42 protein-coding genes (1 of these 42 running past the window's edge) are annotated in these 47,980 nt (G+C 62.6%); 12 read left to right on the plus strand and 30 right to left on the minus strand.

The window, feature by feature from the left end; all coding sequences use genetic code 11:
* From ACGSLL_RS04945 to ACGSLL_RS04960, 4 genes are all read right to left on the minus strand, one after another.
* A protein-coding gene (locus ACGSLL_RS04945; protein WP_394503731.1) for a sensor histidine kinase crosses the window boundary here: on the minus strand, positions 1 to 776 show its 5' portion. 715 nt of this gene lie to the left of the window's left edge; 776 of the gene's 1,491 nt are visible here — the first part of the coding sequence; its start codon is at positions 774 to 776; its stop codon lies beyond the left edge, outside the window.
* A 94-nt stretch (positions 777 to 870) separates the two neighbouring features.
* Complete coding sequence (locus ACGSLL_RS04950) at positions 871 to 1,971, minus strand: SCO family protein (protein WP_394503733.1); 1,101 nt, start codon at positions 1,969 to 1,971, stop codon at positions 871 to 873.
* Positions 1,968 to 4,775, minus strand: a complete 2,808-nt coding sequence (locus ACGSLL_RS04955; protein WP_394503735.1) for a multicopper oxidase domain-containing protein — start codon at positions 4,773 to 4,775, stop codon at positions 1,968 to 1,970. Before ACGSLL_RS04955 ends, ACGSLL_RS04950 begins: the two co-directional genes overlap by 4 nt.
* Before the next feature lie 165 nt (positions 4,776 to 4,940).
* Positions 4,941 to 6,389: a sensor histidine kinase gene (locus ACGSLL_RS04960; RefSeq protein WP_394503737.1), complete on the minus strand. Its 1,449-nt coding sequence runs from the start codon at positions 6,387 to 6,389 to the stop codon at positions 4,941 to 4,943.
* Between the two features lie 423 nt (positions 6,390 to 6,812).
* On the opposite strand from ACGSLL_RS04960, the gene ACGSLL_RS04965 reads away from it, so the two are divergent.
* From ACGSLL_RS04965 to ACGSLL_RS04990, 6 genes are all read left to right on the plus strand, one after another.
* The gene (locus ACGSLL_RS04965; RefSeq protein ID WP_394503739.1) at positions 6,813 to 8,159 is read left to right on the plus strand and encodes a hypothetical protein; all 1,347 of its coding nucleotides are present in this window, start codon (positions 6,813 to 6,815) and stop codon (positions 8,157 to 8,159) included.
* Positions 8,160 to 8,194: 35 nt separating this feature from the next.
* A complete protein-coding gene (locus ACGSLL_RS04970) occupies positions 8,195 to 10,426 on the plus strand; it encodes an Ig-like domain-containing protein (protein WP_394503741.1) in 2,232 nt (743 codons plus the stop codon).
* A 72-nt stretch (positions 10,427 to 10,498) separates the two neighbouring features.
* Positions 10,499 to 10,963 carry a curlin gene (locus ACGSLL_RS04975; RefSeq protein WP_394503743.1) on the plus strand — a complete coding sequence of 155 codons (465 nt, stop codon included), beginning with the start codon at positions 10,499 to 10,501 and terminating at the stop codon, positions 10,961 to 10,963.
* A 26-nt stretch (positions 10,964 to 10,989) separates the two neighbouring features.
* Complete coding sequence (locus ACGSLL_RS04980) at positions 10,990 to 12,441, plus strand: curlin (protein ID WP_394503745.1); 1,452 nt, start codon at positions 10,990 to 10,992, stop codon at positions 12,439 to 12,441.
* Between the two features lie 325 nt (positions 12,442 to 12,766).
* The gene (gene relB / locus ACGSLL_RS04985) at positions 12,767 to 12,958 is read left to right on the plus strand and encodes a type II toxin-antitoxin system RelB family antitoxin (protein ID WP_026000469.1); all 192 of its coding nucleotides are present in this window, start codon (positions 12,767 to 12,769) and stop codon (positions 12,956 to 12,958) included.
* A complete protein-coding gene (locus ACGSLL_RS04990) occupies positions 12,948 to 13,232 on the plus strand; it encodes a type II toxin-antitoxin system RelE/ParE family toxin (protein ID WP_394503747.1) in 285 nt (94 codons plus the stop codon). The genes relB and ACGSLL_RS04990 overlap by 11 nt, the downstream gene beginning before the upstream one ends.
* Positions 13,233 to 13,421: 189 nt before the next feature.
* Here ACGSLL_RS04990 and ACGSLL_RS04995 read toward each other — a convergent pair whose 3' ends face one another.
* The 21 genes from ACGSLL_RS04995 to ACGSLL_RS05095 all read right to left on the minus strand — a co-directional run bounded on the left by ACGSLL_RS04995 (position 13,422) and on the right by ACGSLL_RS05095 (position 37,438).
* Positions 13,422 to 13,790 (minus strand): DUF6124 family protein, encoded by a 369-nt coding sequence (locus ACGSLL_RS04995; protein WP_394503749.1) that lies wholly within the window; start codon positions 13,788 to 13,790, stop codon positions 13,422 to 13,424.
* 1,125 nt (positions 13,791 to 14,915) lie between these two features.
* Positions 14,916 to 15,776, minus strand: coding sequence for a CsgG/HfaB family protein (locus tag ACGSLL_RS05000; protein WP_208937950.1), 861 nt, complete (start codon positions 15,774 to 15,776; stop codon positions 14,916 to 14,918).
* Positions 15,777 to 15,805: 29 nt separating this feature from the next.
* The gene (locus ACGSLL_RS05005; protein WP_208937951.1) at positions 15,806 to 16,237 is read right to left on the minus strand and encodes a curli assembly protein CsgF; all 432 of its coding nucleotides are present in this window, start codon (positions 16,235 to 16,237) and stop codon (positions 15,806 to 15,808) included.
* Entirely contained in the window at positions 16,234 to 16,626 is a 393-nt protein-coding gene (gene csgE, locus ACGSLL_RS05010) for a curli production assembly/transport protein CsgE (RefSeq protein WP_394503752.1), read from the minus strand. Before csgE ends, ACGSLL_RS05005 begins: the two co-directional genes overlap by 4 nt.
* Positions 16,623 to 17,162 (minus strand): type II secretion system protein, encoded by a 540-nt coding sequence (locus ACGSLL_RS05015; RefSeq protein ID WP_394503754.1) that lies wholly within the window; start codon positions 17,160 to 17,162, stop codon positions 16,623 to 16,625. The genes csgE and ACGSLL_RS05015 overlap by 4 nt, the downstream gene beginning before the upstream one ends.
* Positions 17,137 to 17,511: a type II secretion system protein gene (locus tag ACGSLL_RS05020; protein WP_150594830.1), complete on the minus strand. Its 375-nt coding sequence runs from the start codon at positions 17,509 to 17,511 to the stop codon at positions 17,137 to 17,139. Before ACGSLL_RS05020 ends, ACGSLL_RS05015 begins: the two co-directional genes overlap by 26 nt.
* 5 nt (positions 17,512 to 17,516) lie before the next feature.
* On the minus strand, positions 17,517 to 17,990 hold the full coding sequence (locus ACGSLL_RS05025; RefSeq protein WP_099758586.1) for a type II secretion system protein: 474 nt from the start codon (positions 17,988 to 17,990) through the stop codon (positions 17,517 to 17,519).
* Between the two features lie 2 nt (positions 17,991 to 17,992).
* The gene (locus ACGSLL_RS05030; RefSeq protein ID WP_394503757.1) at positions 17,993 to 19,840 is read right to left on the minus strand and encodes a secretin N-terminal domain-containing protein; all 1,848 of its coding nucleotides are present in this window, start codon (positions 19,838 to 19,840) and stop codon (positions 17,993 to 17,995) included.
* Positions 19,837 to 20,355 carry a hypothetical protein gene (locus ACGSLL_RS05035; RefSeq protein WP_394503759.1) on the minus strand — a complete coding sequence of 173 codons (519 nt, stop codon included), beginning with the start codon at positions 20,353 to 20,355 and terminating at the stop codon, positions 19,837 to 19,839. Before ACGSLL_RS05035 ends, ACGSLL_RS05030 begins: the two co-directional genes overlap by 4 nt.
* Positions 20,355 to 20,903 (minus strand): GspMb/PilO family protein, encoded by a 549-nt coding sequence (locus ACGSLL_RS05040; RefSeq protein WP_394503761.1) that lies wholly within the window; start codon positions 20,901 to 20,903, stop codon positions 20,355 to 20,357. Before ACGSLL_RS05040 ends, ACGSLL_RS05035 begins: the two co-directional genes overlap by 1 nt.
* A complete protein-coding gene (locus ACGSLL_RS05045; protein WP_394503763.1) occupies positions 20,890 to 21,435 on the minus strand; it encodes a PilN domain-containing protein in 546 nt (181 codons plus the stop codon). The genes ACGSLL_RS05040 and ACGSLL_RS05045 overlap by 14 nt, the downstream gene beginning before the upstream one ends.
* Before the next feature lies 1 nt (position 21,436).
* Positions 21,437 to 22,240, minus strand: a complete 804-nt coding sequence (locus ACGSLL_RS05050) for a hypothetical protein (RefSeq protein WP_394503765.1) — start codon at positions 22,238 to 22,240, stop codon at positions 21,437 to 21,439.
* The gene (locus tag ACGSLL_RS05055) at positions 22,221 to 23,927 is read right to left on the minus strand and encodes a GspE/PulE family protein (RefSeq protein WP_394503767.1); all 1,707 of its coding nucleotides are present in this window, start codon (positions 23,925 to 23,927) and stop codon (positions 22,221 to 22,223) included. The genes ACGSLL_RS05050 and ACGSLL_RS05055 overlap by 20 nt, the downstream gene beginning before the upstream one ends.
* Before the next feature lie 81 nt (positions 23,928 to 24,008).
* On the minus strand, positions 24,009 to 24,542 hold the full coding sequence (locus ACGSLL_RS05060; RefSeq protein WP_208937961.1) for a response regulator: 534 nt from the start codon (positions 24,540 to 24,542) through the stop codon (positions 24,009 to 24,011).
* A gap of 221 nt (positions 24,543 to 24,763) precedes the next feature.
* Positions 24,764 to 25,525 carry a peptidylprolyl isomerase gene (locus ACGSLL_RS05065; RefSeq protein WP_394503770.1) on the minus strand — a complete coding sequence of 254 codons (762 nt, stop codon included), beginning with the start codon at positions 25,523 to 25,525 and terminating at the stop codon, positions 24,764 to 24,766.
* A 15-nt stretch (positions 25,526 to 25,540) separates the two neighbouring features.
* A complete protein-coding gene (locus tag ACGSLL_RS05070) occupies positions 25,541 to 27,091 on the minus strand; it encodes an ABC transporter substrate-binding protein (protein WP_394503772.1) in 1,551 nt (516 codons plus the stop codon).
* 9 nt (positions 27,092 to 27,100) lie between these two features.
* Positions 27,101 to 27,721, minus strand: coding sequence for an SCO family protein (locus ACGSLL_RS05075; RefSeq protein WP_394503774.1), 621 nt, complete (start codon positions 27,719 to 27,721; stop codon positions 27,101 to 27,103).
* The gene (locus tag ACGSLL_RS05080) at positions 27,718 to 28,368 is read right to left on the minus strand and encodes an SCO family protein (protein ID WP_208937965.1); all 651 of its coding nucleotides are present in this window, start codon (positions 28,366 to 28,368) and stop codon (positions 27,718 to 27,720) included. The genes ACGSLL_RS05075 and ACGSLL_RS05080 overlap by 4 nt, the downstream gene beginning before the upstream one ends.
* A 13-nt stretch (positions 28,369 to 28,381) precedes the next feature.
* A complete protein-coding gene (locus tag ACGSLL_RS05085; RefSeq protein ID WP_394503777.1) occupies positions 28,382 to 30,304 on the minus strand; it encodes a YncE family protein in 1,923 nt (640 codons plus the stop codon).
* Between the two features lie 502 nt (positions 30,305 to 30,806).
* Entirely contained in the window at positions 30,807 to 36,629 is a 5,823-nt protein-coding gene (gene mnxG, locus ACGSLL_RS05090; protein ID WP_394503779.1) for a manganese-oxidizing multicopper oxidase MnxG, read from the minus strand.
* 200 nt (positions 36,630 to 36,829) lie between these two features.
* Entirely contained in the window at positions 36,830 to 37,438 is a 609-nt protein-coding gene (locus tag ACGSLL_RS05095) for a lytic transglycosylase domain-containing protein (protein ID WP_394503781.1), read from the minus strand.
* Between the two features lie 207 nt (positions 37,439 to 37,645).
* On the opposite strand from ACGSLL_RS05095, the gene gspG reads away from it, so the two are divergent.
* From gspG to ACGSLL_RS05110, 3 genes are all read left to right on the plus strand, one after another.
* On the plus strand, positions 37,646 to 38,074 hold the full coding sequence (gene gspG, locus ACGSLL_RS05100; RefSeq protein ID WP_394503783.1) for a type II secretion system major pseudopilin GspG: 429 nt from the start codon (positions 37,646 to 37,648) through the stop codon (positions 38,072 to 38,074).
* Between the two features lie 13 nt (positions 38,075 to 38,087).
* Positions 38,088 to 39,275 carry a type II secretion system F family protein gene (locus tag ACGSLL_RS05105; protein WP_394503785.1) on the plus strand — a complete coding sequence of 396 codons (1,188 nt, stop codon included), beginning with the start codon at positions 38,088 to 38,090 and terminating at the stop codon, positions 39,273 to 39,275.
* A 73-nt stretch (positions 39,276 to 39,348) separates the two neighbouring features.
* Positions 39,349 to 39,957, plus strand: a complete 609-nt coding sequence (locus tag ACGSLL_RS05110; RefSeq protein WP_394503787.1) for a hypothetical protein — start codon at positions 39,349 to 39,351, stop codon at positions 39,955 to 39,957.
* Positions 39,958 to 40,242: 285 nt separating this feature from the next.
* Here ACGSLL_RS05110 and ACGSLL_RS05115 read toward each other — a convergent pair whose 3' ends face one another.
* Positions 40,243 to 41,142 carry a LysR family transcriptional regulator gene (locus tag ACGSLL_RS05115; RefSeq protein ID WP_394503789.1) on the minus strand — a complete coding sequence of 300 codons (900 nt, stop codon included), beginning with the start codon at positions 41,140 to 41,142 and terminating at the stop codon, positions 40,243 to 40,245.
* A gap of 161 nt (positions 41,143 to 41,303) precedes the next feature.
* Between ACGSLL_RS05115 and ACGSLL_RS05120 the strand changes: the two genes are divergently transcribed.
* Together ACGSLL_RS05120 and ACGSLL_RS05125 are read left to right on the plus strand one after the other, a co-directional pair.
* The gene (locus ACGSLL_RS05120) at positions 41,304 to 42,323 is read left to right on the plus strand and encodes an alpha/beta hydrolase (protein WP_394503791.1); all 1,020 of its coding nucleotides are present in this window, start codon (positions 41,304 to 41,306) and stop codon (positions 42,321 to 42,323) included.
* 51 nt (positions 42,324 to 42,374) lie between these two features.
* Positions 42,375 to 43,802, plus strand: coding sequence for a mechanosensitive ion channel domain-containing protein (locus ACGSLL_RS05125; protein WP_394503793.1), 1,428 nt, complete (start codon positions 42,375 to 42,377; stop codon positions 43,800 to 43,802).
* A 240-nt stretch (positions 43,803 to 44,042) separates the two neighbouring features.
* Here ACGSLL_RS05125 and ycaC read toward each other — a convergent pair whose 3' ends face one another.
* From ycaC to ACGSLL_RS05145, 4 genes are all read right to left on the minus strand, one after another.
* Positions 44,043 to 44,666 carry an isochorismate family cysteine hydrolase YcaC gene (gene ycaC, locus ACGSLL_RS05130; RefSeq protein ID WP_090282704.1) on the minus strand — a complete coding sequence of 208 codons (624 nt, stop codon included), beginning with the start codon at positions 44,664 to 44,666 and terminating at the stop codon, positions 44,043 to 44,045.
* 68 nt (positions 44,667 to 44,734) lie between these two features.
* The gene (locus ACGSLL_RS05135) at positions 44,735 to 46,573 is read right to left on the minus strand and encodes an amidohydrolase (RefSeq protein ID WP_208937974.1); all 1,839 of its coding nucleotides are present in this window, start codon (positions 46,571 to 46,573) and stop codon (positions 44,735 to 44,737) included.
* 40 nt (positions 46,574 to 46,613) lie between these two features.
* Positions 46,614 to 47,240, minus strand: coding sequence for an antibiotic biosynthesis monooxygenase (locus ACGSLL_RS05140; RefSeq protein ID WP_394503796.1), 627 nt, complete (start codon positions 47,238 to 47,240; stop codon positions 46,614 to 46,616).
* On the minus strand, positions 47,233 to 47,646 hold the full coding sequence (locus tag ACGSLL_RS05145) for a DoxX family protein (RefSeq protein WP_258449699.1): 414 nt from the start codon (positions 47,644 to 47,646) through the stop codon (positions 47,233 to 47,235). Before ACGSLL_RS05145 ends, ACGSLL_RS05140 begins: the two co-directional genes overlap by 8 nt.
* Positions 47,647 to 47,908: 262 nt before the next feature.
* Between ACGSLL_RS05145 and ACGSLL_RS05150 the strand changes: the two genes are divergently transcribed.
* Positions 47,909 to 47,980 (plus strand): hypothetical protein (locus tag ACGSLL_RS05150; protein WP_394503822.1); only part of this gene is annotated, 72 nt, incomplete at its 3' end.

Raw genomic sequence — 47,980 nt, forward strand, 5'->3', positions numbered from 1 at the left:
TGGCTCTGCAGCAGTTTCGCCGCCCGCCGCACGATCCAGAACAGCGCCAGAAAGATCGCCGCACCGCCAAAACACGTCGCCGCCCAGATCGAGGCGAAACCGCGGTCGATGCGATCGACCAGATCCGCCGGCTCCTTGTATACCTCGACCATGGCGATGACCTTGCTCTGGTCGGCGTTGAACATCGGAATGTAGTTCTCGATGAACAGGTATTTCGGCTCGCGCAGCAGGCGCTGCTCGGGTTTTTCCTCGTCGATCTTGTGGTAGCTCGACGACACCGGCACCTTCATTTCGAACGACTCGTCGAGTTCGTCGTCATCCTCGATGCGCACGCCGATCAGTTCCGGGTTGGTCGACCAGATCACCGTGCGATCCAGCGCATAGACAGTGGCCAGCAACATGTCCGGCAGGTGCGCAACGTGATCAAGAAACTCGGCGCGGGCCGCCGCATGCGCCCCCGGCTCAACGTCGGCGTAGTTGCCGTCCTGACGCGGATCGAGCATTTCCCCCATGGTGCGCGCCGGGCTGATGTTGGCGTGGCGCATTTCCGCAGCGCCGATGGCCTGGACGAATTGCGCGGTGAGCAAGGCGTCGCGTTCGACGCTTTCGGTGACCACAAAACGCGTCGAGACGTAACCGAGCCCCAGTGCGACGGCGGCGATGATGAAAAAACTGGCGAGGGAAAACCAGCGCAGCAGATTGAACTGTTCGCGCCAGCCCTTGCCTGCTGCCGAGGCGTGCGGCGCAGTGGTTTCTTGTGCTTGCAGTCGCTGCATGGCAATCCCCTGGATTGGGGTAATCGGGCCGGTCACAGCCATCAGTGTAGGTGGCTCTGACCGCGACACACGCTTCAATAATGTTATTTCGCCGCTATTGCATATGACTGACCGTCGCGGCGCTGTCGCCCGGTGTTATTGGCGCCAGCGCACCGTCGGCCAAGGCCTTGTTCGACGTTTGCTGACGCTCGGTTTCGGCGCTGAGGAATTCGATGATCGCCTGCGCCGACTGCTCGTCGAGGCGCAGGTTGGGCATCGGGATTCGCTCGAATTGTTCGTACAGTTGCAGGGCAATCGGGTCTTTTTCCGCCAGCAAGCGATCCGGTTCGCGAATCCAGCGGTTCAGCCACGTCGGGTCACGGTGCTGCGTAACACCGATCAGGTCCGGGCCGATGCTGCGCATGCCGATGCCCTGGCCGTCCTGCGGGCCGAGGCTGTGACAAGAGGCGCATCGGGTGCGGAACAGCTCCTCGCCATTACTCGGTGGACGGATTTGCGGGGCATCGGCGTAGCTTTCTCCGCTGCTGGGCTGTTTCCAGTTTTGCAGAGTGTTGGCCAGCTGATCGGCGAGAATCCACGGATTTTCGAACGGCGAAGCTTTCATCCAGCGCCCGGTGCTCTGGTTGCCGACGATCAGGCTGAGGTTGTGATCCTTGGTGCGGCCGTTGTCGACGCCGTCGATGAACAGGCCGAGCTTCTTGCGCAGGTCGGTGACGTCCGCGAACTCGCCAGTGAGGAATTTCCAGCCGGGGCCGACTTTGAAGCGCTGCGCATAGGCCTTGAGCACTGCGGGGGTGTCGCTTAGCGGATCGATGCTGATCGAGTAAAAGAAAATGTCCTGCCCGACCCGATCGCCGAGCAATTTCTGCACCTGGCGCAAGCGTGCGGTCTCCAGCGGACAGGAGTCGCTGCACGAGGTGAAGATGAAATTGATTACCACCACTTTGTTCTTGATCAGGTCGTCGAAGAAACGCACCTGCCGACCGTCCTGGTCGGTCAGCAGGGTGTTGGGGAAATAGTCGCCACCCCACGGGGTGGCGGATTCGCTGGCGGCGGCCGGCTCGGCGCTGCTGGCCTCATGAGCCAGCAGCACACGGCTGGCCAGCACAGAGACCACCAGCACCAACACCAGGTGCAAGCCCAGCGCCCGGGAGCGCGGGTTCTGCACAGGACGATCAGCGTGCCGGCGGTTCATGGCTTGACCACCACTTGCGGGCCGAACCCGTCACCACTGCGGAAGGTTGGCAGCGCGGCGGAGTTGACGTAGCGCACCCCGTCCCAGCTGGGCAGCGGCGTCGGCATCAGTTGCAGCTGACCAGGTTTCTCCAGGTCCCAGCGCAGCAGCATCGAGTTGTCTTCATGCTGGGTGTTGTGACAGTGCTCCATGTAGGTCCCGGCGAATTCGCGGAAGTTGATTGCCATCTCGACACTGTCCAGACCGTCCTTTTCCGAGCCGATGCGATAGACGTCCTTGCGCGCCCATTTTTCCCATTCCGGCGGGGCCTTGCCGCCACGGCTGAGGATGATCCCCTCCTCGAAGTGCACGTGGACCGGATGGCTCCAGCCTGTACCGCCGGCCTTGATGTTCCATACCTCAAGGGTGCCGAACCCGGCCACGCCGGCATCGGTCGGGCCGCTGGACAATTGCGTCGAGGCGTTCAGCCGGCGCGGGTCCATGTGGAAGCCGAAGCCGCCATCGGTCTTCACCGTCCACGGTGCTTCATCGGTGCCGTCCGAGCGGCCGAACGTGAAGGTCCGGTGCCGGGCCTTGGCCAGCAGCGCCTTGTCGGCAACGTTGTCGCGGTGCAGTTTGAGCGGGATCATCACCAGCCCTTCGGCCTTGCCCGGTTTGGCCGGTTCGTAGGCTGCCGGATTCATCGCCAGATCCTGCCCGGTGTAGGCCTTGACGTTGAGCTGCAGGACCTTGCCCACCGCTGGATCGCCACGGTCCCACTGCGGCCCCTTGCTGGTCGGTTTGAGCACTGCGAGGTATTTCTCTGACAGGACCTCACCCAACGGAATCGGCTCTTTCGGGCCTTTGCCGTCGTCGTGGGCCTGCAGGTTGACGAAGAACAGCTTGTCGCCCGGTTTGATGCCGTTTTTCGAGAAATTGACAATGATGTCGAAGCGCTCGGCGATGCCCTGGGTCGGCAGGATCGCGTTGTGGTTCTGCTTATCGCCGTCGGCGTCGAGGTCCATGCTGCCGTCGAACGGGACGCTGTGTTCCATGATGTTGCCGTCGTTGGCAATCATGTGAAACGGCACACGACTATAGGACACGCCGGAGTTTTTCGGCCCCTGAAACTCGCCGCCGGTGCCTTTGATTTCCCGCACCAGCGCCAGTTTGAAGTAGCGCGACACCGAACCGTTGAGCATGCGGAAGCGATAGCTGCGCGCGCGTACATCGAGGGTCGGTTTCCACTGCCAGTTGACCAGCACCTGATCGCCGAGGAAACCGTCGGTGTTGAACGGGTTGAACCACAACTGGCCTTCCTGATCCCAGGCCTTGTCGGCGAACACCAGGTTAACGTCGTAGTCACGGTTGCCCCACGGCAAGGCGCTGCCGCTGGGCAAGCGCAGGTTGACGCCGTCGTCCACCGCCTCGTTGCCACGATCCAAGGCGCTGTAGTAATTCATCATCGCCGCGTTGCCCTTGTAGACGTTCTGCGCGGTGAAATCGAGCATGTGGTCGTGGAACCAGTGGGTGCTCATGGTTTCGCGCCAGTCGCCGCGGATCTTGATGGTGCCGTGATCGCAGGTCTTCTTGCTCGGCACAACGTCGTTGACCCACAGGGTTTCGCCCGCTGCACAAGGAAACGCAGCACGCGGATCTTCAGCCTTGGTGTTGATGCTGTCGTAACCGGCCAGCTGGATCGGCCAGCGATAGTCGTAGAACTGCCCCGGGAAGAAGAACGCGTTGGCAAAGCCGTCGCTTTCCGCCGGCGCGTGGCCGTTGTGCTCGTGGGTACTGATGGTGTGCAAACCAAAACCGCGGTTGGCCGAAGGATCGATCGGCAAGCCGTTGTAGTGGCGCATCATCACCGGTTGGCCGTAGCGCACCATCAACAGTTTCGGCGGCAGCGTGCCGTCGAACGTCCACACGGCGTTGTGATTCTGTACCGGCATGTTCGGGTGAAAACGCGTGTCGACGCCTTTGGCGGTGCCGTCGGTCGCCGGGATGCCGGCAACGTTGTGGTACAGGCCTCCAGGGCCGAATTCGCCCATGGCATAGCCGTGCATCTGCCGACTGTCACGCAGGCCACCGTTGAGCCGGGCCCCGGTCTGTACGGTCTTGTAGGCCGCTTGCGGGTAAAACTCGTTCCAGCGCTGGTGAGCCCAGCCTTTGCCCGGTGGCCGGCCCTCGGCGGACGAACCGATGTGCCGGTTGAGGAACACCTCGATCTGCGCCTGCCACGGGTTGCGGTCGACGACATTGGCGAACTGGCTGGGAAACGGGGTCAGCCCCGGTTGCCGCAGAAACGCATCGAGCGCGCTGCCGGGCGGTGCGCTACGGGCGATGTTGTTGGGGTCTTGCGCCGGTGCCGGGCCGATGGCCGCCGGCGGGAAAGGCAAGGGTGCGGCCGGCGTGGTCGGATCAAGTTTTTCCGGGCCGAATTCTTCGAACAGCAGCAGTTGCTGAGTGAATGGCTGCGCACCGTAGAGCGGGCTCGGCTTGCCATTGGTGGGGTAGTTGAAACTGGTCTGGATCGACGGCGGCAGAACGTTTTCCAAACGCATCGTGGCGCGGGTGCCTTTGATGCCGTCAGGCAGGTCGAAGGAATCTTCGTTGGCCTCGGGCATGGTCAGAATGCCGTTGAGCGCCCCGGCACGGTCCGCCGATTCGTCATAGTAAGCCGACGGATCGGAGGTTTCGGGCTGGCTTTCGTCGTCGATCGGGCTCGCTTGAACCACGGCCACGGTGCCGAAGGTTGCGAGCACAAACAGGCTCAGCGGCGTCAGCAGGAAGATATTGCTTGGGTCACGCATTGTTGTGTCCATCACCAGCCGCCTCATTCAGGAAGGGGTGATGGTGTTTTGCAACGAGTGCGCCAAGAATTTATTTCCAGTTGTTACAGGGACTTGCCGGCGCTGCGGCTTTCCCCACTCCCCGGTGACCGGGGCTTGACACCCACTGCTGGGGAAAGTTCAGAAAACCTTTTGCGCTCACGGCACCAGGTGAAATGCCAGACGCACCGTAGTGCCCTCGCCTTCGCGGCTGCTCAGGGTCACGCCCCCGCCGAAGCGTTCCATGATGCGTTTGACCAGCACCAGGCCGACCCCGAGGCCGCCCGATTTGGTGGTGAAAAACGGCCGGAACGCCATGCTCCGCTGTTCTTCATTCATGCCTTTGCCAGTGTCGCTGAGCACCACGCACACGTCGCGGTCGTTGCTCGACTCGAGACTGACGGTCAGCGTGCCGCCCTTGTCCATCGCCTCCAGCGCGTTGGCCAGCAAGCTGTTGAGGATCTGCGTCAGTTGCACCGCCTGGCTGAGCACCATCGGCGTACTCTGCGGCTGGAACACCACCTTCACTCCGGCTCGGGCGATCTGCTGTTCGAAGGCGACCAGGGTCTCATGCAGCGTGGCCACGAGGTTGACCGGCTCCGGGTCGTCGTTGAGCGGACGCAGCGACTGCAGCAGCTCGCGGACCCACTTCGACATGCGGTCGACCTGGCCGATGATGTCCTTGATGTTCTTTTCTGCCGGGCCCGCATCGAACTCCAGCGCCAGTTCGGCACTGGAGCGAATCGTCGCCAGCGGATTGCGCAGGCTGTGCGCCACGGCCGAGGACATTTCGCCCAGCGCGACAAAGGTTTCATTGGCGATCAGTTGTCTTTGCTGCGCGGCGAGTAATTTCGCTGCGCGCCGCACGATCCAGTACAAGCCCAGATAAATCAGCCCACCGCCGAGCGCCGTGGCCAGCCAGATCAGTGCCAGGCCGCGCTCCATTCGGGCGATGAGGTCCTTGGGTTCCTTGTAGATCTCGACCATCGCCGTGACGTTCTTGCCCTCCGCGTCGAACAGCGGAATGTAGTTCTCGATGAAAATATAGTCCGGCGGCGTGACGAATTTCTGTTCCTCGCGGGCCTTGTCGACGTTGTGATAGCTGGCTGACACGGGGATTTTTTCATCGAAGGCGCGATCGAGATCGTCGTCGGCATGGATGCTGGTGCCGATTAGCGCCGGGTTGGTCGACCAGATCACCATGCGGTCCGGGGCATAGATATTGGCGAGAATCACGTCTGGCAAATGTTCGATGTGATCGAGAAATTCCCCGCGCGCACCGGCCCGGGCCTGCGGATCGACATCGGGGAAATCCTTGTCCTGGCGCGGATCGAGCAATTCACCCATGGTGCGGATGTTGGGAATCGCGACGTGGCGCACTTCCGCCGAAGCGATGGCCTGGATGAATTGCGCGGTCAGCAAGGCGTCGCGCTGCACGCTTTCTTCGATCACAAAGCGGGTCGACACGGTGCCGAGGGCCACGGCCACGGTGCCGATTACCGCCATGCTGATCAATGAAAACCAGCGCAAAAGGTTGAATGGCCGCCCGCGCGCGCCCGAGCGAAGCTTGCCCTCGTCAAGCGCAAGCAATTTCGACTGCATGTTCATGGCCGCGACTTCCCGAGACGTCCCTATTGGTTATAGCCCACCGCTGGGGGTTTGCCCGGATGCGGGGACAGCGGCCCGGTTTTTCCGAATACCCATCAATCCTGTGGGCAATCTCTGTGGGAGCGAGCCTGCTCGCGAAGGCGTAGGGTCGGTCGACCTATGCCTCCCGGGAGGTCCCTTTCGCGAGCAGGCTCGCTCCCACAGGTTGATCATCCGGCAGTGGTTCGGCATTCATCCCCAACGTCCCCAACTCTGGGGACTGACGCCCTTTCCCCGTCGAACCAAAACTTCGCTCTCCTGCGCGCCGACGCTTCTATTCCGGCCCTCTGCGCCCCATCCACCGCACCTTGGCATGGAAGGTGTACAGGCCGTTGCAACTGACCCATCCCCAAGGGGCAGGTACTCTGATAGAGGGATTAACTCATGCACCCTTTACTGTCCAAAACCGCGACCGTCCTGGTCGTGAGCGCTCTGGCCCACGGCATCGCCCAGGCCGCTTTGTTTGCTGTTGACCCCGGTCCGTACACGCCGGCCAACGGCGGTTTCGCCGGCTGGTATCAGGATTCGCACGGCCGGACCCTGGACTTGTGCCTGTCCAAGGCGCTCAGTTCGCGGGTTCCGAGCACGCCCGGCGCGCCGTCGTACATGTGCTCGTTGTTGCCGACGCCCGGCGTTTTCGACGACGCGCAACCGATCGTCTTCCCGAGCAACTTTCCCGACGAAGCGTTCTGGTTCACTGGCGAAACCGCCATCGTCGATGCCGCTCGCGGTATCGACCTCGGTTACGTCAGCGCCATCGAGGCCGCCTTCGCCGCCGAAGAACCGGTGGAAGGCGATCAGGTCAGCTTCGCGCGGATCCGTATTCGCGTCGATGTGCCGACCGCCGGCACCTATGTCATCACCCACCCGTATGGCGTCGACGTGTTCAACATCGACACCCCCGGCCGCCGCGCGATCAACATGACCCGCGACATCGGCATCGGCACGCCGCAAACCTACGACGGCGCGCTCAAGGGCGACATTGGCCCGTTCCTGCGCAGCGTCAACGGCCCGTACACCGAAACCAACCCGGTCAGCGGGGCTGCCGAGCAGTTCGTCGGCGACCCGAATCTCAACGAAGCGGTGACCGGCAGCCCGTTCAACACCAATTTCGTGCGCATCGAAGGCCCTAACGGCCTGGACCTGCGCGCAACCACGTTTGCGGTGTCCGGCAAGTTGTCCACGGTGGTACGGCCAACGCCAATGATCACCCAGCGCAGCACCTACTCACGCAAGGCCGGCACCAGTGCGCCGGTGGCCCAGCAGGACGTGTTCGTGCTCGCCCCACCCGCCCCCGGCACCGCGGTCATCACCAGCAGCACGCCGCTGATCAACATGACCGAAGCCAATTCGACCGGTGCCTGGTACGCACAATCGTCGGCCAACCCGACCTTGCCGACCACTCTGCAAGTGACCGCCGATAACCACCTGGCGATCGCTACCAGCACGCCGACCACGCTGCCAATGACGCTGACCGACCTGGTGGTGATCCAGCGCGCCGAGTACAGCCTCAGCTCCGGGCAACTGACCCTGGTGGCCTCGACCAGCGACGAAACCTCGCCGCCGGTGCTCACCGCCAGTTCGGTCAGCGGCGCCGCCATCGGTGCTCTGGGCGGTGACGGCGCGGTGAAAACCCTGGCCACCGGGATCTCGCCGATACCACCGGCCAAAGTTCGGGTGACGTCGTCCAACGGCGGCAGCGATACCGAAGAAGTGGTCATCGTGCAATGAACGCTCACATGCCCAGATCCGCATCAGGAGGCATCATGAACAAGTGGCCACGCTTTGCGCTCAACGCGCTCGGGCTCGCTCTCTCGCTGACCGGCAGTGCCTATGCGCAACTCGCCGCCGTCGACCCCGGCCCCTACACCTTCGCCACCGGGAAATTCCCGATGTGGTATCAGGACAACAATCTGCTGTCGATGGAACTGTGCCAGTCGCGCGCCGCCAGCTCGCGCGTCGCGGCCACCACACCGCCGGCGTACATGTGCATTCTGCTTGCCGAGCCGGGCATCTACGACGATGCACAGCCGATGATCTTCCCCGATAACTGGCCGCCGGAAGCCTTCTGGTTCCTTGCCGAAACCGCCATTGCGCAGGTCGGCAACAGCGGTTACGAAATGGAAGCGTACGTGGCCGGTATCGAAGCGGCGTTCGCCTCGGAAAATCCGGTCGATGGCGACCAGGCAAGCTTTGCGCGCATTCGCATCCGCGTCTCGGTGCCTACCGCTGGCACCTACACCATCACTCACCCGTACGGCGTCGAAACGGTCAATGTCACCACGCCCGGTCGGCGCGCGATCAATATCACCCGCGACATCGGCATCGGCGCGCCGGGCAACTTCACGGGCGCGGTCAACGGCGACATCGGACCGTTCCTGCGCAGCGTCAACGGCCCGTATACCGAAGTGAACCCGGACACCGGCGCCACCGAAACCTTCGTCGGCGACCCGAACCTCAACGAAGCGGTGACCGGCAGCCCGTTCAACACCAACTTCGTGCGCATTACCGGCCCCGCCGGGACCATCCAGTCGAACCTGTTCAGCTTGTCCGGCAAAGTGCTCGACAACCGCCAGCAGACCCACGTTGAAATCGATCGCGCGACCTATCGCAGGACAGCCGCCGGTACCCGCGCGGAGGTGTTTGCCAAGGCAGACAGCAGCTCGACTCTGTGTTTCCGGGAATCCATTGCGTTGCTTCCCGGTCCACCGGCAACGCCGTGCCAGACCAGCCTGCTGGGCGACAACGACGGTTCGTTCTTCGGCCAGCGTCTGGGCGTAGGCGCGGTGCCGGCGGTGATCGTCGTGACCGCGACCAATCCGACCGGCACCACGCGCCCGACAGCCGTGTCGAGCAAACTCACCGACGTGGTCAAAGTGCAGACCGCACGCTACAGCTGGGCCACCCACAGCCTGCTGATCGAAGCGACGTCGACCGATGAAGTGGCGATCCCCGACATGGTCGCCGAAGGCTATGGCCGCCTGTCGAAATCCGGCACCCTGCAACGCATTACCGTTGCCGACCTGACGCAACCACCGCCCAGCGTCACGGTGAAATCCGCCGCCGGCGGCACTGACACCGAAGCCGTGGTAGTGGTCGGCACAGCGCCGGACACCGGGGAAAATCAGGCGCCACTGAGTAATGCCGATACCGGCAGCACCAGCTTCGGCGTGCCGGTCACCCTCAGCCTGCTGACCAATGACAGCGACCCCGACGGCAACACGCCGCTGACCATCACGGCGTTGACCCAACCGGCCGCCAACCAGGGCACCGTCGCGCTCAGCGGCACCACCGCCGTGGTCTACACCCCGCCGGCCGTAGTGAACGCGCCGCTGACCACCACCTTCACCTACAAGGCGCAGGATGCCAAAGGCCTGGCCTCGGCCAACCCGGCCACCGTGACGATCACCGTCGCGCCGAACCGGCCACCGACCGCCGTCGCCGACAGCGTCGCCACCCTCGGTGTGGCGATCCCGATCAACGTGCTGGCCAACGACACCGATCCGGAAGGCAACGTGCCGCTGGGCGTCGCCAGCCTGACCCAACCGGCCGCCGGCCGGGGCACGGTCAGCACTGACGGCACGGTGGTCAATTACACCCCGCCGGCCAGCGTGACCACGGCATTCACCACGACCTTCACCTACATCGCCCGGGACAGCTTCGGCGCCCTGTCGACGCCCGCGACGGTCACCGTGCAAGTGTCGCCACGACCCGCGGCGGAAACCTTCACCGTCACCGCTTCAACGGTCCAGGCCCGCACGGGTGGACGCTTCAACTGGGACTTCACCGGCACGTCGTCAGTGACCACCGGCAACACCATCACCGTGCAGGTCACCACGCCGACCGGGCTGGTAACGCTGGGCAGCACAACGGTGCCGGTGACCGGCCGCTGGCGGCTGACGCTGAACAACACGCTGGTGGTGCCGTCGGCCAACCCGACCGCGACGATCCGCTCGTCCCAAGGCACCGTGCGCACCGTGCCAGTGAACACCCTCTGAGCCTGCCGCCCAGTCACCTGCGGGTGGCTGGGTCAAGGCTTGCAACCGCATCACGCGACCCAGGATTTCGCCATGAACACGCCGACCGCCGCCCTGCTTTGCCTGCTCCTGCTGTGCAGCAGTGCAGGTGCGCGCGCCGACGACCTGATGGACAACGACGACCTCGTCGCGACCAGCAGCGACCTCGGCGAACTGCCCCCACCGGTGGGTCAGCAAGCCCTGATCGAACAGCTCGGCCAGGCCAACGTCGCCCTGCTGCAACAGAACGGTCAGTCGCTGCTCGGGCAGATCGTGCAGTCGGGCAGCAATCAGGAGGCGTACATCCTGCAGCAAGGCAGCGACCTGATGGCGCTGATCAACCAGAACGGCTACGGCAACGCCGCCTCGATTACCCAGACCGGCAGCCACAACCGCGCGCAGATTGCGCAAAACGGCAACAACAACGACGCCAGCATCGAGCAGGCCGGCGCGGGGCTGCAAAGCGCCGTGACCCAGTCGGGCAACGGCATGAGCGTTTCGGTCAAGCAATATCGCTAAGCACTGCAATCATCGGAGAGTTCATCATGTTCAAACTGACGCCCCTCACCGCCGCCATCCTGGTCATGATCAGTGCCCAGGCCATGGCGGACGACAGCCTGTCCAGCCAGAGCCAGGCCGGTACCGCCAACATCGCCAACGTGAAACAGACTCAGGCACCGTTCAGCACCGCCACCCAGACCCAGTTCGGCCAGGGCAACGACGCCGCCGCCGTGCAGGACCACGCCACCAGCGTGATCATCCAGGACGCCGTCGGCGACTACAACGCCGGTTATGCCGAGCAGCTTTACGAAGACAACGGCACCATTACTCAACAACAGGTCGGCGCCTTCAACACCGCCCACGCCAGCCAGTCGCTGGGCTTCGGTGCACCCAACAATGCCCTGCAACAACAGCAAGGCAGCGGCAACTTCTCGTTCGTCTACCAGGACTCGCAGAACGGCAGCGAAGGCAAGACCTTCCAGTACGGCGACAACAACGAAGCCAACATCGAACAACTCTATGAAGGCAGCGGCAACAGCTCGGTGATCACCCAGTTCGGCACCGCCAACTACGGCACCGCCGAACAGGTCACGCACAACGGCGGGCAGATCGGCATCAACCAGGCCGGCGACAGCAACTACGCCTACAGCGACCAGCGCAACGGCCTTGGCGGCAACATCACCATCAACCAGTTCGGCAACCTCAACGGCACCGAAATCTGGCAAGACGCGCAGACCGCCAGCCAGGCCACGATCAACCAGTACGGCGACAGCAACGAAACCGTGGTCGATCAAAGCTTCGGCGCCAACAACAACGCCGCCGTCACCCAGCTTGGCAACAGCAACGCGATCTACGCCGACCAGTTCGAGTCGGTCAACTCGACACTGGCGTTGTACCAGGTGGGCAACGGCAACGTGCACTACACCTACCAGAGCGGCGACGGCCATGTGCTCAGCGCCACTTCGGTGGGCAACGACAACAAGGTCTACGCCAGCAACTGGAAAGGCCCGCAATCGGGCGGCCAGTTCGGCAGCAACCAACGCGCCACCGTCACCCAGGCCGGCAATGGCAACATCGCCAGCTTCACCCAGGACGGCGTCGGCCACGTGATGACCACCAGCCAGACCGGGACCGGCAACAAGACCACGGTCAGCCAGGCCGAGTCGTATAACGAGCTGTACTTTGATCAGAACGGCAGCGACAACATTCTGATCTCCGATCAGCGCGGCACGGGCAACCTGGTGCAAGGTTCAACGAATGGCACCGGCAACAGTGCATCGTTCGACCAGTCGGGCTCGGGTAACCAGGCCTATACCGCGCAGCTGTATGGCAGCGATAACATGATCACGGTTAAACAGGCGGATACGATGAACGTGGCGTACGTGACCCAGGGCGGGACGGGGAACATCGCCAATGTCGACCAGAGCGGCATGACCCAGACCGCGAATATTCAGCAGTTTGGGTCGGCTAACCAGGCGACGGTGTTGCAGCAGTAGGGGTTGGGTGTTGAAGGGCCGCGATTCTCTGGTGAGGGGGGTCGCGGTTTTTTTGTGTCCGTAGGACCGATCAACGACACGCTTTGTTTAAAGCCCAGACGCGCCACGTCCTACAGAAAAATGAATGATTTATGGAAAAGCTGCACGTTTTCCTACCACGTCTGGCGGTTGGCCGTCGGAAGCGCAAGGACTAGGATTTTTCGGGACAACCTGAACCCTACGGAGCTCGACCGACGTGCAAATCATCCAGGCAACCACGACAACACTCCCCTTACCGAATAGACTTCCAGGCATTGATCCCGGAGGTGCCATGATCGACCCAAAGATGATTGACCCACTGTGCCCGGTTGTTTCGGATCTTGATCCAGAGGAGCAGGCTGCAAGTTATGACCGTTGGTTTCGGGCCGAAGTGCAGGCCTCTCTGGATGATCCGCGTCCGAGTATTCCCCATGAGCAAGTGATGGAGGAAATCAATGCCCTGATGGAATCAATGCGCAAAAGCGCTGATGCAGATTAAGTGGCGACCCAAGGCTCGGGTCGAACTCTCAAAAATCCTGAAGTACATTGGCGAGCGAAATTTTGTAGCGGCGACTGCACTTCACAAGTCCGTCGTAAAAACTACATCTGCGCTTTGTTGGCATCCACACCTGTATCGCAAAGGCCGCTCTCCCGGCACTCGAGAGGTTGTGGTAAGCCCGAACTATCTCGTCGTTTATCAAGTGGCGGACCACATTGAGATTGTGAGCATCTTGCATGCGCGTCAGGAGTACCCCCGGCGCGACCCCGGTTAAGATCGCTTCCTCGTCTCAACACAACAAACCGTACTTCCCGTGGAGGTACGGTTTTTTTGTATCTTGATCGTTCCCACACTCTGCGTGGGAATGCATCCCCTGACGCTCCGCGTCAAATTCGCGAGCTGGAACGCGGAGCGTCCCGAGAGGCATTCCCACGCAGAGCGTGGGAACGATCAATTGGTGTGTTTAGTTCTTGAGTTCGACGTGATCCAGCGCTTGATTCACCGCCAGCTCGCCCAGCATCACGACTTGTGCGATGCCCAGCGCGGTCTTGCGGTGCGAGGGATCCAGCGAGGCCGCGAAGTTGTTGAGCATTTCACTGGCCGAGCCGAGGGTTTCGCTGGCGTTGGCGAGCAGGGATTCGGTGTTGTAGCTGGGGTTGGCGAGGTACATCGCCTCCGGCTCGTTGGCGCTGGACATGATGCGGGCGCTGGGATTGAGGTAGTAATCGAGGGCGCGGTCGGCGGCTTTGTGGAGTTTTTTGCTGTCGACGCAGGCGTAGGGGGATGTGGTGTTGGTGTCTGGTTCTGGGGGGTTGGGGGTTGGTTTTTTCATGATTATTTACCCTGTATGACGGTTATAGCTGGCCCCCATTCGGTTTCCAAGCGAATAGGTGGCAGCTGTACGCAGGTTGGAAACCCGGGACAGAGGCAACCCGGCAGACACGAGGTCTCCCACGCACAGCCGCCATAACAAAGTGCACACAGTGAGGTGCGCAAGGATACGTTATGAATGGCGCTTGTGCGCTCTGTAGTTAATCGGGTTTCCACGCCCGGTCGCTGAATTGGCAGCGACGAACACAGGCTAGAGACCGGACGTCCGACGGACAACCTGAAAACCTTGTGGGAAGGTTCCGCCGATTCAGACACTTCTTTAAACACACTTCAGATCGCTGCCCTCACCCTAGCCCTCTCCCGGAGGGAGAGGGGACTGACCGAGTGGTTTGGGCGAGGTACGCCACCTGAGATACCGAGTCGAATGTGAGTTTTGAATGGCACGCAGATCGGCTCCCTCTCCTCGGGGAGAGGGCTGGGGTGAGGGGCGAATCCACCGAAAATTTCAAGCCATGCGCCGCTTCTCACCACTCAATAGGCCGAGTGTCAGCTCGCCTGCTTTTGATCTTGACTCACCGGCGACGTCGGAAGGCTGAGTGGAGGGATTGATCCGGGCGTGGGAGCGCAGCGACCGTACGACGAAGTCGTACACAGCGGAAGGAGGTGCAGCGCAGCAAACCGTAGCCGCTGCGCCCGGATCGGTCCCGGAGCGAAGGAACCCGAGCCTGCGAGGGCCGAACGTAGGAGCAAGCGTTTTGGGTTACCTTTTTGGCGTTTGAAAAAGGTGACCCGCCGTAAGGGCGGAACCCTAAGCGGCCGTGACCGCAGCAACGGATATGTACACAACAATCAGAGAACCAGCGCCCGAAAAAAAGCCTTTGCGAGCAAGCTCCCACATTGGAACTGAGTACACCAGCCAGAGATTGGTCGGCTGTGAGGCCGCCATCGCTGGCAAGTCGAATCGTCGCACCGCAGCTCCCACAAGGTCTGAGTGCATTCGCGATATCGTCGATGCCCAATAGATAGCTATCGCGAGCGGGCTCACTCCTACAGGTTTGAACCGGTTTCGACCGAGAGAGCCTGGTCGGCTAGCAGGCCGCCAAGCTCAAACGCAAAACCCAAGCCCTCACTCGGCCTCAGGATCAATCTTGTTCTGAGTCAGATACCGATTCAAAACATCCTCCTGCCCAGGCGAAGAAACATCCCCCGCCACCTGCCACAACCGCCGCTCGATCCCCTGCGCCACCATATGCCCCACCGCCGCCTCGATCGCCGACAACACACAAAGCTGCGCCGGTTCGTTGGTCGTGTACCCTACCTCAGCCTCCAGCAACTTCTTGAACTCGATGAACTTGAAAATCCCCGCACTGCGCGCCACCGAATAAATCGTCTTGCTGGTCATCACATTCGCCAGCACCTGCCCACTGCGCACATCCACCGCACGCAAATTGACCGTCACCTGATCGACCCGATACTCGCGCTGCAAATCGATCCCCAGATACCGCGCCCCTTCCCCGCCGCTACGCACATTGGTGTCATACGCGATGATCCCGCCCTCGAGCATCATGTTCGCCGCCTGCAACGGTGGCAGCTCACCCTGGATATTCACCGGCGTATTTGGCTTCTTCTGCGAAGCGCGAATGATCTTGCGCTCGGTCAACAGGTTCTGCAGCCCTTCACGTTCAAGCACGACAAACCAGCCGCTGGCCTGCATCGCGTCCATCAACATCGACGCCGCGCCCTGGGTCACACTGGTGGAAAACGAACTCGCCGGGGTCGGTTTGTACTGCCCGGTCTGATCACGGAAGCCGTACACCACCGCCATCAGCCGCCCCTTGGGCCGGGGCATCTTCAGCAAGTCGTAGTAGGTCGAGGCCCTGGGGGTCAGGGTCGGGGTTTCGGTGTCCTGCTCGGCCGGCATCGGCTCGCGCAGACTGCACCCTTGCAATGTTGCCAACAGCAGCCCTAGCGCAATTATTTTTTTCATGTCCATCACTCCCCGGAACCGTCAGCCCGTCATGGGTTGAGGCCGTTCACCTGAATTTCCGAAACTTCACCGGTCGCTCGATCGGTCACTTCAATGCTCAGTGCCCCGGAGTCGTCGATGACGTTGACGATGAAAGAGTCGGTGGACAGGCTCCCCGTGTTGCCAGTGGAGATGTTGTCCAGCAACTGCCCTAACAGCCGCGATTGCAATTGACTGGTGAAGCGCTCCAGCGCCGAGGTACCGGCCACCGCCGACCGACTCTTGATGTCGGGGTCGTCGTGATCGTTTTGCGCCTGGGCGTTGTTGAGCAGCCAGGTGCCGTTCAGCGGGTTGCCGCCGAACGACGGGTTGACCGGCGTGTAGACCAGTTCGGTAGCCTGGACCGTGGCAGCGCTGGCGAGGCCGATCAACAACCCCGAGATCCACAATCCGCTGCGCCGTGAGAACGTTGTCGTGTTCATAGTTCGTCCTTCTCAAGGTCGGTGGTGTCCTGCAACAGAGCCTCCAGCTTGCGCTGGACAACCTGGCGTCGAACCCAGTCGGCGGCCGCGTAGGCCTCGTCCTTCAGTTCCACGGTGTTCGGCGGCAGGAAGCGCCGATAGACCAGGCGTTGCTGATATTCCACGGTCACCAGGCTGCCCCAGCGCGCGTCGGGGCGCTCGCGCACCACCAGGTTGAAATTCATCGGGCTGGTGTCGCGCAGGCGTTCGGTGAACGAGTAGTAAAAGTCGTGGCCGATGTGCGAGATCGTGTCGTCGACGACAAAGCCCATCAGTTCGTCTTCTTCACCGGCATGGGCGCCGCACGCCACTGCGGCGAGGACCAGCGCGCACCACCAGTGGCGAGTCATGGCTGCAGCGCCTGGGGCAGATTCGACTGGCCCTTGGCCGGGCCGTTGCTGCCCTCAAGGAAGGCTTTTTCGGCGACGAACTGCCAGTCCGAATAGCGCTGCATGCCCTGGAAATCCGCCCACTGCGACGGGAAGTCCGTCTGCTTCAACGGCAGCTCGGCCGACGGGCTGTTGAGGCCGGTGATGCGCCCGTCGAAACCGCGTTGCAGCGCCCACTCGCCCTGCCCGATCGGGTCGGGATAGAGCTGCCGCAAATGGTGTTTCGCCTCCGGGAAACGCTGATCATCGAGCAGGTCCGCGAGCTCTTTCGGGTACTGCGCCACCCCCGGCGAACTGCGGTAATAGCTGCGCAGTGCCTGGGCGTATTGAGTGCCGACCCAGAGCAACTGGCGTTCGCGGTCACGGCGCGAGGCGGTCGACCACAGTTCGCCGGCACTGGCCAGGCCCATGCCCATGACCACGATCAGGAACAGCACACCCAGGTAGGTGAAGCCGCCCTGCTGCGCGCGATTACCACTCGGCATACTGGCTGCCATCACGCGCCCTCCCCGTAGCACCGCTCTTGATGTCGGCCACGCCACCGGCGACGCCGTCCGGTGGCGCGATCAGCACCCACTGGTCTTTGCGCTCGGTGATCGGGTCCAGCGGCGCGTTGCGCAGGTAACGCTGTTCGATCAGTTGCTCAATGGAATCCGGGTAGCGCCCGGTATCGCCGTAGAAGTGATCGAGCGCCTCGCGCATCGCCGACAGGCTCTGGCGCAACGTAGTTTCCTTGGACGCTTCGAGGCTGTTGAAGTAGCGCGGTAAGGCAATGGTCATCAGCGTGGCGATGATCGCCATCACCACCATCAGCTCCAGCAAGGTAAAACCTTTTTCCCGGCGCATGAGCTTCACCACTCGCGGTAGGCAATGCCGTTGAGACCCTTGCCGCGGGCGTGGGAGTAGACGTCGAAAACGTCCTCGCCATCGCGCGGGTTCTGAGCCGAACTGTCGTAGGCGCGCACGCCCCAACCCCCTTCGTCATCACGTTTGGCCGGCACCAGCGGATCGCGCGGGATGCGGCGTAAAAAGTAGAACTTGGCGCCTTTGGCACTGCGCACATCGCGCACGCCTTCGACCAGCACTTTCAGGTTCGGCGGGTAGCCGCTGCTGTTCAGCGACTTCTCGATGTAACCGGCATCAAAGGCGCGCTTGTAGGCGTCGATGCCATCGCGAATCTGGTACAGCGCATTGCGCAATTCTTGCTCCTTGCCACGCCGCACCAGGGTCTCGGTCAGCGGCGCGGCCATGCTCGCCAACAGGCCGATCAGGGCCAGCGTCACCACGACTTCAATCAAGGTAAAACCGCGTTGGGAGGCGTTCATGATCAAGGCTTCTCGACAGTGACGCGGGTGGTGGCCACGGCCGATTCACCGATTGCACGCGGCTGCGCGGCAGGCGACGGCATCACGTAGCTCTGCGAACGGTCCGGCGCCTGGATGTGCATGCTGGTTTCGGTGCCGGTGGAGAATTCCATGTCCGACGGGCTCTGGTACGGCAGGTTGCGCACGATCCGCGGAGTGATCGACAGCACCAGTTCCGATTTGCCGACGGTGTCCTTGTTGCTGCCGAACAGCCGGCCCAGCCCGGGAATGTCGCCAAGGCCGGGAATCTTGTTACCGGTGGCGCCGTGGTCGTTGCGCACCAACCCGGCGAGGATCTGCGTTTCGCCGTCATGCAGGCGCAACGAGGTCTGCGCGTTGCGGGTGTCGACCTGCACCGGAATCGTGCCCTGGCGCGTCGGTTCGAGCGGCGTGGCGTTGCTGACTTCGAGGGCGATCTTGATCGCCACTTCGTTGTTCAGGTGCACGGTCGGTTGCACTTCGAGTTTCAGACCAACATCCAGGTAGGTGACGCTTTCGGTGATCACCGGGCCCTGGGTCGAAGGCACCGACGTGGCGCTGATGATCGGCACGCGCTGACCGATGTGAATGCGCGCCTGCTCACGGTTGCTGACGCGGATCACGGGACTTGCGAGGGTGTTGATGTCATTGTCCTGCGCGTTGATCTTGGCTTGCGGCGATGGCGAGATCGAAATCCGGCTGGAGTTGATGCCCTTGAGTTGATCAAGAAGGGTCACCGCCGAACCGTCGCTGTTGACCACACCGAACGTGTTCGGCCATTGCAGACCGAGGTCGAGAATGCGCTGGGTAGCGACTTCCATCACTTCCACCTCAAGCACCACTTCGGGGTTGGACTGATCCTGCGATTGCAGAAGCTTCTCGGCCATGCGCACGGCGTCTTCGGTGTCGCGCATGGTCAGGGTATTGAGGCGTTCGTCGACGAACACGTCGCGGGTCTTGAGCATGGTCTTGACCATGTTCAGTGCGGTGTTGGCGTCGATGCTGGTCAGGTAGAACGTGCGCATCACCAGTTCCTGGTAATCCTTCACCTTTTGCGGCGAATCCGGGTAGATCAGCAAGGTGTTTTCGTTCACCACTTTCTGGTGCAGCTGGTTCTGTTGCAGCAGCAGGGTCACGGCGTCTTCGATGCGCACGTCACGTACGAAAATCGTCGCCTTCATGTCCGGGCGCAAGTCTTTGTCGAAGATGAAATTCAGCCCCGCAACCTGCGACAGCACTTCGAAAATGGTCTTGAGGTTGGCGTCGCGAAACTCCAAGGTCACCGGGCGATCGAGCTTGGTGCGCAGCTGCGGATAAGTAATCACGTTGCGGCTCTGTACCAGGCGGATGTTGCCCTGCAGCTCGAGCGCGCCTTCGTTGTTGGGGTCAAGTTCGAGGATCTGTTTGACTTGGCGATCGGCGCCGTAGATGTCGCCACGCCGCAGGTCGCCACGGGCGAGTTCGAGCTTTTCTTCCATGCTGCGCAGGTAGTCGAGCTGACGCAGGGCGTCCTGCGCACGGCGGTTGTTTGGTTCGATGGTCAGCACGCGGTTGTAGGCCACACGAGCCGAGGCGAAATCGCGGCGGGCACGGTCGGTGTCGCCCGAGGTCAACAACGCGGTGATCGCTTTCGCCCGACCGCTGTTGAGCAGCAAGTGCAGTTCGGTGTCGCGTGGGTCCTCGCGCAGGCCTTCTTCGATACGCGCCAGCCCCGCCTCGTACTGACCCTGTTCAATCAGGTCAGCGGCTTCCTTGTTGGCCACCTGCGCAGTGCTACAGGCGGCCAGCCCGGCGCACAGGCCCAGGCTCATCAGCAAACGGGAACGGTTCATTGCGTACTCCCCACAGACAAGGTCTGCGACAAATGCAAAGGCAGGTAGACCAGGCTCAGTTCCAGATCGGAAATGCCGGTGATCTTCCAGGTGTCGTCGATCACATCCCCGTTGCGCACGACGTAGATCTTTTCGCCGTTCTGCAAAAACACTTGCAGGTCGCTGCGGTCGTGCAGCCTGCCGACGAACTGAAACGGCACCGGTGGCAGGCTCGGGGCTTGCACCACTGTGGCCGGGTTGATCGCTTGTTCGGTGACCGTGGCGAGCACCGGCGCGGCCTTCCAGGATTTGGCGGCGAACAGGTCACCGGCCGGGCTCAGGTCCTTGATCGGGGTGTCCTTGGCCTTGGTGTCGCTCGCCGGTAGCGCGCCACGGCTGGCGGTTTTTGCCGGGGCAGCCAGCGCTGCTTCGTTGGAATCGGCGTCTTCGCTGGGCGAGATATATTCCGGCAACCACGCCAGCGCGGCCGCCACGCCGAAGAACGCTACCCACCCGGTCACGCGCTTGGTATTCATCACGACCTCGACAGGAAAAGGGTCATACGGATCCGGCCATTGAGGTCGGTGTCGCCAATCTTCTTGCGTTGCAACTCGAGGTCTTCCACCACCACTGCCGGCAACTGGCCGAGCAAGGCGTGCACAAAGCGCCGCAGTTGCGGGTAGCTGCCGCGCACAGGCAACAGGATCTGGTAACGCGCCAGATGGGTTTTCGGGTCGACGCCGAGCGCGTATTCGCCACGCGCCAGGGTGATGTGTTCTTGCGCGGCGAGGGCGTAGATGCGGTCGATGGCGACGGTGGCTTGCGGTTGCGCCGGCAGTTTGTTGCGAAAATCATCGAGCTGACGTTGCGGCACCACCGGCGGCGCGATGCTGCCGTCTTCAACCTTGGCCAGGTACTCGGTGGCTGCCTGAGTCTGCTCGCTCAAGTACTGCAACGATTGCCAGCCCGGCAGCAAACCGCCGAGTGCCCAGGCCACGGCCACCAGCAACAGCGCCAGCCCGGCCAGGCCCGGAACGCCGAGGCCTTGCAGGTATTCGTGGACGATCAGTCTAGGGATTCGCATCGCCCATCTCCCAGGTCGCCGACAAGTTGAATTGCACCGGTTGTTCCGGCGATTTGACGACGATTTCGTGGCTGAGCAGCGACACGTCGGACAGCTCGTCGCTGGCTTCCAGACGCTTGTGGAAATCAAGCATCGCTTGCAGATCCCGCGCTTCGGCACTGATGCGCACCTGGCCCTTGCGCGCATCCGGGGTCAGGCTGAGCAGCGCAACGTCATCGCGCGGCATCGCTTCGAGCATGGCAAACAGGCGTTCCCACGGCCGGCGCAGTTGCTGCGAAACCTTGCGCATCTCGGCGAGGTTCTGCGCCTGCTCGCGGGTTTGCGCCGGGCTCAGGGTGGACTTGGCCCCGCTGTCACCGTTGAGCTGACGCTGGGTGGCTTGCAGATGGCCCTGCTGCTGTTCGGTGTGCGCGTCGAGGTGCTGCTGCACGCCGAAGCACAGCAGCGCCAGCAGCACACCGGTGCCGAGCAGGCTCCAGCCCAGCGGACCGGAGCGCGGGCGCGGTTGAAAATCCAGATTGAGCGCGCGCATGTCAGGCCACCGCCCGGGACATGACGTACAAGCCGTCACGTACGGTCATCGAGTCGTCTTCGAGCGTGCGCAAGTGCGCTCCCGCCACATCCGGTTGCGCATCGAGGCGTGCCGGCGCGTGCAGGTAAACGTTGAAGGCGCGTTCGCTGGTCGAGGCCTGCAACTGGCGTTCGCGACCGATCAGAGCATTCAATGCGGCATCGCTGTCGCTGCCGCCGACCGAGCGCACGCCGGCCCAGCGCCCTTCCCTTGCCAGCAACAGCACGCTGCGTTGCGGCTCGGCAACCACGAACAGAAAGTCGCCGGCATCCAGGCTTTGGTCGAAGCGGTTGAACGCCGCCATCAGATACGGCTGCACCGAGCGCAGACGCAGACCGCGACCGCTGACCAGGCTGCGCAGGCGCTCGAGCAAGTCCTGCGGCAAGGCACTGGCGATACGGTCGTAACCGGCCGGCTCAGCCGACAGCACCAGACTCCAGGCTTGGGTCGGCGCGCCGAACAGGTCTTCGAAACACAGCTGGGCGAAGCCGCGCAGCTCTTCCGGACTGCTGATCTGCGCGCTCCACGGCACCAGGCAGAAACGGCTGAAGTGCCCGGAGACGACCACGCTCAATTCGGCACCGGTGCCGGCGTGTTCACCGAGCAGGCGATCGAGGGTGTCCAGCGCCACCGCGTAGCTCTGGAAGCCTTCGTCGATGTAACCGACGCTGCCCAGCCACAGGATGTCGCTGCCACGCCGCTGACCGAGGCCAACGCCGCTGGCGCCGAGCACGGCGATAAAACGCTCACGCGATAAAAGTGACACGATTGATCTCCTCCAGCGTGGTGCGCCCCTGCTCAACCAATTCCAGCGCCGACTCACGCAACAGGCGCAAACCACGGGCGCAGGCCAGGGCTTTGATTTGTTTGATCGGTTGGCGCTCGACGATCATCTGCCGCAGTTCGTCATCGAGGTGCAGCAACTCGGCAATCGCCGTGCGCCCGCGATAGCCGCTGCCCCGGCAGTGGCCGCAGCCTTTGCCGTGGACGAAGTGGTAGTGGGCGACTTTCTGCGGGTCGAGGCCCGAGGCACGCAGCTCTTCCTCGCTTGGCTCGACCGGTGCGCTGCAACTGCTGCACACCAAGCGGATCAGGCGCTGGGCGAGAATCGCGTTGAGCGCCGAAACCAGGCTGTAGGGGTCGATTTCCATTTGCGTGAAGCGGCCGATCACGTCGAAGACGTTGTTGGCGTGGATGGTGGTGAACACCAAGTGACCGGTGAGCGCCGATTGCACGGCGATCTGTGCGGTGTCCGGGTCGCGGATCTCGCCGACCATGATCTTGTCCGGGTCGTGGCGCAGGATCGAGCGCAGGCCGCGGGCAAAGGTCAGGCCTTTTTTCTCGTTGACCGGAATCTGCAGCACGCCCGGCAGTTGATATTCGACCGGGTCTTCGATGGTGATGATCTTGTCCACGCCGTGGTTGATCTCGGTGATCATCGCGTACAGGGTGGTGGTCTTGCCGCTGCCGGTCGGGCCGGTGACCAGCACCATGCCGTAGGGCTCGGCAGCGAGGCGGCGCAATTGGCGCAGGGTCTCGTCTTCAAAGCCCAGCGCCTGCAATTGCACGCCGCAGACCTTGTCGGCCAGATCCTGTTTGTCGAGCACCCGCAGCACCGCGTCTTCACCGAAGATGCTCGGCATGATCGACACGCGAAAGTCGATCTGACGGCCACTGATGCCGATCTTGAAACGGCCGTCCTGCGGCACACGTTTTTCGCCAATGTCCAGTTCGGCCATGACCTTGACCCGCGAGATCACCTGCTCGGCGAACTCGTTGCCCTGGACTTTGCTGATGTTGTTGAGCACGCCGTCGATGCGGTACTTGATCACCAGACCGTTGCCGGTGGTGCCAAGGTGAATGTCACTGGCGTGCATTTTCAGCGCGTCGTACAGCGTCGAGTTGACCAGTTTCACCACGCTGCTGGCGTCTTCGCTGATGCTGGTCAGCGACAGGCTTTGCAGGGTGTCGGTTTCGCAGTGGGTGTCGCCCTGGGCGTTCAGCGACTCGACGGCATGGAAGCTTTCTTCGTGGCGGGCCAGATAGGCCTTGAGGTCGTCGGCGTGCACCAGGTACAGCGGCGCGCCGTGTAGACAGTCGTCGATCCAGGCCAGCCGCGCCGGGTCGAAGGGGTCGGCAAACACGCCGATGACGGCATCGTGGTGGCGCAGCAGGATGAATTCACGTTTGAGGCATTGCGCGAGGGTGACGCGATCGAACACCGGCGTCGCTTGAAACAGGCTGTCGGTGTCGAGCACCGGATAATGCAGGGTGGCGCCGAGGGTGTGAATGAACGGCATTGGCGCCAGTTCGCAGAGCACGCCGAGGGCTTCAAGCACGCGTTCGCCGGAGGTGGCGGCCCGCGCCCGGGCCTGGGCAAGCTGTTCACTGGAAAAGCGCTCGGGGGCGCTTTCGGCCAACAGTGGTTCGACGACAACGGACAGACGTTCCATGGCTTGCTCTCCAACCGGGGCGTAAAGCCCTGTCGGCGCGGCAAACCTTGTCGGCAAATGCCGGAACGTCTGATCGCGCCACTACTCCCCGGTGAGCATTTGATCGTCGTCCGGTGCCATGGCCGTCGACAGGCTTCGTCGACGATCCGCCAGCACCCAACTGCCATCGTACAACTGCAACGGGAAGCTCTCGGTCCTGCTCTGGCGTCGTTCGACAAAGCCCTCGGAAGGGCTCGCACCGGGTTTCGCTTCGCGCTTGATGCCAAGAAGGTCGCAGACCGCTCGGGCCAGTTCCGCCAATGGAAACGGTTTGAACAGGATGTGGCTGACTTGCAGTTGCCGCGCCCGCTCACAGACTTCAGCGGTCGGGTGCCCGGTGATCAGCACAAAATGGCACGTCCTGTTCTGGCGGACCGCGTCGAGCACCTCAAAGCCTTCCATATCCGGCAAGCGGTAATCGAACACCAGCACGTCGGGGGCAAACGTTTCGGCCAGGCCGATACCCGTCGCTCCGTCATGTGCAATCCGGACGTCCAGCCCCTGCGCCGACAGATAATCCTGAAGGTTCTGTGCAAGCAGCTGTTCGTCTTCGACAACCAGTACTTTGTTAACCAAGGTCGACTCCTTGAATCCCGCCAGTCCGAAATCTGAACCTGCTGGAGTGCGCCTCACAAGGGGTAACGCACACTTCATGCCAGGCTGAGCGCCGGTAATTTTAAGTCTTCATGTCCTTGAAATTGATGACAATGCCCGCTCGTCCCGGTACCCCGTTCCCCAGAAACGGGGAAGCACCTGAATGGGCATCGAAGGCATTCCCCACTATTGGGGGGGAACCTTCAGTCGTCGTCAATACGTTCGATTCTGCTTTGTGCCCGCAATTGCGCGAGCACCTGACGACGAGCCTGAGTCTGTCGCTGTCGGGCAAGCTCTGCCCTGACTGAGTCCAGCCCCTGCGAATCTGGGACATCGACGACCTCCAAGTGGTTCGGTAAATAAATCACATGCCAGCCAAAAGGTGTCCGCACCGGTTCGCTGGCAAACGTCGCTTCGCCGACAATCGCGGCGCGCATCTGCATCAAGCGTAGACGTGCCGCAGCGACCATGGCTGCATCCGCCTGCCGTGGCAACCTGACCAGCAGTTGTTGCGGTTGCAGGGTGTGCGCACGGATCAGCGCGCCGAACATCTGTTGCGCGGCCAGCTCGCGGCGGGTGTATTCAGTGAACGAGGCCTGATCGAAACCGGCGTCCTGCAACCGCCGCTGGAAAGCTTCGCTACCGCCGAGGGCGTTGCGGGTTTGCTCGACCTGCTGGCGCACGGTTTGTTCGTCGACCTGCACGCCGCGCTTTTGCGCTTGCTGCCACAACAGTTCCCGGTCGATCAGCGCTTGCAGCGCGGCCTGGCGCAGTTGTCGGTAAGCCTTGGGGCTGCGAATGCTGGTCACTGCGCGGCCCTGGTCCTGCAGGTATTCGACGAAGTAGCGTTCGAGGCGAAACGCGGAAATCTCCTCGCCATTGACCCGCGCCGCAGCCGGACCGTCGCTGGCCCACGCCGTCGGCAGGCAGCAGGTCCACATCAACAGCAACGCTGTGAGTCTCATGTTCGAGGCCTCCGTTCAGGGGCTGGCAACCAACGGTTTGTAGGGTGCAACCAGATAAAAACGCTGATCCGACAAGTCCACCGTGACCACGTGCGCGCCGCTCAACCCCAGGCGCCGCCCCGGACCGAAACTCAGGCGTGGAGTCAGGCCGGTGTCGAAGTCATGCAAGCCCTCCAGCGCCGCCACCAGTTTTTCGCGACTGGCATCGCGCCCGACCTGTTTAAGGCCTTCACCGAGCAGCAGCATCGAGGCGTAAGCGCCGACTTGCAGCACCGCATGCTGCGCGCCGAGGCCCTGGCTTTCGCGCAGCACCGTCAACGCCGTGCGCCCCGCCTGCGTCCAGTCGCTGGGCACAAACGGATAGGCGAGAAATACCCGGCGGGTAAAACCGTCAGGCACTTGCAGCAGATCGCCGGCGACCTGGCTGGAAGCGGCAAACAGATACGGCACTTGCCCGGCCCCCTGCAGGCGGGTCGCCAGCCGACTGAAGCCGCCGCCATCGCCCAGGTAGAAGACCGAACGCGAGCCCAACGGCAGCGCATCCGCCGCCGGGTCATAGGCCTGCACATGAACGTTCTGCCAGCCGTGATCTTGCAGATACCGGCCAAGGTTTTGCGCGGTCTGCACTTGCGCCGGGTCATCCGCACAGGCGATCAGCGTCGGCCCTTGCAGCACCCGCAAGCTGGCCGTGGCGTAATCGGCCAGCGCCATCATTTGCTCGCGCAGACCGGGCAACGGTTCGAAGATCTGCCGACTGGTCTGCAACGGCCCGAGGATCGACATCGGCCCGATCAGCGGCACGCCGGCCTGTTCCAGACGTGCGCCCAGTTCGCTGTCGAGCGCCGGCGCCAGCGGTGCGATCAGGGCGAATACTTGTTCGTCTTCGATCAAGCGTTGCAAGGCCTGCTCGGCGCTGGCGCGATCCGGGCCGGGGTCAAGCACGGTCAGGCGCAGTTGCCGGCCATGAATGCCGCCGGCCTGATTGATCCGCGCCACGCTGCCGTTGAGCACCGCTGCCACCGTGGCGCCCTCCTCGGCCAGCGGCCCCTGGCTGGGCAGCAAGGTGCCCAAGTGCAAAGTCTCGGCTTCAAGGCCAGGATCACGCTCATCGGCCAGCCGTTTGAGGTAAGCCGTCAGGTTGCGCTGGTCCTTCATCGACAGGACAAAGCGCGGCATGCTCGGGTCGAGCCGGTTGTGGGCGGGATCGCGGCCCTGTTGGATCACCGTGGCCAGACTGCTTTCGGTGTAGGCCGGATAATTGCGCCCGTTGACCTGCTGCTGGCCATAGAGGCTGGTCAACCGCGCCCAGTCGAGCGACGGCGGACGCACGCCACCCTCCGGCCGACCGAGGCCATCGTTGCCGTGGCAATTGGCGCACGGCAGGCTGGTCGCCGGCAGTGCTACATCCGCCGCGCCGACCCGCGCCATGATCGCCTCGCCACTGGCGGACAACCCTTGCCGATACAGGCGCTTGCCCGCCGCCTCATCGGCGTCCAGCGACATGGCGTCGGCGCCGAGGCTGATGCCGGCGAGCAGGATCAGGGCGAGTCCGCAACGCAGGTTCATGACGCGGGCTCAGCGGCCAGCCACAGGCATTGTCAGCAACTGCAAGCGCTGAGCAATGGCGGCGGCCGGGGCATCGGGGCGGATCTTGCTCCAGCGCTTGTTGGCGACATCGCCAACGATCAATTGCGTGGAGTGTTGCTCGGGGGTCGGCACGATCTGGCCGATGCGACTGAGCACCAGGTCCATCTGCGCCTTGTCGCCGGTGAGAAAAAGCCAATGAGGGTCATCGGAACCCTGCTTCAAGGTGTAAGCCTTGAGCACCGCCGGCGTATCGCGCAACGGGTCACTGGTAAGGGAAATGAAGGTGATGCCGTCGGCCTTGTCACCGAGCAGCTCGCGCACTTCCTTGAGCTTGCGGGTGATCAGCGGGCAGGCGTCGTTGCAGCTGGTGAAAATCACGTTGAGCAGCACCACACGGTTTTGCAGGGCATCGCTGTAGAAGCGCAGCGTCTGACCGTTCTGGTCCTGCAGCGGCGTGTCGGTGAACCAGGTTTGCGCATCGTGGGTGCCTTTGGCCGGCGCGGCAGCCACTGTGGCTGGCGGCTCTGATACGTGGTCCTCATGGGCGAAGGCCACGTGACTGAAAATCCAGAAACACACGCTCAGCGAGATCCAGTCGAGCAGTCTCATGGCTGTTGCTCCATTGCGATCGCGGTGTGTTTGGCGTGGGTGCGCAGGCCGCTGAGTTTTTCCACCTCCTTGGCCAGCAGCGCCGGATCGGTGAAACCGTAGTAGCGCATCCAGTGCCGATTGTTGCCGTCGCCCACGAGGATCAGCGGCTGATGATTCTTGAAATCGCCGCTGAAATTGCCCAGGCCCTTGAGAGTTTCGCTGATCGACTGCGGCGAGCCGGTCAGCCAGCTCCAGCCCGGCCCGTGTTGAAACGTGCGGGCGTAATCCTGCAGGCGTTGCGGATCGTCGCGTTGCGGGTCGATGCTGATCGACACCAGTTGCACCTCATCGCCGACCCGCGCCCCGAGCTGCGTCTGCACTTTGCCCATGATCGACGACACCACCGGGCACACCGTGGTGCAACTGGTGTAGATGAAGCTCATGACGACGATCTTGCCCTGCACCAGATCCTGCTCCAGGTGCACGCTTTTACCGTTCTGATCGAGCAGCGGCACGTTGGCGAACTTTACTTGCGCGTGTTCCTGGCTGCTGCCGGGCGCAGTTTTGTGGCCGGCGTGTTCGTCGGCGGAATGCGCCCGGGCATAGGGGCTGCCCAAGGTCAGCAGGCACAGGGTCAGCAGGCTGGTGGAGGCAAATCGGTGCATGGCGAATTCCTCTTCAATCATTCTGGCCGGGGGTTACCCGAACACTGGCGAAGGTCTTGTCATCGAAACCGGCACCCAGCGATGCCGCACGTACATGCAGGTACCAGGCACCGCTGCGGTCGAGGGTGATCGGCGCTTCGTACACGCCGTCGGCGACTTCCAGCGCCGCGACTTCGCGCGGGTGCGAGGTCGGCGCCAGGTAGTAGCGCAATTGCACGTCCTCAACGCCGCGGCGCGGGTGTTTTTGCTTGCCTTGCACGATGCGAAAGCGCACGACGTAAGGGTCGTTGAGCGCGACCAGGGTCTTGTCGAGCAGGAACTCGACTTTCGCCTGGCCGAGGGGTTTTGTGGCGTTGCCATCGGCTTCGATCTGCGCGGTGAAGCAGTGAATGATGTTCGGTTGATTGAGCAGGAACGCCACGTCGAAACGCCCGGCTGGCGGCAGTTTCACCCGCGCGCTGTAAAGCCCCGGCGAGACTTCGCGCAGGCTGCGATCGATGACCATGGCCGCGCGTGCAATCTGCCCGCGGTTGGGGTAACCGGACATTGGCGCATTCATGCCTTCGGCATAGAAATACGTGGTGTTGTCGACCGGGTTGACCACGAATACCGCGTTGTCATCGCGCGACACCGCAAGGCTTGAAGCCAGCGGTAGATCGCCGGCCATGCGCGGCGCTTGCGGCCCGGCCTCGAAGCCCTGGCTGATCGGCTGACGGCCTTCGCCCAGCGACGACAGGTTGATCATGGTGACTTTCGGCGAGGCCAGTCCGCGGATGTAGGCGTAAGCCTGGGTGAACACCACCTGATAGGGTTCGGCACTGACCTGCAGCTCATGAATCACGCTGTCGGTGGCGGCGTCGATGACGCTGGCGCGGTTTTCCACGGTGTTGAGTGCAATGGCGAAGCGGCCGTCGGCGCTGAAGGCCATCGGGCCGAGGCCTTGCTGTAACGGGATGACCCGGCGAATGGCGTGGCTACTGGCGTCGATCACCGTCACGCTGCCGTCCTTGCCGTCGGCCACGTAAACCGCGCCGGACAGCGGCGAATAGGCGACCGACAAGGGGTGCGAGCCGGTTTTGACTTGCTTGACGATGTTCAGACTGGCGATATCGACCACGCTGACGTTGCCGTCGTCGCGGTTGCTGACGAAGGCAAACCGGCTGTCCTTGCTGAAGGCGATTTCGTGGTGGCCGCGCCCGGTGATCAGCTGCTTCAGTGGTTTGAGGCTTTGTGTGTCGATCACCGTGACCCCGGAGGCTGCGGCTTTGCTCGCGTTGTTGCCGACCCACAGCAGGCGTTCGTCCGGTTGCAGGGCAACCCGCACCGGCTGCTGGCCGGCGGCGATCGAATCGACCACCTTGAACTGCTCGCTGTCGATCACCGCGACTTCGCCGGCGGTTGGCATCGAGACGAACACGCGTTTGTTGTCCTTGGGCGTGACCCAATCCATCGGCGGTTGTTTGAGTTCAATCCGCGCCAGGGTGCTGGTGATGCCGCCTACTGATACCGACGGATCGACCACGGCGATGCTGGCGTCGCGGTTCATCACCAGCAGGAAATAGCTGTTGAGGTCGAGCAAGGGCCGCGCGCCAATATTGGATTTGAGGAACACCCCAACCCGCGCCTTGCAGCTTTGCTCGCGGCCCTGGGCCTGATCGGCCGCAGGGGTTTGCGGATCGACCCAGGCGCCCGGTGCCACGCCGGACAATGGCTGGCCGGACGCACTGTCAGTGACGCGGAACTGCACATCGGCGAATTCGCCTTCACGCAGCTTGCCGTCAGCGGCCAGCGGCTTGAGGTCGAAATCCACCGCCACGCCATCACGCGCCAACGTCTGCCCGCCCACGGATTGCGCCAAGGCAATCTCACTCAGCGTCAACAGCGCCCCGGCCATGGCCAGCGTGCAAATACCGATGATGTTGATGATCCTGTTCATACCGCACTCCCCAACTTCTCTACCTGGCAAAAACACCGACCCTGTGGGAGCGAGCCTGCTCGCGAAGGCGTCTTCAGCGTCACCCTTGAAAACCGGGTTGCTCCCCTTCGCGAGCAGGCTCGCTCCCACAAGGGATTTGCCTTCATCCCGCCAACCTCACTGCCAACCGCCGTTCCCACAGGGGATTTGCATTCATCCCACCAACCTCACTGCTCACCGCCGTTCCCTGTGGGAGCGAGCCTGCTCGCGAAGGCGTCTTCAGCGTCACCCTTGAAAACCGAGTGGCCCCCTTCGCGAGCAGGCTCGCTCCCACAAGGGATTTGCATTCATCCCGCAACCTCACTGCCCACCGCAGACCCTGTGGGAGCTGGCTTGCCAGCGATGGCGTCCTTTGCGTCACATCAATGGCGCCTGTGCCGCCGTCATCGCTGGCAAGTCGAATCGTCGAACCGCAGCTCCCACAAGGATTTGCATCCCAGGCATGTTGTCGTTGCACCTGCTTCTACTGCCCCTGCGGTGCCGGCTCCGGTTCGTTGGTTACCCGTAACAATCCCCACAATCCGGAGGTGTTGCCGTAGGCGGCGTAGTCGCGGAACAGGTAGTCGCCCGGGATCGCGTTGCTGCCGCCGGCGCTGGGGATCATGAAGCTGAAGTGCGCGGCCGGCAGGATGCTTTCGTGGGCGCCGATGTACATCGACATCGGGTTGTAGCCGAAGCGCACCGAACCCACGCCCGGAGCCCCCATCGGATAACCACCGGTATCACTCTTCTCGGCGAGGAACGGATTGACCGACCACACATGCCCGTCGAGCTGGAACGTGGTGCCACGACTGCCGCCGCTCGGCATCAGGATGTGCGTGCGCAATGGTTGCCCGGGTTTGGCGTACAGCACCGGCGTCTGCGGATCGCCACCGACCAGCGCGTTGCTGTAAGCCATGTGCGCGTTGGTCATGTCGCCATAACCCGCACCGTCGGCATGCCCGAACGGTGCATCCGGCGCGAGGCCGAAGCGATACCACAGCGGCTCGGTCTTGTAGTTGATCGCCATGCTCGAGTTGTCCTGCGGATCGGTCGGCACGCCCAGACCTTCGGCGGCAATGCCCTCCACCGGCCGGCCGTTGGCCCAACGGGTGTTCAGCGCCTTGTGCCAGACCATCGCGAAGTCGCGATAACTGGTCTGCCCCGGCGCGGTGACCGTGGCGTTTACCTTGCGCGCATCGTCCACCCAGGTCGCGCCGATCGGCAGAATGCTCATCGCCCCGCCAAGCCCTTTTTGCGGCTGCTTGATGACGTCCGCCGGGGTGATGTTCAAGCCGCCGAACTCCACCGCCGTGGCGTTGATGTTGTCGACGCTGCGGCCCAGTTGCGTCACCGGTTTGCCTTCACGCTCCAGGTGCCCGGCGTAGTACTGATAGGTCCGCGTCGGGTACGCGCCACTGTTGCCGACCCGTGGTGGCACGGTCTGGATCGGGTTGGCGCCGACGTTGGCGCCGTCGGATTTGGTGATGTCGTAGGCCAGCAATTGCGCGTGCAGGCCGACGTGACTGGACGGGCGCATCAGGTTGTTGCTGAACGTGGTCGACCCCAGACCGCTGTTGCGATCACGCTTGACCATGCCTTGCATCACGGCGGTCTGGGTCAGATCGGGCATCACGCTCGGCAGACGGTTTTCCAGAGTGATGTTGAGGCAATCGCCCGCCGCTGCACGCAGCACCAGCGGCTCGACCGGGATGCCGGGCTTGAGCTTGCCGCTGACCGGGTCGAGGTCGGATTTGCGCACATACAGGATGGCGGTCGGGTCATGCAGCGGCCCGCTCTGCCCGCCAATGGTGATGGTCTCGCCGTCCTCCGGATCGGTCACCGTGACTTGTGGAATGCTCACGGTGCGCGAGTTCAGCACCAGGGTGCCGCCCGCCGGATTCAGCGGCCCGCCGACATGCTGGCCGAGCCCTTCAGGATCGCCGAGAGTCAGGCCCAGCGTATTGCCGAGAATGTCATTGGCCAGTGCCGCGACCACCTCATAGTTGCGCTGCACGGTCGGACGCGTGCCGATGCCGTTGGGGTTGGCGCCGATCCGCGGGCAGGTGCCCTCGAACGCCACGGTATTGCGCATGCCCGTCGGTTTGGCGTTGTTGGGCAAGGCAAACAGGTCGTTGCGCTGCGCGGTGTAGTTGCGCATCACGCCCCAGATGCCGCTCCAGTAGCCTTCGATCGAGGCGTCCATCGAGTACAGATAATCGCCGGTGGTCGCCGCCGAGCTGGAGAGCATCGACACCGGCGCAATGAAGCCCATCTGCTCGGAAATGCCGATCATCTGCGAAGCGCGCCAGCCGGAGTTGGAGCTGTTGCCGAAGCCCGAACCGCTCTGCAACCATTTGACCCCGTGCAGGGTGACGTTGTGTTCTTCTTCATGGCCGCCGGCATGCACGCGCAGCCGCACGTTGTCGCCGGTGTAGGTGCGCAGCATTGGCGTGAACGGATCGCCCGGTTCGGCGCCGCCCTTGTTGATGTGCGGCGGGAACAGCGTGGTGCCACCGGTAGGGCCGGTGGCCGAGGTGAGCAGATTCGGCGCCAGGTTCATCGCCGGGATCGCCCGGTCGGTACGGCTGTGCATGGCGAACGACAGATCGCCGCCGAGGCCGTCGGCCTGCATGCCACGCTTGCCGTCCGGGCCGACCTTGTTCGGATCGTAGACGCGCAGGGCCAACGGCTCGTTGCGATAGTTGACGACGAACATGCCCGGATCATCCACCGAAATCGCCTGCGGACATGGCCGGCTCGGACAGCCCGGCACCTGACCGCCCTGCACTTCCAGCACGCCTTCGAGCAAGTTGCTGGCGTTGTTGCGCACCGGCGGATTGATCGCGTAGCGGAAGCTGTCGGCGGTCGCCGGGAATGCTTGCGCATTCGGTACGCCATTGGGCCCGGCGCCGACGTACACGCCGGCTTCATAGGCGTGCTGGAAGTCGCTGTATTCGAGGAAGAACTCGCGGAAGCTGTCGTTCTTGCCGTCGCCGTCGAGGTCACCGGTGTTGATCACCGCTTGCCATGAGGTCGGCCCGCCGTCCTGGCGCGCGCCGCTGTACAGCGGCTCGCCGGTTTCGGCGTGGAACCAGGTGGAACCGGCCGGTTCCGCCAGCACCGTGGCGTACAAGCCGATCTGCTGGTGCGTCGATGGGCCCAAGTGGTCGTGCGTGAAGATTGTGCCGAGGCCGCGATCGACGCCTTTGGCATTGACCACCGGGTCGACGAACCAGCGCTGCATCGCCGTGCGCGCACCGACCCAGTCGGCGCGGCCGTACTGGCCGAAGAACGGATGGTTCTTCGCGATCGGGCAGGCCTGGGTGCCGTCGCGCGGGTCAGTGCCGGCGCACTGGTTGAACTCGCGGATCGCATGAATGCGCTCCTGCACGGCACCGGGGGAAAGCACGCCGTCTTCGTAGTTCCAGCCGTTGGAGGAACCGTCCGCCGAGGTCAGGTCCCACTTCGGCAGGTGAATGTGCTGGCCGATCACATCGGTCGGCGTGCGCACCTGATAGTCGTCCATCTCGTACGTGGCTGGCACCAGATTGGTCTGCTGGTATTGCACACAATCGAAAGTGTTCATGCGCATCACCAGCGGTTCTGGCGGACGCTGCTTGGTGATCACCGGCCAGGCGTCTTCCCACAGCGCCAGAATGCGCGCCTGCGGAAAGTGGTAACCGACTTTGTTATACACCGCGTCGAACTGGATGTTCGCCGCTTTGTAGATCCGTGGCCGATCAGCGGTGAAGGTCGAGGCGCCAATGAACGACATGCCATCGAGGCGCTCACCGCTGGCGAACTCGCCACTGCCGGCGCTGTTGGTCAGGCGTTTCTGCCGGTCGTCCATGCACGGTTCGTAGTACGGCGCACCGGCCATCGGCAAGGCGCCGTTGGTGCGAAAGGCCTTGGCCACCACCTGATTGCCGGGCAGCAAGGCATAGCTTGGGTGGTCCTTTTTCGCGTGGAAGGCCATGGCTGCCTGTTCGACTTCGGTGCCCTCCTCCGGCAGATAGATCGGTTTGGCCCGCAGCACTTCCTTGGAGAAATCCAGCGACGTGGTCACTGTGTGCGCCTCACCGCCGGCCGAGACGCCATCGAGGGCGTGGCGCTGCAAACCGCCGTTCCAGCCACCCGACTGTGCCGGATCGAGGTTGGCCCACAGCGCTTTGCCGCTGGCCTTGAGCGCTTGCGCGGTGGCGGCGTCGAGCATGTCCAGTGGTGGGGTTGGCGGACGTTGCCCGACCGAGCTTTCCATGCCGCCGATCCAGAACGGATAGCCGGGATTTTTCAGCGTGCCGTCGGCGTTGCGATTGGCTTCGCTGCGATCGACCAGCGCCAGTGAACCGATGGCCTGACCACCCGCGTTACCGCCCTGGTGTTCGCCGTCGTCATCACTTTCTTCGTCGTCATCGTTGCCGGCGACCAGGGTCTCGCCAATTTTCGGCACCACCACGACTTTGCCGGGCATCGGCGCCATGGCTTTGCCGGGCAGCGGCACGATGGCGGGAATCGGTGTGCCGGCGACGATCTCGCCGTCGGGCAAGGCCCGCGCGCCTGCCGCCGGTTTGCCGCTGCGCAGGGCAAACGGCTCGCTATGGAAACCGTCAGCGCCTTGCTGGGAGACATCGAGCCGCGTGCCTTCTTCAAACACATCGTGAACCCGCCACATGGCCCACATGCCTTGAGCGAAGTGCGGGTAGAAGTGGCAGTGATAGATCGCATCGCCGGCCACCCGGTTGCGGTTGCCCGAACCGCCATTGGCGATTTCATAGGTGTAACCGGCACCGGGGCCGATGCCTTGGGCATCGACGTAATCGGAGTTGTCGTCGTTGGGATTGAACAGCCACTGATGGCCGTGCAGGTGGAAGATGTGCTGCTCATGGCCGTTGTGGGTGTTGCGGAATTTGACGAAGTCACCGATGTAGCTGTGGTTGACGTTGGACGGCTCAGCGGGATAGAGCGCCATGGTCGCCTTGACGCCGATCTGATCGGCGCTTGGAGTCTGGCCCGGGGCGATGTTTTCCAGCCCGGCGTTGGCCGGCACGTCGACCAGCATCGCCACGTCGCCGACGGTGTGGGAGCTGAGGAAGAACTCTTCGTAAGCGCAGGACAGGCAATCGTGCATCGGCCCTACGCCCAGGCGGTTGGCCACGACCTCGGCGCCCATGCCACCGGAGCCGTAATTGATCATGAAAGAATCGCGAGTCGGCTCCAGCACATGGGCCATCACCGGGTCTGCCCAATACGCGGGAAATGCTTGGGTGGCGGCAGTTTCGTCCTGGAACTGCGAGGCAAAATCGCGGAACGGCTCCAGCCGGTTGGGAATCGCCGGGTTGCGTTTGCCCACCGACTCCAACGGGTAGGTGCTGGACGGGAAACTGCCGTCGGCATTGCTGCCCATGACGATCGCGTCGCTTTCACTGGAAATGATTTCGCTGCCGTCGACCATGTTGATGATCGGCGTGGCAGCCTTGCCCTCGCGCAGCCAGGGTTCGCGCTGCGGGTAGCGCGCCTGATAATCGACGATCGGATGACCGGCCGGGGTCCGCCCGGTGGTGGCCAGGCGCATTTCTTCCTCGGTCAGCGTGTTGCGGTAGCTGCGGCCGCCCTTGGGCAAAACCACGACCTGGCCGAACAGGCCGTTGGCAACGTTGCCGGCCGCCCCTTCGCCACCGAATGTCGCGCCACGGCTGCTGACGGCAAACGCACCCTCGCGTTCGGCGTACAGGGTGTAGGAACGGCTCGCCCCCGGCGGCACCAGCGAATTGGCGTTACGCCCGGTGAAGGACGAGATGTCATCGATGCTGTTGACCGCTTGCAGGCCATTGACCTGGAAGCCGACGTGACGGTCGGCGACTTGCTCATCGACCTTGAAGGCTTCGGCAGCGCTGACATTCTCGGTGCCCTCTTCGCCCTCGTTTTCAAAGTGCTTGTTGGGGTTGGCCTGATAGTCGAGCAGGTTCTGCAGATTGATCGTCAGGCAATCACCGGCCGCCACCCGCAGCACCAGCGGCCGCGGACGCTTGTCGGGACGCAGCGACACCTTGCCCGGCACCGCGGCGCCGCCGTAGGCCAGCGACACGTCATGCTCGTCGACCACGTCGCGGCGCAAGGCGTACATCATGCCGTTGACGTTCTGCGCGCCGAGACGGTTGAACATCAGCGGCTGATCGAAAGCGACCACGTTGGCCACCAGATTGCGCTCGCAGCGTACTGCGGCGCCGGCCAGCTCGACGCTGAGCATCGAGGCGAGTATCACCAGCCAGTTCAGCAGAGACGGTGCGTGATGAATGCCAGCCATGATCGGTAACCTCGTAGTGGGTGCGCCTGGGAACACTTCTCGACAAATGCCTCGGAGCAATCCGCATGCCATAAAAAAACGCCTTGCTGCTCAGTCAGTTACCATCGCGACTTGAGAAAACCGGGGGATTTGCCCCACTGCTTTCCCCACTTTTCGCCCCGCCCGGTTTGCCCCGAAAGTGGGGAAAACCGCGCCGGGGATCACAGCGGCGCATCCATCGCCAGGCCCTGCAGGCGCCGATACTGACGCAGCACATTCGGCACATACCGCTGGGTCTCGGCGAACGGCGGCACCACCCGGCCACGGCTGAGCACCGCGTCCGGCCCGGCGTTGTAGGCCGCCACGGCGAGGGTGATGTCGTTGTCAAAAAGGGTCATCAGGCGCTTGAGGTATCTGGCCCCGCCCTGGATGTTGGCCTTGGGGTCGTAGACGTCGGTCACGCCCAGTTCACGCGCGGTGTCGGGCATCAATTGCATCAGCCCGCCTGCGCCTTTGGCCGAGGTCGCGCCGGGGTTGTAGTGGGACTCGGCGTTGATCACCGCATGCAGCAGCGCTTCGGGTAACTGGTTGACTTTGGCCGCCGCCGAGACCAGCTCCGCATAGGGCTGGTTGGCGATCATCTGCGGCTGCTGGTCGAGGCTGGCCACAGGCATTTCAGCCTCGTGGATCACCCGTTCGTAAGTGCGTCCGGGCCGGTGAACGTTGGACAGCACGTAGCTGCCCCTGGCGTCCACCGAGATGAACACATCGGCCTGCGCGGCGCCGCTGAGCAGCACACATCCGAGCAATCCGCTGGTTAGAATTTTCATGTCGGGCCTCCCCGGATCGACCCCGATAAAATTGGGGGAAATGCCCCAATGGCCGATCACGATTGAGCCGTACGCAAGCACTGTGCCGACTCTTGCAAGGCCCGTATTACAAGGGTTCCAGCCTCACCGGTGATTTCGCGCGGGGGCTGAGCATGGCAATTGCATAAGCCCTTGTGGCGACACGACTGCCACTCACCGGAGGTCATCATGAAGCTGTCATTTCATCCGCGTAGCCAACGCGGTTTCACCTTGCTCGAACTGCTGGTGGTGCTGGTGGTGCTCGGCCTGTTGGCCGGGATCGTCGCGCCGAAGTACTTCGCGCAACTCGGGCGCTCGGAAGTCAAAGTGGCCAAGGCGCAGATCGAAGGCCTGAGCAAGGCGCTGGATCTGTACCGCCTGGAGGTCGGCCACTACCCGTCCACCGAACAGGGTTTGCAGGCCTTGGTGCTCGCGCCGAGTGACGAGGCGAAATGGACCGGCCCCTATTTGCAGAAAAAGCTGCCGCAGGATCCGTGGGGACGCAATTACGCCTACCGCTATCCCGGCGAAAACAGCGAGTACGACTTGCTGTCGATGGGCAAGGACGGCCAGCCCGGTGGCGAAGGTGAAAACGCCGAAGTGACCAACTGGCAGTAAGGGAGCGCAGCCCATGCGATTTCATCTCAAAGCCGTCGGCAAGGCGGGCGTGGTGTCGTTGAGTGTTGAAGCGCCGGGCGACAACGAGGCACGGCGGATGGCCGAGGACCAGGGTTTGCGGGTGCTCAGCCTGCACGCTGACAAGCACTGGCGGTCGCTGCGACTGCGTCAGCGCGAGACGTTCAATCTGGTTTTGTTCAGCCAGGAATTGACCACCTTGCTCAACGCCGGCCTGCCGTTGATCGATGCGCTGGAAAGTCTCGCCGAAAAGGAAACCGCCCCCGCTGCCCGCAAAACCTTGTCGGAGCTGGTGCGCTTGCTGTACGAGGGCAAATCCTTCTCGCAGGCGCTGGCCCAGTTGTCGGCAGTGTTCCCGCCGTTGTACGTGGCGCTGGTACAGTCCAGCGAGAAGACCGGCGCAGTCGGCGATGCGCTGGGTCGCTACGTCAGTTATCGCCAGCGCATGGACGAGGTGCGGCAAAAGATCATCAGTGCCTCGATCTACCCGATGCTGTTGCTGGTGGTCGGCGGTGGCGTGGTGCTGTTCCTGATGGGTTATGTGGTGCCGCGCTTCAGCCTGGTGTTCGAAGGGCTGGGCAACAATCTGCCGTGGTTGTCGCAGGTCCTGATGAGCAGCGGCATGTTTCTGCATGCGCACCAGACGGAATTTTTCGCTGCACTGGGCGCATTGATTACCGCCCTCGCCGTACTGCAGAAACAGCCGGCGTTTCGCCGGGGCCTGGATCGGCTGGTGGAGAAACTGCCGGCCGTGCATCAACGGATTTTCATGTATGAACTGGCACGCTTCTACCGCTCGCTGGGGATTCTGCTGCAAGGCGGGATTCCGCTGGTGACCGCCATGGCGATGGTCCGCGGCCTGCTCACCGTGGCGTCACGGGTGCGCCTGGACCAGGCCTGCGAGCGGGTCCGCGAAGGGCAATCGCTGTCCACGGCGCTGGAGCTCAATCATCTGGTCACACCGGTATCGCTGCGCCTGCTGCGTGCAGGCGAGCAGTCAGGCAACCTCGGGCAGATGATGGAGCGCAGCGCCGACTTCTACGACGAGGAAATCAGCCGCTGGCTGGAATGGTTCGTGAAACTCTTCGAACCGCTGCTGATGACCTTCATCGGGTTGTTGATCGGGGTCATCGTGATCCTGATGTACATCCCGATCTTCGAACTGGCTTCGAGTATCCACTGACCTCGGGAACGGGTCGGATCAGCAACATCGCTTGGTTGACGTTCCCAACAAAAACACAAAGACGGAGAACGATATGCACATTCAAAAGCTCGTGCTCGCAATGGCCATCGGCGCAGTTCTGTCGGCGTCTGTGGTGTTGATTCCCGATAATTTGTCCGGAGTCTCCAGCGCTCAGGCGAAAGAAGGAGGCAGTGGTGGCGGAAGTGGCGGAGGAAGTGGGGGCGGCGGTGGTAGCGGCGGTAGCGGTGGCGGTGGCGGTGGCGGTGGAAATGGTGGCGGCGGCAGCGGCGGTGGAAATGGTGGCGGCGGCAGCGGCGGTGGAAATGGTGGCGGCGGCAGCGGCGGTGGAAATGGTGGCGGCGGCAGCGGCGGTGGAAATGGTGGCGGCGGCAGCGGCGGTGGAAACGGGGGGGGTGGCGGTGGCAGCCATGGCGGCGGCAACAGCGGCAGCGGTGGTGGCGGAAACAGTGGCCACAGCGGCAGCGACCATGGCTCGGGGCACACCGGCGACAGCGCCTCCTCCGGCCGCAACGGCACCCATGCCGAACCGGGGGATGACAACGGTGTTCATCGCGCGGGCGAACCCGGTGATGATCGCGGCGTACACGCAGCAGGCGAAATCGGTGACGATCGCGGTGTGCATGTCGGCGGCGAACCGGGCGATGACAAGCGCGCCAACTGATCATTAGACACACCGCCAAACCTGTGGGAGCGAGCTTGCTCGCGATTGCGGTGTTTCAGTCAAAACATCATTGGCTGACCCACCGCATTCGCTGGCAAGCCAGCTCCCACAGGGTTATTTGGCGTACAAAAAGCTCGCAGGCAACCCCAACCCCCTGTGGGAGCGAGCCTGCTCGCGATGGCGTCGGGTCAGTTGGCAGAGATGTTGGCTGAACCACCGCATTCGCGAGCAGGCTCGCTCCCACAGAGGGTTATGCGATTACAAAAAACCAGCTCAGCAGGACAGTCAGAGATTGACGTGGCTCTGGTTCAACCGCTCACGTAAAAACTCCACCAGCGCCTGCACCGGCCTTGAAGCCTGGCGATGCTGCGGATACACCGCCGACAAGGTCAGCGGCTCGGGGCGCAGATCGTCCAGCACCGGTACCAGTCGCCCATCCTTCAACGCCGCGCCGACGATGAATGTCGGCAGATAAGTAATACCCATCCCCTGCACCGCCGCATCGCGCAGCAATTCACCATTATTCACGCGCATGCGCCCGGCGACGTTAATCAATACCGGTTTGCCCTGCCCTTCGTTGAATCGCCATTGCACCGAGCGCCCGTGACCATACGGCAAGCAATCATGGCCGTGCAGGTCTTCAGGCTTGAGCGGCGTACCGCGTTCTGCAAGGTACGCGGGACTGGCGCAATACACCCGTTCGATGGACGCGATGCGCCGGGCGATCAGCGTCGAGTCCTCCAGCGTGCCAATGCGCAGTGCCAGGTCGTAGCCCTCGCCCAGCAAGTCCACCGGGCGATCGCTCAGGTCCACTTCCACCGTCACTTCGCGATAGCGCTGCAGAAACATCGGCAGCAGACAGCCCAGATGCGCCACGGCAAACGATAGCGGCGCGCTCAGGCGGATCGTCCCGCGCGGCTCCGCCGTCTCCCCGGCGATGCCCTGCTCCACCTGCTCGACCTCGCCCAGCAAGCGCAACGCTGCTTCGTAATAACTCTGCCCCAGCGGGGTCACGTCGAGGCGCCGGGTCGAGCGGTTCAATAAGCGCACGCCCAGCCGCTCTTCCAACTGCATCAAACGTCGGCTGACGAACTGCTTGGACAGGCCCAACTGATCGGCCGCTGAGGTGAAGCTGCCGGAGTCCATGACCTGGCAAAAAATACGCATGTCTTCGAACGGGTTCATTGTCACTCTCTGGTGGACAGTTAAACGCTTTATAGCTGCTTTTTCACATTTCAGCAGCCCATTAATCTGTGCTCACGGTGTTGCTGAGGCCAGAAACCCAGCGCAACAGCAGCCCGCAACTCAGGCAAAAAAATCAACATCATTCAAAAGGATTTCTACCCATGAGCATCGTCAAGAAAACCCTCGCGGCCTCCCTCCTCGCCCTGTCCATCGGCAACGCGTTCGCTGCTGAAAGTACCGGCGTCGAACACACTACTCAGGCCTTCCTTGATGCCCTCGCCGCTGGCGGTGGCAAACCGCTGGAGCAACTGAGCCCGAAGGACGCCCGTGCGGTGCTGACCGGTGCCCAGGCGTCGGTGAAAGTGGATCTGTCGGGGATTGAAGTCAGCGACAAGGCAATCAAGGTCGATGGCCAGACGATCAACCTGAAAGTGGTGCGCCCGGCCAAGGTCAAGGGCGAGTTGCCGGTGTTCATGTTTTTCCACGGTGGCGGCTGGGTGCTCGGCGATTTCCCGACGCACCAACGGCTGATTCGTGATCTGGTGGTGGGTTCTGGGGCGGTTGCGGTGTACGTCGATTACACGCCGTCGCCGGAAGCGCAGTACCCGACCGCGATCAACCAGGCCTACGCCGCGACGAAATGGGTCGCCGAGCACGGCAAGCAAATCGGCGTCGACGGCAAGCGCCTCGCGGTGGCTGGCAACAGCGTCGGCGGCAACATGGCTGCAGTGGTGGCGTTGATGGCCAAGGAGCAGAAAGCCCCGGCGCTGCGCTTCCAGTTGCTGATGTGGCCGGTAACCAACGCGCAGTTCGACGACGGTTCGTACCAGCAATTCGCCGAGGGGCATTTTCTCACCAAAGGCATGATGCAGTGGTTCTGGGACAACTACACCACCAACCCGGCCGAGCGCGCGCAGATCCACGCCTCGCCGCTCAACGCCAGCGCCGAACAGCTCAAGGGCTTGCCGGCAGCGCTGGTGCAGACCGCCGAATTCGACGTGCTGCGTGATGAAGGCGAAGGCTATGCGCGGCACCTCGATGCGGCCGGCGTCGCGGTGACCTCGGTGCGCTACAACGGGATGATTCATGACTTCGGCCTGCTCAATCCGCTGAGCCAGATCCCCGAAGTGCAAGCGGCGGTACGGCAAGCCGCCGCCGAGCTGAAAACCCACCTCAACTGAGCCCAGGCCCGGCGCCCGAAAAGCGCCGGGCTTTTTGTGTGAGTAACGCCCATGACTTTCCTTCTCGCTCACCTGCTCTCCTGGAGCGCCGTGCTGTTGTTGCTCGACGCCGCGCTGTGGCACTTCGCGCCGTACAAGCATCGCGCCCCAAAGGTCGGTGTGCGGCTGGTGCTGTTTCTGGCCTTTAGTGCATTGGTGATCAACGCCGGCGTCAGCCCATTGCAAGCGCCGCAATTTGCCGATGACCCGGTGGCGCAACTGGGCGCGACGGCACTGGGCATTCTCTGGTGGCTGTACGCCGCGCGGGTGCTGACCGAAGTCATCGGCCTGGCCCTGATGCGCCGCATCGGTCACAGCGGCCGTCTGCTGCAGGACGTGATCGGCGCGCTGGTATTTCTTGTCGCCATCGTCGCCGCCGCCGGTTATGTGCTGGAGCTGCCGGTCAAAGGTCTGCTGGCGACGTCGGGCGTGGTCGCCATCGTTGTCGGTCTGGCGCTGCAAAGCACCCTGGCCGATGTGTTTTCCGGGATCGTGCTGAACACCACCAAACCGTATCAGGTGGACGATTTCGTGATGATCGACGGCGTCGAAGGCAAGGTGTTTGACATCGACTGGCGCGCTACCCATTTGCTGACCAGCGCCGGGACCATGGCGGTGGTGCCGAACTCGGTGGCGGCCAAGGCGAAGATCGTCAACCTCAGCCGCCCGAACAACATGCATGGCGTGTCGATCAGCATCAAGGTCCCCAACCATATTCGCCCACGCCGGGTGCTGGATGCGCTCGATCGCACGCTGCAAGGCAGCAGTTCGCTGTTGCTCAGTCCGGCACCGAAAGCCGTGCTCAAAGAGGCCGGCGAAACCATGTCGGAATACGTTGCCAGCGGTTTCATTGCCGAGCTGGGCAAGAAAAGCGAAGTGCGCAATCAACTGTTCGACCTCGCCCACCGGCATCTCGAAGCGGCTGGCATCTCGCGGCATCCCGACGGCGTGATCGAACCCTCGAGCCGCGCCCGCGCGTTGCTCGATGAAGTGAAGATCTTCCGCTCGCTGAGCAGTGAGGAGCGCGATCGCCTCGCCGAATCGATGGTCGCCCAGCAATACACGGCGGGTCAGGTGGTGCTGGATCTGGATGAAGTGCCGGACAGCCTGTTCGTGATTGCCACCGGCGTGGTCAGCGCGACCGTGCCGGATGGTGACAACAAAATCGAAGCCGGGCGCATGGGACCGAGTGAAGTAATGGGGGAACAGAGCATTCTTGCCGATACGCCGTCGCAGGCTACGTTTACGGCGCTGACGTCGAGCATCGTTTATCGACTCGACAAGCAGTTGACCCGTGAGTGCATGAGCAAACGCAGTGAAGTGGGTCGGGCCTTGAACAAATTGCAGGCGGTGCGTCAGCAGAACAGTCGCCTCGCGTTGATGGCCAAACCGGTGGCGGTGAAGAAGGGAGGTTTTTTGGGTTGGTTGCAGAAGCGCTGAAGATCAAGAGCCCCCCTCACCCCAGCCCTCTCCCCCAAGGGGGGCGAGGGGAAAGGGAGCCGATCTTCAAGCTTTTCAAGACCGGAGATCGACGTGATTATGCCGCGTTGATCTTCAAGCTTTTCAAGACCGGAGATCGACTCGGTATTGCAGGTCTGGGTATCTCAAAAGAGCCCCTCGGTCAGTCCCCTCTCCCTCCGGGAGAGGGCTAGGGTGAGGGGCTTTTGACCTTCGAACCAATTACTGAGCAGTAAACTTGGTATAGCTGTTGATCAGGTTGCGATAGTTAGGCAGACGCTCCGACAGCAGATGCGCCAGGCCTTCCATATCGTTGCGCCAGTCACCCTGCAGCTCGCACGCCACCGAGAACCAGTTCAACAGGTGTGCACCGGCCGCCGACATGCGCGCCCACGCCGCTTGTTGCACGGTGGTGTTGAAGGTACCCGACGAGTCGGTCACCACGAACACTTCAAAACCCTCAGCGATAGCCGACAGCGTCGGGAACGCTACGCAGACGTCGGTCACCACACCAGCAATGATCAGTTGCTTACGGCCGGTAGCCTTGATCGCCTTGACGAAGTCTTCGTTGTCCCAAGCGTTGATCTGGCCTGGACGCTGAATGAACGGTGCGTCCGGAAACTGCTCGCGCAGTTCAGGCACGATCGGGCCGTTGGGACCTGCATCGAAGCTGGTGGTGAGGATGGTTGGCAGCTTGAAGAACTTGGCGATGTCGCCCAGTGCCAGGACGTTGTTCTTGAACTCGTTCGGGGTGAAGTCCTGGACCAGCGAGATCAGACCGGTCTGGTGATCGACCAGCAGAACGACAGCATCATCTTTGTTCAAACGCTTGTAGGGAACGCTCATGGCAAAACTCCTCGGTGGTTGGATGGTGCTTGCAGCACCGGCCCGGATGGCCGGCGCTGTTTTCGAAATCAGAAGGCGAAGCAGGAACAGCCGAACGCGCCCCAGAAACCGGCGAAGTCGCTGACCGGCGCGTTCGACATCCGCGCCTTTTCGTGGCTGTGGGTGTGTACCGCGCACGGCCCGCTGCACTGGTGAACCTGCGCTTGCAACGGCGAGTTCGGGCGCCAGTGGCCCGGCACCTTGACCACCGGCGACCAGTCCGGCAGTACTGGAATCGAGCGCGGGCCGAGGTCTTCGAAGTCGCCGGCGGCGTAGACGATCTTGCCGCCGACCACGGTCATCACCGACTCGATCCACTTGATCGCTTCTTCTTCAACGCTGAAAAAGTCCGCGCTCAGTGCTGCCAGGTCAGCCAGTTGGCCGACGCGAATCTGGCCCTTCTTGCCCTGCTCCGAGGAGAACCAGGCGCTGCCGTGGGTGAACAGCTCCAGCGCGGTGCTGCGTGGCAGACCTTCTTCGTACAGAGCCAGACCGCCGACGGTGCGACCACTGACCATCCAGTACAGCGAGGTCCACGGGTTGTAGCTCGACACCCGCGTGGCGTCGGTGCCGGCGCCTACCGGCACGCCTTCGGCGAGCATGCGCTTGATCGGCGGCGTGGCTTCGGCGGCTTGTTTGCCGTAGCGATCGACAAAGTATTCACCCTGGAACGCCATGCGATCCTGAATCGCGATGCCGCCGCCCAGCGCTTTGACTCGCTCGATGTTCTGCGGGGTGATGGTTTCGGCGTGGTCGAAGAACCACGGCAGACCGTTGAACGGAATGTCGCGATTGACCTTCTCGAACACGTCAAGCATGCGGCTGATCGATTCGTTGTAGGTGGCGTGCAGACGGAACGGCCAGCGCTGTTCGACCAGATGACGCACCACCGGCTCCAGCTCTTGTTCCATGGTCTGCGGCAGGTCCGGACGGGGTTCGAGGAAGTCCTCGAAGTCGGCCGCCGAGAACACCAGCATTTCGCCGGCGCCGTTGTGGCGCAGGAAGTCGTCGCCCTGATGCAACTTGACGCTACCGGTCCAGTTCTGGAAATCGGTCAGTTCTTCTTTCGGCTTCTGGGTGAACAGGTTGTAGGCGATGCGCACGGTCAACTGGTCTTCTTTGGCCAGTTGCTCGATCACCTGATAATCGTCCGGGTAGTTCTGGAAACCACCGCCGGCGTCGATCGCGCTGGTCAGGCCAAGGCGATTGAGTTCGCGCATGAACTGCCGGGTCGAGTTGACCTGATATTCCAGCGGCAGCTTCGGCCCCTTGGCCAGCGTCGAGTAGAGAATCATCGCGTTCGGCCGCGCAACCAGCATGCCGGTCGGGTTGCCGTTGCTGTCGCGCACGATCTCGCCACCCGGCGGGTTCGGCGTGTCGCGGGTGTAACCGGCGACGCGCAACGCCGCGCGGTTGAGCAAGGCACGGTCGTACAGGTGCAGGATGAACACCGGGGTGTCCGGCGCGGCCTGGTTGATTTCTTCCAGGGTCGGCATGCGCTTTTCGGCGAACTGGAATTCGTTCCAGCCCCCGACCACGCGCACCCATTGCGGGGTCGGCGTGCGATCGGCCTGATCCTTGAGCATGCGCAGCGCGTCGGCGAGCGACGGCACACCTTCCCAGCGCAGTTCGAGGTTGTAATTCAAACCGCCACGGATCAAGTGCAAGTGCGAGTCGTTGAGGCCAGGAATGACGCAGCGGCCCTTCATGTCGACCACTTGCGTGGCGCTGCCCTTGAGGGCCATGGCTTCGGCGTCGTTACCGACGGCGACGAAGCGGCCGTCCTTGATCGCCACGGCGCTGGCGAGCGGTTTTTCGCGGTCAACCGTATGAAATTGGCCATTGAACAGAATCAGATCGGCGTTCATCGCAGTTCCTCAAGCAAAAGTGAAAAGAAGCAAACCCCGCTCAACGCGGCGAGGTTTCTTGGGAATCGAGGTGTTCATGAGCCTGGCTGGCTTCCAGCCACGGCGTGAACAAACGGGTCACGGGCGGCATTACCACGTACACCACCGACAGGACGATGGTCAGGGTGATCAGGAACGTGGCAACCACGTAGTTGGAAAGAATCGGATGCAGCGCCAGCAACGGCCCCCAGATCAGCGGCACCAGCAAGGTGTGCGGCAGAATCACCAACAGGGTGACGACAGCCTGCTTCCAGCGCGGCGGTGGCGAGCCGGCCTCGGCCAGCGGTGTGAACCAGAATTCGTTGACCGGCGCGACTTCCGTCTGATCGCCGTCAGCCAGCATCGGCGCCGCCTCGGCGACCAGCGCCTGACGCTCGGACGATTCCAGCCAGCCCTGCATCGCTTCAGTGGTGCTGAAGCGCAGCACGCAGGTATAGAAGTCGAGACGTCCGCGCTTGCCGCGCACCACATCGACCCCCAGATGCCCTTCGCGCTGCCCCGCCACACGGACGATATTGCGCAGCCAGGCTTCATACGCCGACTCGAAACCGGCCTTGACCCGGTGCTTGATGATCAACGTGACGGTCTCATCGGCCCCCGGTGTGAGTGAATTCAGGGCTTCAGGCATAACGCAGTACTCCGGGCAAACGAACATTGATCGCCAGCCGACCCGGCCCGGCGATGAACACAGTGGTAAACAGGATCAACAGCAACCAGCCGAACTGCCCTTCAGCCACACTCCATTGCGGATGCACGACCAGCAGCGCAACGAGCAGCACAAAGAGAATAGGCAAGCAGGCCAACCGCGCCAGAACACCGGCGACGATCAACAGCGGACAGAGGACTTCAGCGAAAATCGCCAGGCTCAGCGTGAGGTGGGCACCGAGGTGGAACGGGTCTTCGATCAGTTGCAACTGCGCCGTGAAGTCGAGCAGCTTGGGCAAGCCGTGCACCCACAGCAGAAACAACCCGCCACTGACCCGCAGAAACAGCAAACCGAAGTCCTGCGCCCGTTCATCCCTCGAATTAATCATGACCCGACCCTTTGAATGTCATTGACGAGAATCATGCCAAGGCAAGGGCGGAAGAAATTGGATGGGTGTGCTTAGTTGATTTTCAGGGCATGGAGGGTGTGTAGACAGCGATGAAAAATGCGGGTGAAGGTCTACAGGGAACCATGCAGTGGTCTAATTTCCCCGGACACCCCGATAGGTGGAAAATACATCTATCGAGGAGTTATCCATGACCAAAAAACGCAGAGCATTCGACGACAGTTTTAAGCTGCAAGTCGTGAAGATGATCAAGGATCAGGGGCTGACCGTTGTGCAGGTTTGCCAGGATTTGAACATTGGTGAGACAGCCGTTCGA

Source organism: Pseudomonas retamae (assembly GCF_043496865.1).
Lineage (GTDB): Bacteria > Pseudomonadota > Gammaproteobacteria > Pseudomonadales > Pseudomonadaceae > Aquipseudomonas > Aquipseudomonas retamae.

Bases quoted from the DNA above. Each gene is read 5' to 3' on its own strand.
- ACGSLL_RS05080 (WP_208937965.1), bottom strand. From the start codon at position 28,368: ATGCACCGATTTGCCTCCACCAGCCTGCTGACCCTGTGCCTGCTGACC.
- ACGSLL_RS05015 (WP_394503754.1), bottom strand. From the start codon at position 17,162: ATGGCAGCCAGTATGCCGAGTGGTAATCGCGCGCAGCAGGGCGGCTTC.
- ACGSLL_RS04955 (WP_394503735.1), bottom strand. From the start codon at position 4,775: ATGGACACAACAATGCGTGACCCAAGCAATATCTTCCTGCTGACGCCG.
- ACGSLL_RS05000 (WP_208937950.1), bottom strand. From the start codon at position 15,776: ATGAAAAAAATAATTGCGCTAGGGCTGCTGTTGGCAACATTGCAAGGG.
- ycaC (WP_090282704.1), bottom strand. From the start codon at position 44,666: ATGAGCGTTCCCTACAAGCGTTTGAACAAAGATGATGCTGTCGTTCTG.
- ACGSLL_RS05020 (WP_150594830.1), bottom strand. From the start codon at position 17,511: ATGCGCCGGGAAAAAGGTTTTACCTTGCTGGAGCTGATGGTGGTGATG.
- ACGSLL_RS05115 (WP_394503789.1), bottom strand. From the start codon at position 41,142: ATGAACCCGTTCGAAGACATGCGTATTTTTTGCCAGGTCATGGACTCC.
- ACGSLL_RS05095 (WP_394503781.1), bottom strand. From the start codon at position 37,438: ATGAAAATTCTAACCAGCGGATTGCTCGGATGTGTGCTGCTCAGCGGC.
- ACGSLL_RS05105 (WP_394503785.1), top strand. From the start codon at position 38,088: ATGCGATTTCATCTCAAAGCCGTCGGCAAGGCGGGCGTGGTGTCGTTG.
- ACGSLL_RS04960 (WP_394503737.1), bottom strand. From the start codon at position 6,389: ATGAACATGCAGTCGAAATTGCTTGCGCTTGACGAGGGCAAGCTTCGC.
- ACGSLL_RS05005 (WP_208937951.1), bottom strand. From the start codon at position 16,237: ATGAACACGACAACGTTCTCACGGCGCAGCGGATTGTGGATCTCGGGG.
- ACGSLL_RS05045 (WP_394503763.1), bottom strand. From the start codon at position 21,435: ATGCGCGCGCTCAATCTGGATTTTCAACCGCGCCCGCGCTCCGGTCCG.
- ACGSLL_RS04990 (WP_394503747.1), top strand. From the start codon at position 12,948: ATGCAGATTAAGTGGCGACCCAAGGCTCGGGTCGAACTCTCAAAAATC.
- ACGSLL_RS05035 (WP_394503759.1), bottom strand. From the start codon at position 20,355: ATGAATACCAAGCGCGTGACCGGGTGGGTAGCGTTCTTCGGCGTGGCG.
- ACGSLL_RS05065 (WP_394503770.1), bottom strand. From the start codon at position 25,525: ATGAGACTCACAGCGTTGCTGTTGATGTGGACCTGCTGCCTGCCGACG.
- ACGSLL_RS04995 (WP_394503749.1), bottom strand. From the start codon at position 13,790: ATGAAAAAACCAACCCCCAACCCCCCAGAACCAGACACCAACACCACA.
- ACGSLL_RS04975 (WP_394503743.1), top strand. From the start codon at position 10,499: ATGAACACGCCGACCGCCGCCCTGCTTTGCCTGCTCCTGCTGTGCAGC.
- csgE (WP_394503752.1), bottom strand. From the start codon at position 16,626: ATGACTCGCCACTGGTGGTGCGCGCTGGTCCTCGCCGCAGTGGCGTGC.
- ACGSLL_RS04950 (WP_394503733.1), bottom strand. From the start codon at position 1,971: ATGAACCGCCGGCACGCTGATCGTCCTGTGCAGAACCCGCGCTCCCGG.
- ACGSLL_RS05135 (WP_208937974.1), bottom strand. From the start codon at position 46,573: ATGAACGCCGATCTGATTCTGTTCAATGGCCAATTTCATACGGTTGAC.
- ACGSLL_RS04980 (WP_394503745.1), top strand. From the start codon at position 10,990: ATGTTCAAACTGACGCCCCTCACCGCCGCCATCCTGGTCATGATCAGT.
- ACGSLL_RS05040 (WP_394503761.1), bottom strand. From the start codon at position 20,903: ATGCGAATCCCTAGACTGATCGTCCACGAATACCTGCAAGGCCTCGGC.
- relB (WP_026000469.1), top strand. From the start codon at position 12,767: ATGATTGACCCACTGTGCCCGGTTGTTTCGGATCTTGATCCAGAGGAG.
- ACGSLL_RS05110 (WP_394503787.1), top strand. From the start codon at position 39,349: ATGCACATTCAAAAGCTCGTGCTCGCAATGGCCATCGGCGCAGTTCTG.
- ACGSLL_RS05140 (WP_394503796.1), bottom strand. From the start codon at position 47,240: ATGCCTGAAGCCCTGAATTCACTCACACCGGGGGCCGATGAGACCGTC.
- ACGSLL_RS04970 (WP_394503741.1), top strand. From the start codon at position 8,195: ATGAACAAGTGGCCACGCTTTGCGCTCAACGCGCTCGGGCTCGCTCTC.
- ACGSLL_RS05030 (WP_394503757.1), bottom strand. From the start codon at position 19,840: ATGAACCGTTCCCGTTTGCTGATGAGCCTGGGCCTGTGCGCCGGGCTG.
- ACGSLL_RS05075 (WP_394503774.1), bottom strand. From the start codon at position 27,721: ATGAGACTGCTCGACTGGATCTCGCTGAGCGTGTGTTTCTGGATTTTC.
- ACGSLL_RS05120 (WP_394503791.1), top strand. From the start codon at position 41,304: ATGAGCATCGTCAAGAAAACCCTCGCGGCCTCCCTCCTCGCCCTGTCC.
- ACGSLL_RS05070 (WP_394503772.1), bottom strand. From the start codon at position 27,091: ATGAACCTGCGTTGCGGACTCGCCCTGATCCTGCTCGCCGGCATCAGC.
- ACGSLL_RS05055 (WP_394503767.1), bottom strand. From the start codon at position 23,927: ATGGAACGTCTGTCCGTTGTCGTCGAACCACTGTTGGCCGAAAGCGCC.
- mnxG (WP_394503779.1), bottom strand. From the start codon at position 36,629: ATGGCTGGCATTCATCACGCACCGTCTCTGCTGAACTGGCTGGTGATA.
- ACGSLL_RS04965 (WP_394503739.1), top strand. From the start codon at position 6,813: ATGCACCCTTTACTGTCCAAAACCGCGACCGTCCTGGTCGTGAGCGCT.
- ACGSLL_RS05125 (WP_394503793.1), top strand. From the start codon at position 42,375: ATGACTTTCCTTCTCGCTCACCTGCTCTCCTGGAGCGCCGTGCTGTTG.
- ACGSLL_RS05025 (WP_099758586.1), bottom strand. From the start codon at position 17,990: ATGAACGCCTCCCAACGCGGTTTTACCTTGATTGAAGTCGTGGTGACG.
- ACGSLL_RS05145 (WP_258449699.1), bottom strand. From the start codon at position 47,646: ATGATTAATTCGAGGGATGAACGGGCGCAGGACTTCGGTTTGCTGTTT.
- gspG (WP_394503783.1), top strand. From the start codon at position 37,646: ATGAAGCTGTCATTTCATCCGCGTAGCCAACGCGGTTTCACCTTGCTC.
- ACGSLL_RS05085 (WP_394503777.1), bottom strand. From the start codon at position 30,304: ATGAACAGGATCATCAACATCATCGGTATTTGCACGCTGGCCATGGCC.